Origin of the sequence: Pseudomonas sp. C9 (assembly GCF_002000165.1) — a bacterium.
Classification (GTDB): domain Bacteria; phylum Pseudomonadota; class Gammaproteobacteria; order Pseudomonadales; family Pseudomonadaceae; genus Aquipseudomonas.
The window spans coordinates 2,863,315-2,920,827 of sequence record NZ_MPAK01000001.1; the positions used below are offsets into that span (position 1 = coordinate 2,863,315).

The following is a 57,513-nucleotide window of genomic DNA, read 5'->3' on the forward strand; positions in this document are numbered from 1 at the left end:
CCATAACACCAATAATACCGGGGTGCTTCATGTCTCGCCTGCCGATAATCGGCATCACCAACTGCTCTAGGCAGATTGGTCTGCATGCTTACCACATCAGTGGCGACACTTACGTCCGCGCCGTAGCCTCATCGGCTTCGGGCCCGCTCAAGACTCTGCGGTCGCTGGCGGCTCATCGGTCTGCGTCCGATATTCTGGACGGTCCTGATGGCACCCCCATTACGGTTACTCCATTCAATATAGAACCGATTCACAATAGCGGCCTGGCTATCGCACAGGACTCCGCTCGTGATTCTGCACGCCCGGCCGTTGGCGCGCAGTCCGCAAGAAACACGATAGCCTGTCGCAGACACCCGTTTCAACGCGACGCCGATGCGTCAAACATCGCCTGACTTGCAAGAGTCAGGAAACTCAAAGCCTAGAGGCATTTATGAGTAACAACCTCGACCAGCTCACCGATTGGTTGAAAGACCACAAGATCACAGAAGTCGAATGCATGATCGCCGACTTGACCGGGATTACCCGGGGCAAGATCTCGCCGACCAACAAGTTCATCGCCGAAAAAGGCATGCGCCTGCCTGAAAGCGTTCTGTTGCAAACCGTGACCGGCGACTATGTCGAAGACGACATCTATTACGAGCTGCTCGACCCGGCCGACATCGACATGATCTGCCGCCCCGACCAGAACGCTGTGTTTCTGGTGCCGTGGGCCATCGAGCCGACTGCCCAGGTGATCCACGACACCTACGACAAGCAAGGCAACCCGATCGAGCTGTCGCCGCGCAACGTGCTTAAGAAGGTCCTGAAACTCTATACCGACAAGGGCTGGCAGCCGATCGTGGCGCCGGAAATGGAGTTCTACCTGACCAAGCGCAGCGACGACCCCGACTATCCGCTGCAGCCGCCGATCGGTCGCTCCGGGCGCCCGGAAATCGGTCGCCAGTCGTTCTCGATTGAAGCGGCGAACGAATTCGATCCGCTGTTCGAAGACGTCTACGACTGGTGCGAACTGCAGGAGCTGGACCTCGATACGTTGATCCATGAGGACGGCACGGCGCAGATGGAAATCAACTTCCGTCACGGCGATGCCCTGTCCCTGGCCGACCAGATCCTGGTGTTCAAGCGCACCATGCGCGAAGCCGCGCTCAAGCACGACGTGGCGGCGACCTTCATGGCCAAGCCCATGACCGGTGAACCGGGCAGTGCGATGCACTTGCACCAGAGCATCATCGACATCGAGACCGGCAAGAACATCTTCTCCAATGAAGACGGGACCATGAGCCAGTTGTTCCTGCACCACATCGGTGGCTTGCAGAAACTCATTCCCGAGCTGTTGCCGCTGTTCGCGCCCAACGTCAACTCGTTCCGCCGCTTCCTGCCGGACACCTCGGCACCGGTGAACGTGGAGTGGGGCGAAGAGAACCGCACCGTGGGCCTGCGGGTTCCGGACGCCGGGCCGCAAAACCGCCGGGTGGAAAACCGTCTGCCGGGCGCCGATGCCAACCCGTACCTGGCGATTGCCGCGAGCCTGCTCTGCGGTTACGTCGGCATGGTCGAAGGCCTCAACCCGAGTGCCCCGGTGGTGGGCCGTGGCTATGAACGCCGCAACCTGCGCCTGCCGCTGACCATTGAAGATGCGCTGGATCGCATGGAAAACAGCTCAACCATCGAGAAGTACCTGGGCAAAAATTTCATTACTGGCTACGTCGCGGTCAAGCGGGCCGAGCATGAAAACTTCAAGCGCGTGATCAGTTCGTGGGAACGGGAATTCCTGCTCTTTGCCGTCTGATACGCCGGGCGCCGTCGTTGTCGGGCGGCGCTTTCACCTGATTTTTTAGGAGATTCGTATGACCAGTAACAATCCGCAAACCCGTGAATGGCAAACCCTGAGCAACGATCACCACCTGGCTCCGTTCAGTGATTTCAAGCAGCTGAAAGAGAAAGGCCCGCGGATCATCACCAACGCCAAGGGCGTTTACCTGTGGGACAGCGAAGGCAACAAGATCCTCGACGGCATGGCCGGCCTGTGGTGCGTAGCGATCGGTTACGGTCGTGATGAACTGGCCGATGCCGCCAGCAAGCAAATGCGCGAACTGCCTTACTACAACCTGTTCTTCCAGACCGCTCACCCGCCGGTTCTGGAGCTGGCCAAGGCCATCGCCGACATCGCGCCAGAAGGCATGAACCACGTGTTCTTCACCGGCTCCGGCTCCGAAGGCAACGACACCATGCTGCGTATGGTTCGTCACTACTGGGCGATCAAAGGCCAGCCGAAAAAGAAAGTCATCATCAGCCGCAAGAACGGCTATCACGGTTCTACCGTGGCCGGCGCGAGCCTGGGTGGCATGACGTACATGCACGAACAAGGCGACTTGCCGATCCCGGGCATTGTCCACATCGCACAGCCGTACTGGTTCACTGAAGGCGGCGACATGACGCCTGAAGAGTTCGGCGTCTGGGCGGCGAATCAGCTGGAAGAGAAAATTCTGGAAATCGGCGTGGATAACGTCGGTGCCTTTATTGCCGAACCGATCCAGGGTGCCGGTGGCGTGATCATTCCGCCAGACACCTACTGGCCGCGCATCAAGGAAATCCTCGCCAAGTACGACATCCTGTTCGTGGCGGACGAAGTGATTTGTGGTTTTGGCCGCACCGGTGAGTGGTTCGGTACCGATTACTACGACCTCAAGCCCGACATGATGACCATCGCCAAGGGCCTGACCTCCGGCTACATCCCCATGGGTGGCCTGATCGTGCGTGACGAAGTGGTCGCAGTGCTGAACGAAGGCGGCGACTTCAACCACGGCTTCACGTACTCCGGTCACCCGGTGGCCGCTGCGGTGGCGCTGGAAAACATCCGCATCCTGCGCGAAGAAAAAATTATCGAGCGCGTTCATGCAGAAACGGCACCCTATTTGCAGAAACGTCTGCGGGAACTGAACGATCACCCGTTGGTGGGGGAAGTGCGTGGTGTCGGTCTGTTGGGGGCCATTGAACTGGTTCAGGACAAAGCCACTCGCAAACGTTACGAAGGCAAGGGCGTCGGCATGATCTGCCGCCAGTTCTGCTTCGACAACGGCCTGATCATGCGCGCCGTGGGCGACACCATGATCATTGCTCCACCACTGGTGATTACACCGGCTGAAATCGATGAGTTGGTGGCCAAGGCACGCAAGTGTCTGGACCTGACCCTGAGTGCGTTGCAGGGCTAAGTGCTAGGCTCTGAGCGTAAGTGGCTGGGGTTTGTATCAAAACAGCTACTTTCGCTCAGCGCTGTCAGAAAGCCTGGCCTTTCCTTGAAAGACTGATGTGGATCTTGCCAGACTAGCCGCGGTTCCAGTTGCCCGGGTTCGGTCGCTGAAAACAAGTGGTTCAAAAAAGAAAAATTTGGAGCATTACGCATGAAGGCACTAGGTAAAAAGCTCGCTGGTAAGACTCTCCTTGCCATGTCGTTGATGGGGTTGATGGCGGGCGCGGTTCAGGCCGATGACAAAGTACTGCACGTGTACAACTGGTCCGATTACATCGCACCGGACACGATCAAGAAGTTCGAAGACGAGTCGGGAATCAAAGTCGTCTACGACGTGTTCGACAGCAACGAAACACTTGAAGCCAAGTTGCTGGCCGGCAAATCCGGTTACGACATCGTCGTACCGTCGAACAACTTCCTGGCCAAGCAAATCAAGGCCGGTGTCTACCAGAAGCTGGACAAGTCCAAGCTGCCTAACTGGAAAAACCTGAACACCGACCTGCTCAAGGCGGTATCGGTGAGCGACCCGGGTAACGAACACGCCTTCCCGTACATGTGGGGCTCGATCGGCATTGGCTACAACGCCGAGAAGGTCAAGGCTGCACTGGGTGCCGACGCACCGGTCGATTCCTGGGACCTGATCTTCAAACCTGAAAACGCCGCCAAGCTGAAGTCCTGCGGTATCAGCTTGCTGGATTCGCCAACCGAGATGATTCCGGTGGCGTTGCACTACCTGGGCCTGCCAACCGACAGCCAGAAGAAAGAAGACATCGACAAGGCTGAAGCGCTGATCATGAAGGTCCGTCCTTCGATCGCCTACTTCCACTCGTCCAAGTACATCTCCGACCTTGCCAATGGCAACATCTGCGTAGCTGTGGGCTATTCGGGTGACATCTACCAGGCCAAGTCCCGCGCGGCTGAAGCCGGTGACAAGGTCAAAGTCAGCTACAACATTCCCAAAGAAGGTGCTGGCAGCTTCTACGACATGGTCGCCATCCCTAAAGATGCCGAGAACGTCGAAGGCGCCTACAAGTTCATGACCTTCCTGCAGAAGCCGGAAATCATGGCTGAAATCACCAACGCCGTGCGCTTCCCGAACGGTAACGCGGCTGCCACGCCACTGGTGGATAAAGACATCACCGCCGATCCAGGCATCTACCCGCCAGCGGACGTGCTGGCCAAGCTGTACGCGATTGCCGACTTGCCGGCCGCGACCCAGCGGATCCTGACTCGCAGCTGGACCAAGATCAAATCGGGTAAATAAGCCGTAAAACCCTGTAGCAGCTGCCGCAGGCTGCGTCCAACTGCGAAGCAGTTGTGCTGTTGAAAACGCGGGAAGGTCCTTCGGACCTTAACGCTGCCTTCGGCAGCTGCTACAGGTATCTGCATAAAAGTTTTGCTGGAACGGTTTTTCGAGGGTAAGTTGCGCGCCGGTTTTGTTGCTGGGCAACCACGGTTGTCATGTAACGCGGGGCAACTTGGGCCCAACTAATTTTAGAGGACCTCCACTTGCCTATTTTTTCTTTGTTTCGCAATGCCTTGCTGGCTGGCGCCGGACTGACACTTGCCGTCAGTGTCCAGGCCGCCGGCACTGTGCATATTTATAATTGGTCGGACTACATCGGTCCGACCACCCTGGCGGACTTCCAGAAAGAGACCGGCATCAAGCCGGTCTATGACGTCTTCGACTCCAACGAAACCCTGGAAGGCAAGTTGCTGGCCGGGCGTACCGGTTACGACGTGGTCGTGCCGTCCAACCACTTCCTTGGCAAGCAGATCAAGGCGGGCGCCTTCCAGAAACTCGACAAGTCGAAGCTGACTAACTATTCCAACCTCGACCCGGTGCTGCTCAAGCGCCTGGAGCAGAACGATCCGGGCAACCAGTACGCGGTGCCGTACCTGTGGGGCACCAATGGCATCGGTTACAACGTCGACAAGATCAAAGCCGTGCTGGGCGTCGACACGATCGATTCATGGAGCGTGCTGTTCGAGCCGGAGAACATCAAGAAACTGCACAGCTGCGGCGTGGCGTTTCTCGATTCGGCCGATGAAATGATGCCGACCGTGCTCAACTACATGGGCCTGAACGCCAACAGCACTGATCCCAAGGATTATGAAAAGGCCACCGCCAAGTTGCTCGCCGTGCGGCCGTACGTGACTTACTTCCATTCCTCCAAGTACATCTCGGACCTGGCCAACGGCGACATCTGCATCGCCATCGGTTTCTCCGGCGACATGTTCCAGGCCCGCAACCGTGCGGAAGAAGCCAAGAAAGGCGTGAACATCGTCTACACCATTCCCAAGGAAGGCGGCGCTCTCTGGTTCGACATGCTGGCGATTCCCAAGGATTCGGCCAACACCAAAGAGGCCCACGCGTTCATCAACTATTTGTTGAAACCCGAGGTGATCGCACAGGTCAGTGATTCTGTTGGCTATGCGAATCCCAACCCTGCTTCGGACAAACTGATGGAACAGTCCATCCGCACAGACGAGTCGGTTTATCCACCGCAAGCAGTCCTCGACAAGACCTACGTGTCGGTCGAATTACCACCGAATATTCAACGTTTGATGACCCGCAGCTGGACCAAGGTCAAGACGGGTAAATAGCTTCAAGGCTCAAACTATCCAAGGTTGGCTCACCTTGAGCGAACTGCACTCTTTTTTTCTGGGAGTTTCGTAAATGGCAGTTGCCTCCGGCGCCTATAAGAAAGCCCTCGAGGGCGACCAGTCACCTAAACAGGTGCTGGTCAAAATCGACCGGGTCACGAAAAAGTTCGACGAGACGATTGCCGTGGACGATGTGTCCCTGGAAATCAAGAAAGGCGAAATTTTCGCCCTGCTCGGCGGTTCGGGATCGGGCAAGTCCACGTTGCTGCGCATGCTCGCTGGCTTCGAACGACCAACGGAGGGGCGCATTTTCCTCGACGGCGTAGACATCACTGACATGCCGCCGTACGAGCGGCCGATCAACATGATGTTCCAGTCCTACGCCTTGTTCCCGCACATGACCGTGGCGCAGAACATCGCCTTCGGCCTCAAGCAGGACAAGCTGCCTGCCGCCGAAGTCGATGCGCGCGTGGCCGACATGCTCAAACTCGTGCAGATGAGCCAGTACGCCAAGCGCAAGCCGCATCAGTTGTCCGGTGGCCAGCGTCAGCGTGTGGCACTGGCGCGCTCGCTGGCCAAGCGACCGAAGCTGTTGCTGCTCGACGAGCCAATGGGCGCCCTGGATAAAAAGCTGCGTTCGCAGATGCAACTGGAGCTGGTGGAGATCATCGAGCGCGTCGGCGTAACCTGCGTCATGGTGACCCACGACCAGGAAGAGGCCATGACCATGGCCGAGCGCATCGCGATCATGCACCTGGGCTGGATTGCCCAGATCGGCAGCCCGATCGACATCTACGAAACCCCGACCAGTCGCCTGGTCTGCGAATTCATCGGCAACGTCAACATCTTCGACGGTGAAGTGATCGACGACGCCGAAGGTCACGCGACCATTACCTGCAAGGACCTGGATCGCCAGATCTACGTGGGCCACGGCATCAGTACCTCGGTGCAGGACAAATCCGTGACCTACGCGATCCGTCCGGAAAAACTGCTGGTGACGCCGACGCAGCCGACCTGCGAGTACAACTGGTCCAGCGGCAAAGTGCACGACATCGCCTACCTCGGCGGGCACTCGGTGTTCTACGTCGAACTGCCAAGCGGCAAGATCGTCCAGTCGTTCGTCGCCAACGCCGAGCGCCGTGGTCAGCGCCCAACCTGGGGTGACCAGGTTTACGTGTATTGGGAAGACGACAGCGGCGTGGTACTTCGCTCATGAACATGCGCAAATTCAAACGCCGCCTCAATCGAATAATTCCCGGTGGCCGTCAGCTGGTCATCGGGGTTCCGTTCATCTGGCTGTTCATGTTCTTCATGCTGCCGTTCTTCATCGTCTTGAAGATCAGCTTCGCCGAAGCCGATGTGGCCATTCCGCCGTACACCGAAATCTACAACTTCGTCGACCAGAAGCTGCAGGTGCTGCTCAACCTCGGCAACTACGCCATGCTGGCGGGCGACGAGTTGTACATCGCCGCTTACCTCGGCTCGTTGAAGATGGCGCTGATCAGCACCGTCCTCTGTTTGCTGATCGGGTACCCGATGGCCTACGCCATTGCCAGTGCCCGTAAAGAGCTGCAAACGGTCCTCGTGCTGCTGATCATGATGCCGACCTGGACCGCCATCCTGATCCGCGTTTACGCGTGGATGGGCATCCTCAGCAACAACGGTCTGCTCAATGGTTTCCTGATGAGCATGGGCTGGATCAGCGAACCGCTGCAGATCCTCAACACCAACCTCGCCGTCTATATTGGTGTCGTTTACTCCTATCTGCCATTCATGATCCTGCCGCTCTACGCCAACCTGGTCAAACACGACCACAGCCTGCTGGAAGCCGCATCCGATCTGGGTTCTAGCACCTTCAACAGCTTCTGGAAAATCACCATTCCGCTGTCCAAGAACGGCATCGTCGCTGGCTGCATGCTGGTGTTCATTCCGGTGGTGGGCGAGTTCGTGATCCCGGAACTGCTCGGCGGCCCGGAAACCCTGATGATCGGTAAAGTGCTTTGGCAAGAGTTCTTCAACAACCGTGACTGGCCCGTGGCGTCAGCCCTGGCGGTGGTGATGCTGGCGATCCTGATTGTGCCGATCATCCTGTTCAACCGCAGTCAGGCCAAAGAAATGGAGGGCAAAGAATGAAGCGCTTCAGATTCTCAAGCTTGATGCTGGTGCTGGGTTTGCTGTTCATCTACGCGCCGATGCTGATCCTGGTGATCTACTCGTTCAACGCCTCAAAACTGGTGACGGTGTGGGGCGGCTGGTCGATCAAATGGTACGTCGGGTTGATGGACAACACTCAGTTGATGGGCTCGGTGGTGCGCTCGCTGGAAATCGCCTGCTACACGGCGGTGGCGGCGGTGGCGCTGGGTACATTGGCCGCGTTCGTCCTGACCCGTATCACCCGCTTCAAAGGTCGCACGCTGTTCGGTGGCCTGGTCACCGCACCGCTGGTGATGCCCGAAGTCATCACCGGTCTGTCGCTGTTGCTGCTGTTCGTGGCCATGGCGCAGATGATCGGTTGGCCACAGGAACGCGGCATCGTCACTATCTGGATCGCCCACACTACGTTCTGTGCGGCGTATGTGGCGGTGGTGGTGTCGGCGCGTTTGCGTGAGTTGGACTTGTCCATCGAAGAGGCGGCCATGGACCTTGGTGCGAGGCCGTGGAAGGTGTTCTTCCTGATCACCATCCCGATGATCGCGCCCTCGTTGGGTGCCGGCGGCATGATGTCTTTCGCGCTGTCGCTGGATGACCTGGTGCTGGCGAGCTTCGTCTCGGGGCCGGGTTCCACGACCCTGCCAATGGAAGTGTTCTCGGCGGTGCGTCTGGGCGTGAAACCGGAGATCAACGCCGTGGCCAGCCTGATTTTGCTGGCGGTATCGCTGATGACGTTCCTGGTCTGGTTCTTCAGCCGTCGTGCCGAAGAGAGCCGCAAGCGTGCAATTCAGCAGGCCATCGAAGAAGGCGCTGCCGACTCCTGGAAGCAACCGGACGTACGCCGCGCGCAGGCGCCGGAAGCGGCTTGATCTACGGATGATCGTTCCCACGCAGAGCGTGGGAACGATCAGTAACCCAAATCCCCTGTGGCTTCATGCCAACCAAGGGGATTTGCGGATGATCTCGACAAAGTTCATCGGCTTGAACCCCGCCTCGCTGTCGACCAGCACATCGGCGTTCACCGTGCCGAACGTGGTATCCGGCTTGTGTTTGAAGCCGTTGGCGAACGCACACAGGATGCATTCCTTGAAGCCTTCACCCCGTGGATGCGCATGCACCACCGCCTCACGCTGCACGGTGGAAAACGCCGCGTAGTCGATGCCCAGCACATCCATTTCAACCCCGGCGGTCACCAGCGCCACATTCGGGCGCAAGTGTTGCGGCACACCCGGTGTGGTGTGCAGCGCAATCGACAGCCAGACTTGCTCGATATCGTCGTCGCTCAACCCGTAAGGTTTGAGGAATGCCTTGGCGGCATTGGCGCTGTCGACTTCAAAACGTTCGTCATCGCTGCGATGTCCTTCCACCAGGCCCAGGTCATGGAACATCGCGCCGACGTACAACAGCTCCGGGTTGTAGGCCAGTTGCTTGCGTTCGCCGCTCAAGGCACCGAACAGGAACACCCGGCGGGAGTGGTGATACAGCAAGTCGGACTCGACATCGCGGATGTATTCGGTGGTGGCCTTGGCCAATGCGCTGTCGGGAATGTTGATACCGGCAATGATGCTGCTCATGGGTGCTGTCCTCGTGGGCAACGCCGTGGCGGCGCTGATGGAACAAGTCTGTTGCGCCACTCAAAACCGGACAATCGATCCATGGCTGCGATCCTTGCCAATGAACCTGCATATCGCGCCAACCTCGCTTGTTGCGCGTGGATTGGCTAAGTTTGATCACATCGAAGGTTGCGCACGGTCCATGTGGGAGCGAGCTTGCTCGCGATGGCGGTGTATCAGTCACCAGAGAGGGTGAATGTAAGTCCGCTATCGCGAGCAAGCTCGCTCCCACAGGTTTTGTGTTTGCCATAGTTAGAGGGCGTTTCCCGCCATGAGTAAAACCGTAGCCATCGTGGTCTTCTCCGGCGTTCAGTCCCTGGACGTTACCGGTCCCATGGATGTGTTTTGCGAGGCCAACCGCTTCCTCGAACCGCAAGACCATTACCGGTTGGAGGTGATCGGTGTCGAGCATGGGATGATGCCGTGCTCCAATGGCTTGTCGCTCAACGCCCATCGACATTTCAGCGAAGCGCTCCAAGCGTATGACCTGCTGCTGGTGGCCGGCGGCCCGCAATTACCATTCCTGGATTTCGGTGCGGTGTTCGATGCCTGGTTGCGTGGTGCCTGCGGGCGGGCGCAACGTTTTGGTTCGATCTGCAATGGCGCGTTCATGCTGGCGCGGGCCGGCCTGCTTGATGGGCGGACCGTGACCACCCATTGGAGCGATGCTGCCGCGTTGGCACAGTTGTGCCCGTCGACCCGGGTCGAGGCGGATCGCTTGTACGTGCAGGACGGCGAGCTCTACACCTCGGCCGGGGTCACGGCGGGGATTGATCTGTCGTTGTACCTGCTGGCCAGGGATCACGGGCCGGAAGTCGCGCTGCACGTGGCCAAGCGTCTGGTGGTATTCACGCAGCGCTCAGGCGGGCAATCGCAGTTCAGCCCGTTCCTCACGCCCCACGCCGAACCCACGTCGGCGGTGGCGCTGGTTCAGCTCTACGTGCTGGCGAACCTCACCGGCGACCTGACCCTCGCTGACCTGGCGAATGCGGCCAACATGAGCACCCGCAACTTTTCCCGTGTGTTTGCCAAGGAAGCCAAAATCACCCCGGCGGAATTTGTCGAACAGGCGAGGGTGGACGCGGCGCGGGTGCTGTTGGAAAGCACCCATTCGCCACTGAAAACCGTGGCCTACCAATGTGGATTTCGCGATGCCCAGCACATGCGCAGCGTGTTCAACCGCAGGCTGGGGGTAACGCCACAGCAGTTCAGGCAGAACTTTGCGGCGATGGTTTGAGCAGGCATTTCTGTCGTTTGTGAGGGCCTCATCGCGGGCAAGCCCGCTCCCACATTGGACCGCGTTCGAGCGGACAACTCAGTCATTTGTGGGAGCGGGCTTGCCCGCGATGACGGCAGCCGAAACAACAAAAATCTACGGCGCAGCCCGCGCCGGCAAGAACTTCAACGTGCTGCGCGTATTGGCCGTGACTTCTTCATCGTTGAAGTGCGCCTCGTAATAAACCCCTTCGACATACGCCTCCGCCTGGTCATCGTAGTGGCTGTCGAACGGCACACCACTCTGGCCGACCGGGTTGATGGTCAGGCTGTGGGCCGGGTCGGCAAAGTCGACCAGGCGTCGCGTCGACGGGCCGTAAGTCACCGGCCACGGCGCCGGGCCGATTTTGGCCGAGAGGTTGTTCGGCACTTCATGCGTGCCGGGTGCCGCAAACGGCCCGACGTTGTAGATAAGGTCCAACGGCTTCTGCATGCCCAGTGGATGGCCGTGCGTCAGGGTGTGCGCCTTGCCCCACTGCCATTGAGCCGAATCCGCACCCAGCGTTGTCTTGAGGTGGGTGATGCTCGCTTGCCAGGCCACCTTGACCGTATCGGCGCGGGTTTCCTTGCCGAGGGTGTTGCGGTTGTCCCACCACGGCGAATCAGGTGTGGCGGCCAGGCGTGGCAGCGCGGCGTCGATCACCCGGGTCGAGAGCAAAGTGTCGAAGAAATCATTGCCCAGTTCATCGTGCATCGTCGCGTCAGCCAGGTTGAACAGGAACTGGTTGAACAGCGTCGCGCTGGTCGAATCCAGCGGGTAATCGCCTTTCCACTGCGCCAGTTGTTCCACCAGTTTCAGTTCGGCGGGATCGCTGACGACTTCACGCAGTACCGGCAACAACGGCGCCAATAGACGCGGGCCGTAAGCCGTGGTGGTGCCCAGTTGCAGCTTCTGGCTGGCGTCGATGTCCCACTTCACGTTCTTGTCACTGAGCTGGCGATTGAGCTGCTGGCCGCGATCGGCAAGGTTGTAGTAACCGGGGATCTCCATGCCGGTCGGCGATAGCGGCTGGAAGTTGGCTGAGACGATATAGCCGCGTGGCGGGTTCTCTTCCTGCGGGTTGGCGCTGAACGGGTAAAAGCCGTCCTTGTCCGCCTGATTGGTGCTGCCGTCGAGGATGAAGCCGGGTTTCACCCCGGTCGGGCGTTTGGGCAACAGCGCCGCCGCCCACCAGCCGATGTCGCCCTTGGCGTTGGCGTAGACAATGTTCAACCCCGGCGCCTGAACCTTGGCGGCGGCGGCGCGTGCCTTGGCCAGCGTGTCGGCGCGGTTGAGCTGGTAGAAACCTTCGAGAATCGGGTTTGGCGTTTCAAGGAACGCCCACCACATGGCCACCGGCGTCTTGCCTGCCGCGGTGCCGAGTGCATCATTGATGATCGGGCCATGGGGCGATTGACGCAGGGTCAGCGTGACCGGCTCCTGGCCCTTCACGGCAATTTTCTGTTCGGTGTTGACCATGTCCACCCACTTGCTGCGATACCAGACCTGGTTAGGGTTGTCCGGGTTGATCTTCTCGGCGATCAGGTCCAGATCGTCGTTCTGGAACATGGTCAGGCTCCAGCCGAAGTCCAGGTTGTGGCCGAGAAAGGCAAACGGCACCAAGGCCTGATGGTGGCCGTACAGCTCAAAGCCCGGCGCCGAGAGTTGTGCCTCGTACCAGACTGCGGGCACTGAAAAGCGAATGTGCGGGTCGCCCGCCAGCAGCGGTTTGGCGCTTTTGGTGCGGTTGCCGGAAATCACCCAGGCGTTGCTGCCTTCGAATTGGGGCAGGCCATTGTCGGCCAGCGCTTGTTCGCTCAGGCGGGCGAGGGCGTTCAGGTCTTTCCAGTCACTGGCTGTCAGTGTCAGGGCAGGTTTGGAATGCCCCTTGGCCAATACGCCTTTGGGCTGCCAGTCGAGGTCGAAGATGTTCAGGTAGTCGGCGCCCAATTGGTCGCGCACGAACGTCAGCAAAGGTTCGGTGCGGAACGCCGCGGCAAAGCTGTATGCCATGTAGCCGGCGACGCTGATGCTGTCTTGCGCCGTGAACGGACGCTTGTGGATGCCCAGCACGTCGAACTCGGCGGGCGCGGCGTGAGTGTCCTGATATTGATTGATGCCGTCCAGGTACGCTTCCAGCGCCTTCCATGCCGGCGACTGCCGATCCAGCGCCGCCACGTAGCTGTCGGCCCGCTCACGAATGCGCAAGCTGCGGAAGAGTTTGTCGGTCTCGATCAGTTTCGGTCCGAGGATTTCGGCCAGTTCACCCCGGGCCAGGCGCCGCATGGCTTCCATCTGGAACAAGCGGTCCTGGGCTTGCACATAGCCGAGGGTGCGGTAGAGGTCGGCTTCGTTTTCCGCGCGGATATGCGGCACGCCACGCTCGTCGTAACGCACGGTCACCGAACCTTGCAGGCCTTGCAGTTCGACCAGGCCCTGACGCGACGGCTGTTTGCTGTACACATACCCGCCGACTCCGATGGCGAGCACGACAATCAGCAAGGCAAGTACGGTCAGGACGCGTTTCATGGTGACTCCTTGTTCTTATAGGTTTGCCGCCCGTGTGGGCTGCCAACATGTAGCACAGACCTTCCGTGCCGGGCATCGCGGTCCTGCAAAAGTCAGGAATGCCTTACTTCACTTCAGCGGGCCATGGGCAATAACAACCAATGGCCAACGTATGGGTAGCGTTCACCGCGCGACCTTCGCTCAGTGCTTGCAGAATGGGTTCGATGAAGCTGTTGTTCGAATTGCAGGTCAGGCCTTCGCTGTACGGGCCGAAGTAGGCCAGTTTGCCGTTGCGGTCCCAGATCGCCACGGCCGGGCTGGCGGGAATCTGTTCGGAGCCCGGCAGGACGGTAATGGTTTTCAGGCTGCTCAGTGTGGCGGGTAACTGGCCATGGCTGCCGGGTTTTTGCACCGCATAAAACTCGACGCCCTGCGGTAAATAGCGCTCGACCAGTTCGCTCAGGTGTTGTTGATTGCCGACGTTGCACGGGCAGGCCGGGTCCCAGAAGTGCACCAGGCGGATGGCGCCGGGGCCGGCGAGGTCGGCGGGCAGGTGCAATGGGTCACCGGAAAATACCGCGGTGTGTTCGCTGAAGGCTCGCAAGTAGCGTCCTTGAAACCAGTCATAAGCGGCCCACAGGATGCCGGCGCACACGAGGGCGAGCAGGCTGGCAAGCAGTGTGGTGCGATTGGCCGGGCGCATGGGTTTCAATCCTCGAAGGTCGGCTAGCTTGCCATGCTTGCCGCGACAGATGAATATCGCAGGCCTATAAAGTCTGTTTACCGCTCTGGAATCGTTCATGTCAGCCACGTTTGCCCCCGATCATTTACGCGCCAGCCTGCGGCCATTGGCCGAAGGGCAGCCGTTGTCGACCGAGGCCATGGCGTATCAGCGTTTTTATGGCCTGGATTTTCCGGGGCGTACGCTGCGTGGGGGGCTGGGGCGTTTCGAGGTCGATGGCTATGAATTGGTCAGCCAGTTCTGGTGGCCGGAGCGGGCGAAGGCGACGTTGTTCATGTTCCACGGTTTCTACGATCACACCGGACTCTACCGCCATGTGATCGAGTGGGCGCTGGACCAGGGGTTTGCCGTAATCGCCTGCGACCTGCCGGGGCATGGTCTGTCCAGTGGCGAGCGGGCGAGCATCAAGGCATTCGCCGAGTATCAGCACACGCTAGAAGGGTTGTTCGCCGAGGCCTTGTCCATCGATCTGCCGCAGCCGTGGCACCTGTGCGGGCAAAGCACGGGCGGGGCGATCGTGATTGATCATGTACTCAATCAAGGCTCTAACAGTCCCGCTCAAGGGCAGGTGATTCTGTTGTCACCCCTGGTCAGGCCTCGCGCCTGGGGTTGGTCCAAACTCAGTTATTACCTGCTCAAGCCTTTCGTCAAAGCCATCGCCCGGCGCTTCAGCGAGAACTCCAACGATCCTGATTTCTTGCCGTTCCTGCAGGCTGATCCTTTGCAGCCGTTACGCCTGCCCACGGCCTGGGTGGGGGCATTGGCGCGCTGGATCAAGCAGATCGAAGCCGCACCGAACAGCCCGCGCAGGCCGCTGATCGTGCAGGGGCAGGCAGACATGACGGTGGATTGGGAGCATAACCTTGGGGTGTTGAACGCCAAGTTCGACCGGCCTCAGGTGTTGATGTTGCCAGAGGCGCGGCATCATCTGGCGAATGAGACGCTGGTGTTGCGGCAGGAGTATTTCGGGTTTTTGACCAAGCGGATCAAAGGCCGGAATTCATAGCGGCCGTTTTGGCCCCATCGCGGGCAAGTCGATCAGACAGCAAAAATCATTGGCTGAGGTTCGAAGTATTCTGCCCCACCGCCAACCCCGCCCGAATTGCCGCCAGTGCGGCCTGGTAATAGGCCTGGCCCTCGGTGGACTCGGCAAACGTGGCGAATTCTTCCAGTTCGTCATCCGACAGGTCGCGATACACGTAGAGCAGCGTGTTGTTCAGGTCGCTGCCGATCTGTTCCATCAAACGCTGACGCTGACCGTTCAACATCATCTGCGCCTGACCACCGCCCAACAGGCCGGGAATCATTGAACTCAGGCTGTCGGCCGCGACACCGGCAATGGCCAGGCTCACTTCAGCGCCCGCCTCGCGAGCGGGCAGGGCCTGGGCCAGGTGGCCGATGATCAATTGACGGCTATCGCTGGCCTGAACCTTGGGCAGACCCTTGGCGTTTTTCGCCAGTTGATCACGACGGGTGGCCAGCAGTTCGGCGGCTACGACTTTTTTGCCCAAGGGCGATTGAAAGAAGGCCAATGCCGGTTTGGGATCAGCGAGGCTCTTGCGCAATTGCGCTTCGGCACGCTGATCGACGGACTGGGGAGCGAAACGCTGATTGCTGTTATTCACCAGCGCCTGAAACACGGCCGGTGGCAGGCTGCTTTCGTAGCGTTGTTGTGCGGCCGTGAGCGCGTCGTTGAAATGCGCACGTTGGTCTGGCCAGCCGGCGACTTTATACAACTGGTCGTGGCCGTCTGCCCAAGCGGGCAAAGCACAGAGCATCAACAGTGAAAAAAGCAAACGGCGCATAGGGACTCCTGTCGGCAGGCGACTATTCTCCGTGTGGCACCCGTACTTGTCGAGAATTCGTATCAACCCGCTGCGTGGCTCTGTCGGATTTTCAGGCACAGGAATACTATGCGCGGCATGCAAATACCCTCTGATCACCCGCTGCTGTTACGTATCGTTGATGACCTGGCTGCACATGGCTGGTCGCAGCAGAATATTTTCCTGCCTCTGGATCTGACCCGGGCGTTGGCGGCTGAGTGCCGTAAACGTGCAGCCGAGGGTGAACTGGCCCCGGCCGCCGTAGGCCGAGGCCCGTCATCGGAAGTTCGCGAGGGGATTCGTGGTGACCACATCCAGTGGATCGATCCGGGCCAGGCCGAAGCCTGCGACAGCTACCTGGCGCTGATGGACAGCCTGCGTGAAGCACTGAACCGCGGCTTGTTCTTGGGCCTGGAAGATTTCGAAAGCCACTTCGCGATGTACCCACCCGGCGCGTTTTACCTCAAACACGTCGACCGTTTCCGCGATGACGACCGGCGCATGGTGTCGGCCGTGGTGTATCTCAATGACGGCTGGCTGCCTGAACACGGTGGTCAGTTGCGCATGTACCTCGACGACGACCGCGCCTACGACGTGCAACCTATCGGCGGTTGCCTGGTGGTCTTCCTCTCGGGCGAAGTGCCCCACGAAGTCCTGCCCGCCACCCGGGATCGCCTGTCGTTGACCGGCTGGTTCCGGCGTCGGGGTAACGAGCCGTTCTGATCATGCAAAAGATTCTGGTAAGCCGCTGCCTGCTGGGCCATCGCGTTCGTTACGACGGCGGGGGGAGCGGGCCATTCGATCAGCTTCAGCAATGGCTGGATGAGGGCCGGGTCGTGCCGCTGTGCCCCGAGGTGGCCGGCGGCTTGCCAACGCCGCGGGCAGCGGCGGAAATCCCGGGCGGGCAGGGCGGTGAAGTGCTTGATGGCCACGCCGGCGTGATCACCACCGAAGGTGCGGATGTCAGTGCCGAGTTTCTGTCGGGGGCGTATCAGGCGCTGGCACTGGTGCAACAGCATGGCATCCGCATCGCCGTGCTCAAGGCCAACAGCCCGTCTTGCGGGAATTTGCTGACGTATGACGGAAGCTTCAGCGGCGTGAAGGTGGCGGGCGAAGGTGTGACGGCGGCGTTGCTCAAGCGCAATGGTGTGCAGGTATTCAGCGAGTTGGAGTTGACCGAGGCGGCGGCAGCCCTGACAACCTTGGTTTGAAGTCCAACACAAAACTAATGTGGGAGCGGGCTTGCTCGCGAAGGCGGGGAGCCAGACACATTGATGTCGACTGACACTCCGCCTTCGCGAGCAAGCCCGCTCCCACATTAGATCTCCAACAGTCGTACATCCTGAAATCAGGGTTTCGGTGTCACGCTCGTATCCGCCGTAAACCACTTCTTCTCCAGCGCCGCCATCCGGCCATCGTCCTTGATCCGTTGCAGCGCGTTTTCCAGGCTGGCGTGAAACGCCGGGTTACCTTTCTGAAACGGAATCGCCAGGCTCACGGGTGCGGCGGCTTTCGGTTTCGCATCAGTCAACGACTGCACCAGCAACATTGAGCGCGGTTCTTCTTTCTGCGCGATCAATTGCGTGGTGGTTTGAACGTAAGGTTCGCTGAAATCGAAACGATCCGAGAGCGCCGAGGTCACTGTAATGTGATTGATGGCTATGTCGTACTTGCCGCTTTCAACGCCAGTCAGCAGATCGCCCGAATCGGTGACGACGAAGTCGGCCCGCACATCGAGCTCGTTGGCCAGCAGTTGACCCAGCTCGACTTCGAAGCCGGTGAGCTTGCCTTCATCCTTGAAGTTGAAGGGCGGTGTATTCGCTTCAAGAGCGATGCGCAGTTCGCCGCGGTCGTTCACGTCGTCAATCAGTTCGGCATGAGCCAAAGGGCTCAAAAGGGGTAGCAGACAGATCAGGCCAGGCAAAAAGCGCATGGTCACTCCTTTGAATTTATTATCGCGACCCTCTGGTTCAGGTTCGCTTTGCTATGGTTGTCGAGTGCCTTCGACAACGATTGACCATGAAGTTGTATTGGTCACGCGGATTTTACGGAAAAACAGGAGAAGAGAATGAAAACCTTTATGTCACGTGCTGCTTTGGCTGGCCTGCTGATGGGTGTTTCGGTGTTGGCCAGTGCTGCTACACCGGCGCCCAAGGGTGCTGAAGTATCCATCGTTTCTCCTGAAGACGGGGCGACGGTGCCGCAGACTGTCGTCGTCAAGTTCGCGGTCGAGAACGTTGCGCTGGCGCCTGCGGGTGATACCACCAAGAACACCGGCCATCACCACTTGCTGATCGATGTCGATGAACTGCCAGCCGCTGGTACGCCGATCCCCAAAGATGACAACCACAAACATTTCGGCAAAGCCGAGACCCAGGCTGAAATAACGCTGACGCCGGGCAAGCACACCTTGCAGCTGGAACTGGGCGACAGCAACCACATACCGTTCGATCCGCCGATCGTGTCGAAAAAGATCACCGTCAACGTGAAGTAACCTGCTCGGAATAAAGAACCGCGCCCATGAAAAAGGAGACCACTAGGTCTCCTTTTTTTGTCGCTCAAGTCGCTATCAGAACAACACGCGGCAACGAATGGTGCCGTTGATGTGCTGCAGCTTCTCTTGCGCCAGGTCCGAGTACTCGGCGTCGACGTCGATTACCACGTAGCCGACTTTCTCGTTGGTCTGCAGGAACTGACCGGAGATGTTGATGCCGTTTTCGGCGAAGACCTTGTTGATCTCGCTGAGCACGCCCGGAATGTTTTCGTGGATGTGCAGCAGACGGTGCTTGCCAGGGTGAGCCGGCAGGGCCACTTCCGGGAAGTTCACGGACGATACCGACGTACCGTTGTCGCTGTACTTGACCAGTTTCTCTGCCACTTCCAGACCGATGTTGGCCTGGGCTTCAGCGGTGGAGCCACCGATGTGCGGGGTCAGGATCACATTGTCCAGGCCGCGCAGCGGGCTTTCGAACTCTTCGTCGTTGGAGCGAGGCTCCACCGGGAACACGTCGATGGCCGCGCCGATCAGGTGCTTGTCCTTGATGGCGGCAGCCAGGTGGTCCAGCTCGACCACGGTGCCGCGAGCGGCGTTGATCAGGATGCCGCCTTTCTTGATCGCGCGGATTTCCTTCTCGCCCATCATCCACTGGGTGGCGGCGGTTTCCGGAACGTGCAGCGAGACGATGTCGGACATCGCCAGCAGCTCGTGCAGGTTGCCTACCTGAGTGGCGTTGCCCAACGGCAGCTTGGTGATGGTGTCGTAGAAGTACACCTGCATGCCCAGGCCTTCAGCCAGGACCGACAGTTGCGTACCGATCGAACCGTAACCGACGATACCCAGCTTCTTGCCGCGGATTTCGAAGGAGTTGGCCGCGCTCTTGATCCAGCCGCCACGGTGGCAGGAAGCGTTCTTCTCAGGGATGCCGCGCAGCAACAGGATCGCTTCGGCCAGCACCAGCTCGGCTACGGAGCGAGTGTTGGAGTACGGTGCGTTGAACACCGCGATGCCGCGTTCGCGAGCCGCGTTCAGGTCAACCTGATTGGTGCCGATGCAGAAACACCCTACAGCCACGAGCTTCTTCGCGTGATCGAAGATCTCTTCGGTCAGTTGCGTGCGGGAGCGAATGCCGATGAAGTGCGCATCAGCAATCTTTTCCTTCAGCTGGGCTTCCGGCAGAGAACCGGTGAGGTACTCAATGCTGGTGTAGCCCGCCGCCTTGAGGACGTCGACAGCCGATTGGTGGACGCCTTCGAGAAGAAGGAACTTGATCTTGCTCTTATCGAGAGAAGTCTTGCTCATCTGCGTAAACCTGTATCCCGGAGAAAAATGGCAGGAAATGGTCAACAGATGCTGACCCGGACGGCAAGAAAGCCGTCGCCGCAGAACAGCCGTTGGGCACTATCCTGCGGGGTCGATATGCTAGCATAGGCGCCCCGCTAAACACTCATTCCTGCGACGTGAAGCGTTCTCAGGATGACCATGAATTGTTCGAGAGTTCTGTCGATGACCAATCCTGCCCTGATTGATGAGCTGAAGACCCTGGTTGAGCCTGGCAAGGTGCTGACCGATGCCGACTCCCTGAATGCTTATGGTAAGGATTGGACCAAGCATTTCGCCCCGGCCCCGACGGCCATCGTGTTTCCCAAGACCACCGAACAGGTGCAGGCCATTGTCCTGTGGGCCAATAAACACAAGGTGGCGCTGGTGCCGTCCGGTGGTCGCACCGGGTTGTCCGCCGCTGCGGTGGCGGCCAATGGCGAAGTCGTTGTGTCCTTCGACTATATGAACCAGATCCTCGACGTGAACCTCACTGACCGCACGGCCGTATGTCAGCCAGGCGTGGTCACTGAGCATTTGCAGAACGTCGCCGAAGAAAAAGGCCTGTACTACCCGGTGGACTTCGCTTCGGCAGGGTCCAGCCAGATTGGCGGCAATATCGGCACCAATGCCGGCGGGATCAAGGTCATTCGCTACGGCATGACCCGTAACTGGGTCGCCGGCATGAAAGTTGTGACCGGCAAGGGTGATGTGCTGGAGCTGAACCGCGACCTGATCAAGAACGCCACTGGCTACGACATGCGCCAGCTGTTCATCGGCGCTGAAGGCACCCTGGGTTTTGTGGTCGAAGCGACCATGCGCCTGGACCGTGCGCCGAAAAACCTGACCGCGATGGTCCTCGGTACTGCCGATTTCGACGCGATCATGCCGGTATTGCACGCGTTCCAAAGCAAGCTCGACCTGACGGCCTTCGAATTCTTCTCCGATAAAGCGCTGGCCAAAGTCATGGGCCGCGGCGATGTGCCGGCGCCTTTCGAAACTGATTGCCCGTTCTACGCGTTGCTCGAATTCGAAGCGACCACCGAAGAAGTGGCCAACCACGCCCTGGAAACCTTCGAGCACTGCGTCGAGCAGGGCTGGGTACTGGACGGCGTGATGAGCCAGAGCGAAACCCAGCTGCAGAACCTGTGGAAGCTGCGCGAATACATCTCCGAAACCATTTCCCACTGGACGCCGTACAAAAACGACATTTCGGTCACTGTGTCGAAAGTCCCGGCGTTCCTGAAGGAAATCGACGCGATCGTCGGCGAACACTACCCGGACTTCGAAATCGTCTGGTTCGGCCACATTGGCGACGGCAACCTGCACTTGAACATCCTCAAGCCGGATAACCTGAGCAAGGACGAGTTCTTCGCCAAGTGCGCAACCGTCAACAAGTGGGTGTTCGAAACCGTCGAGAAGTACAACGGCTCGATCTCCGCCGAGCACGGCGTGGGCATGACCAAGCGTGATTACTTGACCTACAGCCGCTCGCCGGTTGAGATCGAGTACATGAAAGCCGTCAAAGCGGTGTTCGACCCGAACGGCATCATGAACCCGGGCAAGATCTTCGCTGTTTGATTTTCGAACGTTAAGAGCACGAATCAGGAGTCGGTAATGAGCTATCAGCACCAGTATGTCGACGGTACGCGTATTCACTTCCCGCTGGGGAAAGTGGTGTGCATTGGCCGTAACTATGCCGAACACGCCAAGGAACTGGACAACCCGGTGCCTACCGAGCCGTTGCTGTTCATCAAGCCGGGCAGTTGCGTGGTGCCGCTGGACGGCGGTTTCAGCATTCCGACCGAGCGTGGCTCGGTGCATTACGAGGCGGAAATCGCTGTATTGATCGGCAAGTCGTTGTCGACCAAGCCGAGCCGTGAGGAAGTGCTGGACGCCATCTCCGGTTTCGCGCCAGCCCTGGACCTGACGCTGCGCGACAAACAGGCCGAGCTGAAATCCAAGGGCCTGCCTTGGGAAATCGCCAAGTCCTTCGATGGCGCGGCGGTGATCGCGCCGTTCGTGTCCGGCAGTACCTTTGCGGACCTGGCCGACATCGGCATCCGCCTGACCATCAATGGCGAAGTGCGCCAGGACGGCAACAGCAGCGCAATGCTCAACCCGATCGTGCCGATGATCCAGCACATGGCCGGTTGCTTTTCGCTGCAGGCCGGTGACGTGATCCTGACCGGCACGCCAGTGGGCGTTGGCCCGCTGAATGTCGGTGACGAGATCGTCCTGGAACTGCCGGGCGCGAGCCGCTTCACCAGCAGCGTTCGCTAACCCAAACACCGCAAACCCCCGTAGGAGCCGAGCTTGCTCGCGATGGCGTCAGCACATTCAACCTGGATGTTGAAGGAACGACCGCTATCGCGAGCAAGCTCGGCTCCTACAAGGGTTTTGTGGTTGGCCGCCGTAGGGCCTTCCTGTCATTTGCCGATTTTTTCACATGTTCTCTGGATAATTCCGGGGCGTTCGGCGTCTGAGCCGGCCCCAATTGTGCTATTACCCCTAGCCTGAATTTCTGGAACGCATTCCCCGATGGCCACTCCTCCGCTTTCCACGTTTAAACCTGCCCGCCGCTCGCGCTTCGCGCTGCGTTGGTATACCTGGCTACTGTTGGTGGCCGTTGTCGCCTACGGCGTCGCCTTTGCCATGCATTGGGATGCGCGAGGCGTGCTCTGGGTGAAAGAGCAATTCAAGAGCCCGGCCGAGCGCCAGGCCAGTATCTGGCTTCCGGACTACCGGGCAGTGATCGATGCCAAGCCGTTGCCGGGCATGGAAAAGGACGAAGCATCGGACCTGTCTTACGATCCCCAGACTAAGACCCTGTTTTCGGTCATGGGCAAGAACCCGTTCCTGGTCGAATTGAACCTGCAGGGCGATGTGTTGCGCAAAATGCCGTTGGTCGGCTGGAGCAACCCTGAAGGCGTCACCGTGCTGGGCGATGGTCGGTTGGCCATTGTCGATGAGCGCGAGCATCTGATCGCTATCGTCAAGGTTGACGCCGACACCCGCGAACTGAACATCGCCGACTTCCCGAAATACGACCTCGGCCCTTCCAAAGACCAGAACAAGGCCTTCGAGGGTGTCACCTGGGATCCGCGCAATCAGCAGCTGGTGCTGGGCGAAGAGCGTCCGCCGGCCTTGTTTACCTGGAAAGGTGACGGCAAGGTCCTGACCGGTGACAAGCTGAAACTGGCCAGTCATGCGTTGGATATGCGCAACCTGTCGGCACTGGCCATCGACCCGCGGACCGGCCACATGCTGGTGCTGTCCGCCGATTCGCACCTGTTGCTGGAGCTGGACAAGAAGGGTGAACAGGTCAGTTTCATTACGCTGCTGCGTGGCTTCAACGGCCTGAAGAACACCATTCCCCGGGCCGAAGGCGTGACCATGGACGAAGCGGGCACCTTGTACATGGTGAGTGAGCCGAACCTGTTCTACCGCTTCGAAAAGCAGAAATAAGCGCCGCAAACCCGCAGTTGTGGTCGCAGGCTGCGGGCCATTAAGCTTGAATTCATACGGGCGTGATATTTCATCCGCCCGTTTTGTTTTCGAGCTGGCCTGAATGCAACCACTTGCCCGTCCCAAACCCCTTGTCCTGATCCTGGCGGTGATTGCCCTGATCGCGCTGGTTGCGATCGGCCAATACATGCGCTTGTTCGAGCGTACCTGGTTCAACCTGCAGACCCTTTGGCAGCCGCAGAGCAGCGAATCCATCGGCCTGGATCAATACCGGGTGGAAATCGAAGCACGGGTGATCGACGGGCTGGACGATAACGTCTCGGCGCTGACGTTTGATCCGGTGCGCAAAAGCCTGTTCACGGTGACCAACAAAAACTCTGAGCTGATCGAGCTGTCGCTTGAGGGCAAGGTCCTGCGGCGTGTGGCGTTGATTGGCTTCGGCGACCCGGAAGCGGTGGAGTTCATCAGCGCCGACACCTACGTGATCACCGATGAGAGCCAGCAGCGGCTGATCAAGATTCATCTGGAGCAGGACACCACTTTCCTCGACGGGGCGGATGCCGAACAGATGGTCCTTGGCGTGCACATGGGCAGTAACAAGGGGTTTGAAGGGTTGGCGTACGATTCGGTGGGCAAGCGCCTGTTCGTCGCCAAGGAACGCGACCCGATGCTGATCTACGAAGTGCAGGGCTTCCCGCATTACAACCCGGAGAAATCCTACGCCGTGCACGTGGTGAACAACCCCAAGCGCGATGCGGGGATGTTCGTGCGGGACCTGTCGAGCCTGCAATACGACGAGCGCAGCGGTCATCTGCTGGCGCTGTCTGACGAGTCGCACCTGATTCTGGAGCTGGATGTGGACGGGCGACCGCTGAGCACCCTGTCATTGATCAAGGGGCGCCAGGGTTTGCAAAAAACCGTGCCGCAAGCGGAGGGCATCGCGATGGATGACGAGGGTACGATGTACCTCGTCAGCGAGCCCAATCTGTTCTACGTCTTCAAAAAACCAACACAACCCTAAAAACACCCCAAAACCACTGTGGGAGACATGCACAGATTGTGTGTGTGCCACAAAACACTGTAGGAGCCGGGCTTGCTCGCGATAGCCGTGCATCAGTCGAAAGAGATGTTGAATGATGCACCGCTATCGCGGGCAAGTCGAATCGTCGCACCGCCGCCCCTACAGGTTTTGCGTTGTAAATGGCTTACTCGGCGCGCAGGGTTTTCACGCCTTCGCTGGTGCCCAGCAACAGCAAGTCCGCCGGGCGTGCCGCGAACAAACCATTGGTGACTACGCCAACAATGGCGTTGATCTGACGTTCCAGTTCTACCGGGTTGGTGATCTGCATGTTGAACACGTCGAGGATGATGTTGCCGTTGTCGGTCAACACGCCTTCGCGGTAAACCGGGTCGCCGCCCAGTTTCACCAGTTCGCGGGCCACGTGGCTGCGGGCCATCGGGATCACTTCGACCGGCAGCGGGAACGCGCCGAGCACCGGCACCAGTTTGCTGGCGTCGGCGATGCAGATGAACGTCTTGGCCACGGCCGCCACGATCTTCTCGCGGGTCAGGGCCGCGCCACCGCCCTTGATCAGGTTCAGGTGCTCATCGCTTTCATCGGCGCCGTCGACATAAAACTCCAGGTCGCTGACCGTGTTCAGCTCATACACCGGAATTCCGTGGCCCTTGAGGCGGGCGGCGGTGGCTTCGGAGCTGGCAACAGCGCCGTCGAACGCACCTTTGTGCTTGGCCAGGGCATCGATGAAGCAGTTGGCGGTGGAGCCGGTGCCGACCCCGACGATGCTCTTGTCGTCGAGTTTCGGGAGGATGAAGTCGACGGCGGCCTGAGCCACTGCCTGTTTGAGTTGATCCTGGTTCATGCGGGCTCCGAGATGCCGGGGAGGGAACGAAAGGCCGGCATTATAGCCCTAAGCGGGGCTAAAACCGCTGTATTCGTGTGGTCGTACAGCTGAAAGCCGGGTTAGACTCCGTGGTCCTGCCCAACCCGCTCAGTGATGCTTTCCGATGCTCGAACAGTACGTCAAAAAGATCCTCACCTCGCGCGTTTATGACGTTGCCGTAGAAACCCCATTGCAGACAGCCCGCCAGCTCACCGAGCGGCTGGGCAACACGATCTGGCTCAAGCGTGAAGACTTGCAGCCGGTGTTCTCGTTCAAGATTCGCGGCGCTTACAACAAGCTGACCCAGTTGAGCGACGAAGAGCGTGCGCGCGGCGTCGTGACGGCTTCGGCGGGTAACCACGCGCAAGGTCTGGCCCTGGCGGCGAAAGTGCTGGGCGTCAAAGCCACCATCGTCATGCCCAAGACCACCCCGGAAATCAAAGTCGAAGGCGTGCGTTCGCGCGGCGGCAAAGTGGTGCTGCACGGGGATTCGTTCCCGGAAGCCCTGGCCTACTCGCTGAAACTGGTCGACGAAAAAGGCTACTTCTACATCCATCCTTACGACGATCCCCACACTATTGCCGGGCAGGGCACCGTGGCCATGGAGATTCTGCGTCAGCACCCGCAGCCACTGGACGCGATCTTCGTTCCGGTGGGCGGTGGCGGGCTGATCGCCGGCATTGCGGCGTACGTGAAGTACCTGCGCCCGGACATCAAAGTCATCGGCGTCGAACCGGACGATTCCAACTGCCTGCAAGCCGCCATGGCGGCGGGTGAGCGCGTGGTATTGCCGACCGTGGGCCTCTTCGCCGACGGCGTTGCGGTGGCACAGATCGGCCAGCACACCTTCGACATCTGCAAAGACTATGTCGATGAAGTGATCACCGTCAGCACCGACGAGATCTGTGCGGCAATCAAGGATATCTACGACGATACCCGCTCGATCACCGAGCCTGCGGGCGCGCTGGGCGTGGCCGGGATCAAGAAGTATGTCGAGCAACGCGGTGTCAGCGGCCAGACCTTCGTGGCCATCGACTCCGGCGCTAACGTCAACTTCGACCGCTTGCGCCATGTCGCCGAACGCGCCGAGCTGGGCGAAGGTCGTGAAGCAATCATCGCCGTGACCATCCCCGAGAAACCGGGCAGCTTCAAGGCGTTTTGCGAAGCCATCGGCAAACGCCAGATCACCGAATTCAATTACCGCTACAACACTGGCAGCGAAGCGCACATCTTCGTTGGCGTGCAGACGCACCCGGAAACCGACCCGCGCAGTGCGCTGATTGCCAGCCTCGGCGAACAGGGCTTCCCGGTGCTGGACCTGACCGACAACGAACTGGCCAAGCTGCACATTCGCCACATGGTCGGCGGTCGAGCGGCCCACGTTGTTGATGAAGTGATCCTGCGCTTCGAATTCCCGGAGCGTCCGGGGGCGTTGTTCAATTTCCTCAACAAGTTGGGCGGGCGCTGGAACATCTCGATGTTCCACTACCGCAACCATGGTGCGGCGGACGGCCGAGTAGTCGCGGGCCTGCAAGTACCGCACGACGAACGTCATCTGGTGCCGGCCGCGCTGGAAGAAATCGGTTACCCGTACTGGGATGAAAGCGACAACCCGGCCTATAAGCTGTTTCTGGGCTGAACGGCTACGCTGATGGGCAGGCCATAAGGAAATCGAACAATGGAAACGTTATCTGCCCTGAAAGCGGCGCACATGGTCGCAACGGTTGTGTTGCTGATCAGCGCACTGGGCCTGGGCGTCTGGGTTTTACTTGCACGGCGCAAGGGTGACGCGACGGCGGGAAGCCGCACCTTGCAGCGGCCAAGGGTGTTTGTCTGGCTGCTGATGGGCCTGGCGCTGCTGAGCATGCCGGTTACAGGCTGGTGCATGGTGCATCTGGTGGGTTGGCCACTGGGGCAGACGTGGTTGCTGGCCTCCAGCGTGCTGTACACCGTGGCGGCGCTGGCGTGGTTCTGGTTGCTGGTGCGACTGAACAAACTGCGCAAGGCGCCGGGTAGCGTCGGTAAATTCAACTTTGCGTTGGCGTTGTTCAGTTTTGTCTGTTTTGTGGCCATTGCGGGGTTGATGGGAGCCAAACCTGTTTGAGGCTTGAGACCGGGCTGATCCAATCGCGGGCAAGCCCGCTCCCACAGAGACCTCTGTCGAACACAGATTTTGTGAGCACCAGAAAAACCTGTGGGAGCGGGCTTGCCCGCGATGGCGTAATCAGACGCGCAGGCTCATCACCGGCCAGCCACGCTTCTGGGCTTCGGCACGCAGATTCGGATCAGGATCAACCGCTATCGGGTGGGTTACCTGCTCCAGCAACGGCAGATCATTCATCGAGTCGCTATAGAAGTAGCTGCCTTCCAGTGAATGCCCGGTCTCATCCAGCCAACGATTCAAGCGCGTTACCTTGCCTTCACGGAAGCACGGTACGTCGGTACTGCGCCCGGTGTAGCGGCCATCGACCATCTCGCACTCGGTGGCGATCAAGGTTTCAACGCCCAGGCGCTGGGCAATCGGCCCGGTGACGAAGCGGTTGGTCGCGGTGATGATCACCAGTTTGTCGCCGGCGTCGCGGTGCTTGGCCAGCAGTTCGAGGGCCTTGGGTAGCACGATCGGTTCGATGCAGTCGCGCATGTAGTCGCTGTGCCACTGATCGAGCACGGTCATCTCGGTGCGGCCGAGGACTTCCAGGCAGAAGTTCAGGTAGGCGGCGTTATCCAGCTTGCCGGCCAGGTAATCCTGATAGAACTCGTCGTTGCGAGTCTTGTAGGCGACGGCGTCGAGGAAGCCGCGTTCGCACAGGTAATCGCCCCAGGCGTGGTCACTGTCGCCGCCCAGAAGAGTGTTGTCCAAGTCGAATAAAGCCAGGCGCATTGCAGTTACTCGCTGAAAAGTCTGTAGAAAGGCGCCCAGAATACGGACTTTTCACAAGAGTGCACATAAGGTTGGCCGGCTCGTTGCTGCCTTCACAACCTTTGTGGAACAATGCGGCGACATGCGTTTGCGAGGTTGTTGCCGTGATCGACCCCGATGGTTTCCGCCCCAATGTCGGGATCATTCTCACGAATGATGCCGGACAGGTGCTATGGGCTCGCCGTATCAATCAAGATGCCTGGCAGTTTCCACAGGGTGGGATCAACCCCCAGGAGACGCCGGAAGACGCCTTGTACCGCGAGTTGAACGAAGAAGTGGGTCTGGAGCGCGAAGATGTTGAAATTCTCGCCTGCACCCGGGGCTGGTTGCGCTATCGTTTGCCGCAACGTCTGGTCCGTACCCACAGCCAACCGCTGTGCATCGGCCAGAAACAGAAATGGTTTCTCCTGCGCCTGATCTCCAACGAGCAGCGGGTGCGGATGGATTTGACCGGTAAACCGGAGTTCGATGGCTGGCGCTGGGTCAGCTATTGGTATCCGTTGGGCCAGGTGGTGACATTCAAGCGCGAGGTGTATCGACGCGCTCTCAAAGAGCTTGCCCCGCGCCTTTTAACGCGCGACTGACGACGGAGTTCGACCCCGAGCCATGCTCAATACGCTGCGCAAGATCGTCCAGGAAGTTAACTCCGCCAAGGATCTCAAGGCGGCGTTGGGGATTATTGTGTTGCGCGTCAAAGAGGCCATGGGCAGCCAGGTCTGCTCGGTCTACCTGCTTGACCCCGAGACCAACCGCTTCGTGCTGATGGCTACCGAGGGCTTGAACAAGCGCTCGATCGGCAAAGTCAGCATGGCACCCAACGAAGGTCTGGTTGGCCTGGTCGGTACGCGCGAAGAACCCCTGAACCTCGAAAACGCTGCGGACCACCCGCGCTACCGCTACTTCGCCGAGACCGGTGAAGAGCGCTTCGCTTCATTCCTCGGGGCGCCGATCATTCACCACCGCCGGGTCGTCGGCGTGTTGGTCATCCAGCAAAAAGAACGCCGCCAGTTCGATGAGGGTGAAGAAGCCTTCCTCGTGACCATGAGCGCGCAACTGGCTGGCGTTATCGCCCACGCCGAGGCCACCGGGTCGATCCGTGGCCTGGGGCGTCAGGGCAAAGGCATCCAGGAAGCCAAGTTTGTCGGCGTGCCGGGTTCGCCAGGTGCAGCGGTCGGTACGGCGGTGGTCATGCTGCCACCTGCCGATCTGGACGTGGTGCCGGACAAGACTATTGTCGACATCGACGCCGAACTCGGGCTGTTCAAGACCGCCATCGAAGGCGTGCGCGCCGATATGCGCACGCTGTCGGCCAAGCTCGCGACACAATTGCGCCCGGAAGAGCGCGCCTTGTTCGACGTCTACCTGATGATGCTCGACGACGCCGCGCTGGGCAGCGAAGTGACCACCGTCATCAAGACCGGTCAGTGGGCCCAGGGCGCACTGCGCCAAGTGGTCACCGATCACGTCAACCGTTTCGAATTGATGGACGACGCCTACCTGCGTGAGCGTGCCTCGGACGTCAAGGACCTCGGTCGCCGCCTGCTCGCCTATTTGCAGGAAGAGCGTCAGCAAACCCTGGTTTATCCCGACAACACCATTCTGGTCAGCGAAGAACTGACGCCGGCCATGCTCGGCGAGGTGCCGGAAGGCAAGCTGGCCGGTCTGGTGTCGGTACTCGGCTCCGGTAACTCCCACGTCGCGATCCTGGCGCGAGCCATGGGTATCCCGACGGTGATGGGCCTGGTCGACTTGCCGTACTCGAAAGTCGACGGCATCCAGATGATCGTCGACGGCTACCACGGCGAGGTCTACACCAACCCCAGCGATGTTCTGCGCAAGCAGTTCGCCGAAGTGGTCGAGGAAGAGAAGCAACTGGCCCTTGGGCTGGATGCACTGCGCGACTTGCCGTGCGTGACCCTCGATGGTCACCGCATGCCGTTGTGGGTCAATACCGGTTTGCTGGCGGACGTGGCGCGGGCGCAGAAGCGTGGCGCTGAAGGCGTGGGTCTATACCGCACGGAAGTGCCGTTCATGATCAACCAGCGTTTCCCGAGCGAAAAGGAACAACTGGCGATCTACCGCGAGCAGCTCGCCGCGTTTCACCCGCAACCGGTGACCATGCGCAGCCTCGACATCGGCGGCGACAAGGCCTTGTCGTACTTCCCGATCAAGGAAGACAACCCGTTCCTGGGCTGGCGCGGGATTCGCGTCACCCTCGACCACCCGGAAATTTTCCTGGTCCAGACCCGCGCCATGCTCAAGGCCAGCGAAGGCTTGAACAACTTGCGGATTCTGCTGCCGATGATCTCCGGCACCCACGAACTCGAAGAAGCCTTGCACCTGATCCACCGGGCGTGGGGCGAAGTGCGCGACGAAGGCACCGATGTGCCGATGCCGCCGATTGGCGTGATGATCGAGATTCCGGCGGCGGTGTATCAGACCAAGGAACTGGCGCGGCAAGTGGACTTTCTGTCGGTCGGCTCCAACGACCTGACTCAGTACCTGCTGGCCGTCGACCGCAACAACCCGCGGGTGGCCGACCTTTACGACTACCTGCACCCGGCGGTGCTCCAGGCCTTGCAGAACGTGGTGCGTGACGCCCATGCCGAAGGCAAGCCCGTGAGTATCTGCGGTGAGATGGCCGGTGACCCGGCGGCGGCGGTGCTGTTGATGGCGATGGGCTTCGACAGCCTGTCGATGAACGCCACCAACTTGCCGAAAGTGAAGTGGATGCTGCGCCAGATCAACCTGAGCAAGGCCAAGGAATTGCTGGCCGAGCTGATGACCATCGACAACCCGCAAGTTATCCACAGCTCGCTGCAACTGGCGCTGAAAAACCTCGGGTTGGCGCGGATGATCAATCCGGCGGCGATCAAGCCCCTCTAATTCTGCGGCGGCCCCATCGCGGGCAAGCCATGCTCCTACGGATTTGTGTCGTGCAGCCACAGACCTGTAGGAGCAAGGCTTGCCCGCGATGGCGTCAGTCCAGCCAACACAAAACTAAAGCCTGATCTCCACTTCCCCAAGATGCCCGCCATACGGCCCGAAACTCCGTTCGACCAGATGCCGCGAGCCATCCGCCTGCACAATCAACGCCGTGCTCGCCCGGGTCCCGTAGCTTTGGCTGGCAATAAACACACTCGACAACAACGTCTCGGTCGCCAGCCCCACCCCTGTATCCGGCAGCTCGGCAAATGGCGCAGTCTGCGAATCGCTCAACAGCGCCAATAGTGCTTGAGGTTGTGGGTCTTCCAGCACCTCACTCAGTGCCGCCTTGGCCTTGAGCAACTTCGGCCAGGGCGTATCCAGCCCGGCGTTGGATAACCCATACACCCCAGGCACCAGCATCACGGCCTCGGATTCCCGGGCATTGAAGTGCCAGAGCTCATTGCCATTGCCGACCAGCAGGTTAAATCCGCCATATTCCGGCGAGCGGGCGACAACGTCGGCTAAATAGTCGTCAATCGGCAACTCCCCGGTGAGAAACCGCGCCACCAGTTCACCGCGAGACTTGCGTCCGGGTGGTCGGTGCGGATCACGAATATTGGTCAGCGCCGCAAAGCGTCCATTGGCGCCGACACCGAGCCAGGTTCCGCCGGCCTCCAGGTCGCGACCGGCATGAACGTGCGCAGCTTCTGGCCATTGCGCCAAGGGCAGGCTGGGGCGCGCGTAGAACTCGTCGCGGTTGGCCGCCACGATCAGCGGCTGGGCGTGACCCGGTCGCCAGGCGAAAACAATCAGGCACATAAGGTGGTCCTTGTGTGTTTTTTGCTCACTCTACGCAGACATCGCACGGGTATCCATCGCCATCCAGTGGAGCCTTGGGCCCCGCATCCGTTACTATGCCGGTGCTTTTTTGAGAAGCGTACAAGGAAGGTCATGGAATTTCTGCTCTATCTGGCGCTGGGCGCCTGCGCAGGCGTGCTGGCCGGGCTGTTCGGGGTCGGCGGCGGGATCATTATCGTCCCCGTGCTGGTATTCAGTTTCACCTTGCAGGGCTTCGATGCATCGATTCTGACCCATCTGGCGGTCGGTACCTCCCTGGCGACGATTATCTTTACCTCGGTCAACGCCGTGCGCGAACACCATCGTCGTGGCGCGGTGCGTTGGCCGATTTTCGTCTGGATGACCGTGGGCATTTTGATGGGCGCCGGTTTCGGCGCACTGACGGCCGAAGCGATCTCCGGTCCGAATTTGCAAAAAATCATCGGTGTATTCGCCCTGGTCATCGCCGCGCAACTGGCGCTGGACGTCAAGCCCAAGGCCAGCCGCACGGTGCCGGGCAAACTCGGTCTGACCATGGCTGGCAGTGTGATTGGCTGGGCCTCGGCGATTTTCGGGATTGGCGGGGGCTCCTTGACCGTGCCGTTCCTGACCTGGCGCAGTGTGCCGATGCAACAGGCCGTGGCCACATCGTCGGCCTGCGGTCTGCCGATCGCATTGGCCAGTGCATTAAGTTTCATGATTCTGGGCTGGCACGATCCGTTGCTGCCGGCCCATAGTCTCGGTTTTATTTATTTGCCGGCACTGTTGGGCATTGCCCTGACCAGCATGGTCTTCGCCCGCCTCGGTGCGCGATTGGCCCACAGGCTGTCGCCGAAGTTGCTGAAAAGACTGTTTGCCGCTTTGCTGTTCTGCGTCGGCCTGAGTTTCTTGCTCTGACGCCCCGCGCAATCCTGACTTAATCCTGAGGTGGCAGCGTCGCCCGGGAATTTTGGTTTCAACTCTAACGAGGAGTCGCAATGCTGCCTTACCCGCAGATCGACCCGGTGGCCCTGGCCATCGGTCCGCTGAAAATCCACTGGTACGGCTTGATGTACCTGATCGGCATTGGCGGCGCCTGGCTACTGGCGTCCCGTCGGATGAACCGTTTCGACCCGACCTGGACCAAGGAGAAGCTCTCCGACATGGTCTTCTGGATGTCGATGGGCGTCATTGTCGGTGGCCGTTTGGGGTATGTGCTGTTCTACGATCTGCACGCATACCTGGCCAACCCGGCGCTGATTTTCGAAGTGTGGAAGGGCGGCATGTCGTTCCACGGTGGGTTCATCGGTGTGATGCTGGCGGCGTTGTGGTTTGGTAAAAAGAACAACAAGTCGTTCTTCCAGCTGATGGATTTCGTCGCGCCGATGGTGCCGATTGGCCTGGGCGCCGGGCGTATCGGCAACTTCATCAACGCCGAATTGTGGGGCAAGCCGACCGACGTGCCGTGGGCAATGATCTTCCCGCCGTTCAGCGATCCGTCGCAGTTGCCGCGCCATCCGTCGCAGCTGTACCAGTTCGCGCTGGAAGGCGTGGCACTGTTCCTCATCCTCTGGTTGTTCTCGCGCAAGCCGCGGCCGACCATGGCGGTGTCCGGGATGTTCGCGCTGTTCTATGGCATCTTCCGTTTCATCGTCGAATTCGTCCGCGTACCGGACGCGCAACTGGGCTATCTGGCCTGGAACTGGCTGACCATGGGCCAAGTGCTCTGCGTGCCGATGATTGTCGGCGGTCTGTTCCTGATCTGGCTGGCGTATCACCGTGCCCCGGCGACGCCAGCAGCAGCCGTATAAATTCGAACCCCGGGGGCGACGGTCTCCGGGTTCAAGGACACAGGTAACTCATGAAGCAATATCTCGAACTGGTCGCCCACGTCATCAAGAACGGCACCAAGCAAGCCAACCGCACCGGCGTAAACACCATCAGCTTTCCGGGTGCGATGCTGCGCTATGACCTGAAAGAAGGTTTCCCGGCGATCACCACGCGCAAGATGGCTTTCAAATCGGCCATCGGCGAGATGTGCGGTTTCCTGCGTGGCGTGAACAACGCCGCCGAATTCCGTGCGCTGGGCTGCAAGGTCTGGGACCAGAACGCCAACGAAAACGCGCAGTGGCTGGCCAACCCGTTCCGCCAGGGCGAAGACGACCTCGGCGAGATCTACGGCGTGCAATGGCGCAAATGGCCGGCGTACAAGCAGATCCCGGTCAGCAACCAGGCCGCCATCGAGCAGACCTTGAGCCAGGGTTACCGCCAGATCGCTGAAGGCGAAGAAGACGGCCAGGCCTACGTCGTGCTGTACAAGGCGATCGACCAGATCCGCCAGTGCGTCGACACCATCATCAAGGACCCGGGCAGCCGCCGCATCCTGTTCCACGGCTGGAACGTGGCCCAGCTCGATGAAATGGCCCTGCCGCCGTGTCATCTGCTGTACCAGTTCCACCCGAATGTCGAGACGAAGGAAATTTCCCTGACCCTCTACATCCGTTCCAACGACCTGGGCCTCGGTACGCCGTTCAACCTCACCGAAGGCGCGGCGCTGCTGAGCCTGATCGGTCGCCTGACCGGCTACACGCCGCGCTGGTTCACCTATTTCATCGGCGACGCGCATGTCTACGAGAACCACCTGGACATGCTCAATGAACAGCTCAAGCGCGAGCCGTTCCCGATGCCGAAACTGGTGATCAGCGACCGTGTTCCGGAGTTTGCCAAGACTGGCGTTTATCAGCCGGAGTGGCTGGAGCTGATCGAACCGAGCGACTTCTCGCTGGAAGGTTACGAGCACCACGCGCCGATGACCGCGCCGATGGCGGTCTAAAGAACCACTGCAAATCCTGTAGGAGCCGAGCTTGCTCGCGATGGCGGTTTATCAGACACATCAATGTTGAATGTGCTGCCTCCATCGCGAGCAAGCTCGGCTCCTACAGGGCTATGTGGTGGTTTTAGTGGCCGTGACTACGGCCCACATGGGAATGCTCAACTTCCGTCGCTACCACACCGCCACTGACTTCCAGCCGCTGCAAAATCCCGCACTGATCAATCTCCGGCCCTTCGCCACAGCGTTGGCGCAGGTCGAGCAATTGTGTCTGCAACGCCAGTAACCCATCGATCCGCGCCTTGACGTGGTGGATGTGCTCGTCGATCAACGCATTCACGCTTTCGCACTGATCCTGCGGGCTGTCGCGAAACGCCAGCAGGCTGCGGATTTCTTCCAGCGTCATGTCGAGGGTGCGGCAGTTGCGGATGAAGGTCAGGCGCTCGGCGTGGGCCTGGGTGTAGACGCGGTAATTGCCGTCGCTGCGAGCCGGCTCCGGCAACAGGCTTTCGCGCTCGTAGTAACGGATGGTTTCCACGGCGCAGTCGGTCAGTTTGGCCAGTTCTCCGATCTTCATGTCGGCAGTCTCCAAATAGGTGCTTGACCCTATAGTGGCTACAGGGTCTTTACTTGGCAACAGGCACCTTCATGGACGCGACCCGATGAGCGATTCCCAGCACACCCACACTCCCAAGGCTGAGCACGATCACAGCCACACACTGCAGCCTGTAAAGAAGCACGAGCATGGCGGCCACGGCGATTCCTGCTGTTCCACCAAAGTGGCTGCGCCGTCGCTGATCAAGTTGAGCGAAACGCCAAAGGCCGGTGCACGCCTGAGCAGCTTCCGCATCGATGCGATGGACTGCCCGACCGAGCAGACGCTGATCCAGAACAAACTCGGCAAACTCGCCGGTGTGCAGCAACTGGAGTTCAACCTGATCAATCGGGTGTTGGGCGTGACCCACGACTTGCCAAGCACTGCGCCCATCATCGAGGCGATCAAATCCCTCGGCATGCAGGCAGAACCGCTTGAGCAAGGCGTCGAAGCACCCGCTCCCGCGCCGGAGAAAAAACCGTGGTGGCCATTGGCGCTGTCCGGTGTGGGGGCGCTGGCCGCCGAAGTCATTCACTTCACCAACGCTGCACCCACTTGGGTGGTGGCAGTCATCGCGCTGGTTTCGATCCTCAGCGGTGGCCTGACCACGTACAAAAAGGGCTGGATCGCCCTGAAAAACCTCAACCTGAACATTAACGCGCTGATGAGCATCGCGGTGACCGGCGCGATCCTGATCGGTCAGTGGCCGGAAGCGGCGATGGTGATGTTCCTGTTCACCGTGGCCGAGTTGATTGAAGCCAAATCCCTGGACCGCGCACGCAACGCGATCAGCGGCCTGATGCAGATGACCCCGGAACAGGCCACGGTGCAGCGGGCCGATGGCAGCTGGGTCGAGCAAGACGTCAAAACCATCGAACTCGGTGCGCGGGTGCGGGTGCGGCCCGGTGAACGCATCGGGCTGGACGGTGAAGTGGTGGCCGGCAGTTCAACTATCGATCAGGCGCCGATCACGGGTGAAAGCTTACCGGTTGAGAAAACCGTCGGCGACAAAGTGTTCGCCGGCACCATCAATCAGGCCGGGTCTCTGGAATATGCCGTGACCGCAGCGGCGGACAATTCGACGCTGGCGCGAATCATCCACGCCGTCGAACAGGCCCAGGGCGCGCGGGCACCGACCCAGCGTTTCGTCGACAGCTTCTCGAAAATCTACACGCCAGCGGTATTCATCCTGGCCCTTGCCGTTGCGCTGATTCCTCCGCTGTTCATGGGCGCCGCATGGTTCGACTGGATCTACCGGGCGCTGGTGTTGCTGGTGGTCGCTTGCCCATGTGCGCTGGTTATTTCCACCCCGGTGACCATCGTCAGCGGCCTTGCGGCGGCGGCACGCAAAGGCATTCTGGTGAAGGGTGGCGTGTATCTGGAGGGCGGTTACAAGCTCGACTATCTGGCGTTGGACAAGACCGGAACGATCACCCACGGCAAACCGGTACAGACGGATTACCTTTCTCTCGACACAACCACCGTCGAAACAGCCCCGGCGATTGCCGCCGCGCTGGCCGGTCGTTCCGATCACCCGGTGTCGCTGGCCATTGCCAATGCTGCTGTGGATAAACAACTCGCGCCGCTGTTTGTGGATAACTTTGAAGCGCTAGCCGGTCGCGGTGTGCGCGGTGAGATCAACGGTCAGGTGTACCACTTGGGTAACCACCGTTTGGTGGAAGAGCTGAACCTGTGTTCGCCGGCGCTGGAAGAGAAACTGTTCGCGCTGGAGAAACAGGGCAAGTCGGTGGTGCTGCTGCTCGATAAATCCGGCCCGCTGGCGCTGTTTGCGGTGGCGGACACGGTAAAAGAGTCGAGTCGCGAGGCGATCCAGCAACTGCATGACCTGGGCATCAAAACCCTGATGCTGACCGGCGACAACGTCCACACCGCTCAGGCGATTGCCGCACAAGTGGGCATCGACGAGGCCAAGGGTGATCTGCTGCCGACCGACAAACTGCAAGCCATCGAAGCCCTTTATGCACAGGGTCATAACGTCGGCATGGTGGGCGATGGCATCAACGATGCGCCGGCACTGGCCCGGGCCGAGATCGGTTTTGCCATGGCCGCGGCGGGCACCGACACCGCCATCGAGACCGCTGATGTCGCCTTGATGGACGACGACTTGCGCAAGATCCCGACGTTCATCCGGCTGTCGCGGCAGACCTCCAGCATCCTGAAACAGAACATCGCGCTGGCATTGGTGATCAAGGCGATCTTTCTTGGGGTAACCTTCGCCGGGCTCGCTACCATGTGGATGGCGGTGTTCGCCGACATGGGCGTCAGTTTGTTGGTGGTGTTCAACGGTTTGCGCCTGCTGCGCAAATAAGGAAGAGGGAAGGGTGTGCTGAGTGCGGAGCTGAAGGCGTTTTACATGGTGGCCCGCCTGGGCAGCATTACCCTGGCGGCGAAGAAGCTCGGCCTGAGCCAACCGACGGTCACGACCCAGATCCGCAACCTGGAAAACCAGTATTCGGTGGAACTGTTCTACCGTGGCGGCCGCCGCCTCAGCGTCAGCGACGAAGGCGCGCGGCTGTTGCCGATGGTCAAGGCGTTGTTGCAGCAGGAAGCCGACATCGAGTTTTTCCTGCGCAACAGTGGCCAGGTCCAGGGCACGTTGCGCATTGCCGCCACGGCGCCGTATTACATCCTGGATCTGGTGAAAACCTTTCGCGAACGCTTGCCGCAAGTGGAAGTGTCAGTGGAAATCGGCAACTCGCAGCAAGTGCTCGAAGCGCTGGAGGATTACCGGGTGGATGTCGCAGCGTCCTCGCAATTGCTGGACGATGCGCGACTGATTCGCCGGGTGCTCGGCAGCGATCCGCTGGTGCTGGCCGTGCATCGCAATCACCCGCTGGCGATTCACGATCATGTGCCACTCAGCGCCTTGTCCGGGCATACGTTGCTGATGCGCGAGTCGGGCTCGACCACCCGTCGATTGACCGAAGAGTTGCTGGTCAATGCCGGGGTGAGTTTCGGGCCGTTGCTGGAAATTGGCAGCCGTGAATCGATTCGTGAGGCGGTGCTGCGCAACATCGGCATCAGCATCATTGCCCGCCAGGAAGTGCCGCACGATCCGCAATTGCGCGTGCTGACCATCGAAAATGCACCGCAGATTCCCGAGTACCTGTATTGCCTCAAGGAGCGCAAGGGCGCGCGGCTGCCGGCGGCGTTCCTGGGGTTGGCGCAGGAAATGGCGCCGGCCTGAAACATCTATTGCTTGTGCTGGCCTCATCGCGGGCGCCGCATGACTTCAACCAAAATCCCCGAATACCACTATCAGTCGTTTTTGCCTCACTGCCATATGACGGACGCATTACAAATCTAGGATGGCTCTCATCTGCTTGATGAGGCCTGTCCATGAACCACTCGATCGCAACTGCCCTGACCAACCCCGGCGCCCCAATGAAAGTGCGCGGCGTGCAGAAACGCTTTGGCGCCTTCACGGCGCTGGATAACGTTTCCCTCGACGTGGCGGCCGGTGAGCTGGTGTGTCTGCTGGGCCCGTCGGGTTGTGGCAAAACCACGTTGCTGCGCTGCATCGCCGGTCTGGAAAAACAGGACAGCGGCGAGTTGTACCTGGGTGATCGCGACGTTTCCCATCTGGCCCCCCAAGCGCGGGACTACGGCATTCTCTTCCAGTCCTACGCGTTGTTCCCCAATCTCACCGTTGAAGCGAACATTGCCTACGGTCTCGCGGGCAGCGGTCGTGATGAAGTGCGTAAACGTGTCGGTCAGATGCTGGAACTGGTCGGCCTGATCGGCAGTGAGAAAAAGTACCCCGGCCAGTTGTCTGGCGGCCAACAGCAACGCGTTGCACTGGCTCGGGCCCTGGCGCCAGCGCCCTCGTTACTGTTGCTGGACGAACCGATGTCGGCACTCGACGCCCGGGTCCGCGAGCATCTGTGCACCGAACTGCGCCAACTGCAGCGCAACCTCGGCATCACCACCCTGATGGTCACGCACAATCAGGACGAAGCCATGCTGATGGCCGACCGCATCGCCGTGATGAACAACGGCAAGGTCGAGCAGTACGCCACGCCGCAGGAAATCTACGACCGCCCGGCCACACCGTTTGTGGCGGAGTTCGTCGGTCAGGGCAACTGGCTGCCGTTCAGCCGTAGCAGTGACAGCCACGCCCAGGTTGGCGGAATGAGCCTGCGCTTGGCCGATGGCAGCGCCAAAACCGCATCGGGCCGACTGTTCTGCCGCCCGGAAGCGATCAACGTGAACCCGGTGGTGCACGAGGAAAACCTGTTCCCGGCCAAGGTTCGCGAAATCACCTTCCTCGGCAACCGCTGCCGCATGAGTTTCGAGCTCGATCAATTGCCGGGCCATGCGCTGCTGGCCGAACTGGCACCGGAAGCCATGCCGCGCCTCGGCGCCCAGCAAATCATGGTCGCCTTGCCGCCACGCAGCCTGCAGGTGTTTGCCTGATGAGCGCGAACATCGCGCTGCCGATACCGCACAAGCAGTTTCGGCAGACCTCCCGTGCCGAGATCGGCGACCGGGTGTTCGTGGTCGGCGGCAAAGTCCTGTTGCTGGTGCTGCTCGGTGTCGCCGTGTTGATGCCGTTGCTCGCCATCTTCTGGCGTGGTTTCAGTTCCGAGGCGGGGCAGGGCGGTGGTCTGGTTGCAGCGCGCGAATTGGTGACCAGTGCGAATTTTCACTGGCTGTTGGGTAACAGCCTGAAGGTTTCCCTCAGCGTGGCGGCGATCGTCGTACCGTTGGCGTACCTGTTTGCCTACGCCCTGCAACGCACATTGATTCCCGGCAAAGGCGTCTGGCGTGCGATATCCCTGCTGCCGTTGATGGCGCCGTCGATGCTGCCCGGTATCGCGCTGGTTTATCTGTTCGGCAACCAGGGCATGTTGCGCGGTCTGCTCTCGGACAACATCTACGGTTTCTGGGGCATTGTGCTCGGTGAGGTCATCTACACCTTCCCGCATGCCTTGATGATTCTGTTGTCGGCGCTGTCCCTGGCGGATGCGCGACTGTTCGATGCGGCCTCCAGCATGGGCGCGAGTCCGGCGAAAGCCTTTCGCAGCATCACCTGGCCGGCGACCCGTCAGGCTGTGTTCGCCGCGTTCTGTCTGGTGTTCACCCTGACCATCACCGACTTCGGCGTGCCCGTGGTGGTCGGTGGCGACTATCAAGTGTTGGCGCTGGAGGCCTACAAAGCGGTGGTCGGTCAGCAGCAGTTTGGTCGCGGCGCATTGATTGGCATGGTCCTGCTGTTGCCGGCGCTGTTCAGCTTCGGTGTCGATGCGTGGTTGCGTCGACGTCACGGTGATTCCATGAGCGGTCGTGCCCAGGTATTCAAACCGGCGGCATCGACACTGCGAGACGGTTGCTACCTGGCCATCGTGTTGCTGATCTGCGCCGCGTTGTTACTGGTGTTCGGCATGGCGGTGTTCTCATCCCTGGTCAAATTCTGGCCGTACAACCTGTCGCTCTCGCTCAACCACTACCAGTTCAACGACACGGCGGGCGGCGGCTGGCTGGCCTATGGCAACAGCGTGAAGATGGCGTTGTGCACGGCGTTGATCGGCAGCGTGCTGATCTTCACCGGCGCTTACCTGATGGAAAAAACCAAGGGCCAGCGCGGACTGAATCTGACCCTGCGCATGCTCAGTTTCGTACCGATGGCGGTGCCGGGACTGGTGCTGGGCCTGGGTTACGTCTTCTTCTTCAACCTCACCGGCAACCCGTTGCATGTGCTCTACGGGACCATGACCCTGCTGGTGGTCTGCACCATTGCTCACTATTTGACCACCGCACAAATGACCGCGACCACTGCACTGCGTCAGCTCGACGCCGAGTTCGAAGCCGCCGCGCTGTCGCTCAAGGCGCCGCTGTACCGGCATTACCTGCGCGTCACCGTGCCGATCTGCCTGCCGGCACTGCTGGACATCGTGCGCTACCTGTTCGTCTCGGCCATGACCACCGTCTCGGCGGCGATTTTCCTCTATAGCCCCGACACCATCCTCGCGGCGGTGGCGGTGCTGAACATGGATGACGCCGGCAACGTCGGCGGTGCGGCAGCGATGTCGACTCTGATTCTGTTCACCTCGGCGGGCGTGTCCCTGCTGCTGGCCTGGGCTTCGCGCGGTTTGCTGCGTCGTTCCCAAGCCTGGCGGCAGACCGCGCCTGGCCATTGATTCGTACAACCCACTCAACTCAACAACAGGAAAAGATCATGTTCAAGCCCCTGGCCTTGGCCGCTGCTGTCCTCACCGCTTTCAGCCTGAACGCCTTCGCGGCGAAAACCGAGTTGACGGTGTACACCGCCCTCGAAGCCGAACAACTGAAGACCTATAAAGAAGCGTTTGAAAAGTCCAACCCGGACGTCGAAATCAAATGGGTGCGCGATTCCACCGGGATCATCACCGCCAAACTGCTGGCCGAAAAAGCTCGCCCGCAAGCTGATGCTGTCTGGGGCCTGGCCGCGTCGAGCCTGGCGATCCTCGATCAACAAGGCATGTTGCAAAGCTACGCGCCGAAGGACCTGGGCAAAATCGGCAACAACTACCGCGACGCCGCCAACCCGCCAGCCTGGGTCGGCATGGACGTCTGGGCCGCGACCATTTGCTTCAACACCGTCGAAGCCGAGAAGCAGGGCTTGACCAAGCCAGTGAGCTGGCAAGACCTGACCAAGCCTGAGTACAAAGGCAAAATCGTGATGCCGAACCCGGCCTCGTCCGGCACCGGTTTCCTCGACGTCAGCGCCTGGCTGCAAACCTTCGGCGAGAAGCAGGGCTGGCAGTACATGGATGACCTGCACCAGAACATCGGCCAGTACGTTCACTCCGGTTCCAAGCCTTGCAAACTGGCGGCTGCCGGCGAATTTCCGATCGGCATTTCCTTCGAATACCCGGCCGTTCAGCTCAAGCGCCAGGGCGCGCCGCTGGACATCATCCTGCCGAAAGAAGGCCTGGGCTGGGAGATCGAAGCGACCGCCGTGATCAAGGGCACTCCGCATGAAGAGGCGGCGAAGAAGCTGGCTGACTTCTCGGCAAGCCCTGCGGCAATGGAACTGTACAAAGAGAACTTCGCTGTTCTGGCTCAGCCTGGCATCGCCAAGCCGCAGACCGAATTGCCGGCGGATTATGAGCAGCGTCTGATCAAGAACGACTTTGCCTGGGCTTCCAAGAATCGTGACGAGATCCTGACCGAATGGCGCAAGCGCTATGACGGCAAGTCCGAGAAAGTGGCGGCCAAGTAAGATCTTCATCGACTGACAGGGCCCCATCGCGGGCAAGCCCGCTCCCACATGATCTGTGGCGTTCACAAAACCTGTGGGAGCGGGCTTGCCCGCGATAGCGGTCTGTCATTCAGGACAAATTTCAATGACACAACACAACGACATGCTGATCGTCGGCGCCGGCATTCTCGGTCTGTCCCACGCCTACGCCGCCGCCAAACGCGGTCTGAAAGTCACCGTTTTCGAACGCAGCGAAACACCTTTAGGGGCTTCGGTGCGCAACTTCGGCCAGGCATTGGTCACCGGCCAGCCGCCGGGCCCGATGCTCGAACTGGCCAGGGCCAGCCGCGAGATCTGGGGCCAATGGGCGCAACTCGCCGGCCTGCAACTCAAGCGTAATGGCTCTTACTTGTTCGCCCGTACCGAAGCGGAAGAGCACCTGCTCGAAGCTTTTTGCGCCGGTCGCGCCGTGGAATACGGCTACCGCGTCGAGCTGCTGCGCGGTGCGGCATTGCGCGATCTGTACAGCGGCCAGTTCAGCCATCACCGCGCCGCGTTGCACGGGATGGACGATCAACAACTGTATTCCCGCGAGGCGATACCGGCACTGATCGACTACCTGCGCCGCGAGCTCGGCGTCACCTTTCACTTTTCGACGCTGGTTCGCGACATCGAGCCGGGCCGCTTGCACAGTACCGCCGGCACGTTCAGCGCCGAGCAGATCATCCTGTGCTCGGGCCACGACTATCAGACCTTGCTCGCCGAGCCGATTGCCGAACTCAACCCGCAAGTCTGCCGTCTGCAAATGCTCCGCGCCCGCCCGCAGGTCAACTTCAACTTGCAACACGCCTTACTCACCGGTTTGAGCTGCGTGCACTACGGTGCTTTTGCCGACCTGCCGGAAGCGGCGGCGGTGCAGGCGCAGATCCTGCGCGACGAGCCGCACTTGCACGAAAACGGTATCCACCTGCTAATCAGCCCGACGCCCTACGGCGAATTGATCATCGGCGACTCTCACCATTACGGTCGCGATCCATCACCGTTCAATGCCGAGCAAGTGGACAACTGGATGATCGAACTGGCCGAGCAGACGTTGGGCTGCAACGTGCAAGTGGTCGAACGCTGGCAGGGGGTCTATGGTTCACCGGGGCCGGGGCCATTTTCATTCCTGCGACCGCAGCCGGGCGTCAGCATTGCGCTGATGCACACCGGCGTCGGCATGAGCGTCGGGCCCGCGATGGCGGAGCGTAACGTGGCGACTTTATTGGGAGAGCGTTGATGGGTAGCAGTGAACAGGTGATCGCCGAAGTATTCGGCTTGTATGAACGTTTCGGCGACAGCGATTACATCGGCGAGCCGGTGTCGCAAATCGAGCACATGTCCCAGGCTGCGCAACTGGCAATGGCCGAGGGCTTCGATGATGAAGTGGTGCTGGCGGCGTTCTTTCACGACATCGGGCACATCTGCGCCGAGAGCGCCGAGAACATGGGCGGCTTCGGCGTGGTCAGCCACGAGCGATTGGGCGCCGATTACTTGCGCCGCGCCGGTTTCAGCGAACGCATGGCGCGACTGGTGGAATACCACGTGCAGGCCAAGCGGTATCTGACGCTGAAAGAGCCTGGGTACTACGAACGCTTGAGCGAAGCCAGCCGCCGCACCCTGGAATACCAGGGCGGGGTGATGACACCGGCCGAGGCTGCCGCCTTCGAGCAAGACCCGTTGTGCGAAGTCAGTTTGCGCATGCGCCAGTGGGATGAGCTGGCGAAGGAAATGCAGGTGCCAGTGATCGACCTTGGGGTCTTGAAGGAAAAAGCGGCGCGACTGTTGGCGGTGTGAAGGCTGCGCCGCTTAAAGCTGTTGCGCCAACACCTCAATTTGCTCCTGGCGCTCGGCCTGATTCAATTTCGCCTGCGGATTAAGCGACGACCATTGCGGATACGCCCGTGCCTTGTTCAGTGCTTCGGGCAATTTGCCTTCGCGCCAGGTCTTGTCCTGGGGCGTGGCCACGTGAATGCTGTCCATCGCGGCATGCCCGCGCTGATTCAGCGCCTGTAGCAGTTGGCGCTGACGCAACGCCAATAACCGCAATACGCTGTCATCGACGGTCAGCTCTCGCTGGCCTTTGATTTTGCCCAGCAAACGGCTGCCATAGCTTCGCGCGGTTTGCAGCGCGCCACCGGCGATCGCTCCGGCCAAGGCTGCCGCACCCAGGGTAATGCCGCCCACCAGCAAATCGACCCCGGCGCCCGCGGCCGCACCGGCCGCGATTCCACCGCCGACCCTGACGCCGAGTTGCTTGAGGGTTTCGGGGTTGAACAAGTCATCGCCCCAGCGCCCATCGAGCAGCGGCAAGTCACTGGCCGCCGCGTCCTGTGGGCGGAAGGCGTACAGCTTGAGCAGTGCTTCAACGCAACGTTGTTCGCGCTGGCGCACGGCTTTGTGCAGTTCGCTGATGGCGTGCTGTTCCTGCGCCGCATCGCTGGCAACGCTGCGCCGGCACGCGGCGCAATCAATCAGCAATTCGGCAATCAACCGCACTGCGCTTTGCTGACGGGCGAGGCGTTGGGCCTGTTGATCGGCGATCAAGCGCTCCAGTTGCTCACGGGAGCTTTCCAGCAGGAGGGCGAGGCTTTCATAGAGTCGACGCTCACCATCCTCTGGCGGCGCGACGCTGTCGAAACGCACCAAGGCATGCAAGCCCAGGCGCGCCAACGCTTCACGCCAGGCCGGTTCGCGATGGTTGGCACTGCTGACGAAATTCAGCACCGGCAGCAACGGTTTGCCACAGCTGGCCAACACTTCCAGTTCATCGCGGTACTTGGCCAACACCGGCTCGCGGGCGTCGATCACGTAGAGGCCGGCGTCGCAGGTGAGCAGTTGGCGCAACACTTTGGCTTCCTGCTCAAAGCGCTGCCGGGCTTCGCTGCCCTCAAGGAACCGCGCCAGGCGGGCCGGGCCGTCGAGGCGTTCGCCGGGACGTTCCAGCCGTTCGAGGTAGTCGAGCAGGGCGATGGCGTCTTCCAGGCCGGGCGTGTCGTAGAGGTCGAGCAGCGGCTCGCCGTCCACCGACAACCTCGCGCCTTCGACATGGCGCGTGGTGCTGGGACGATGGGACACTTCGCCGAAGCCGACATCACGGGTCAGGGTTCGCAGCAATGAGGTTTTGCCGACGTTGGTGTGGCCGACCACGGCCAGTTTCAACGGTGCCTTCCAGGCGTTAGTCATGACCGCTCTCCAGCCAGTTCAACGGCGCGCAATCGGCGAACGGCAGCTCCAATTGCTGCAAGGCGACATGCCAGTCCCCCAGCCGTTCGGCATCCAGCGCTTCGCCGGGCGGCGCTTGCAGCAGCCAGACGCGGGTGGCGGCCGCATTGCGCGCCAGTTCGGCGATCAGCGCCAGGCTGCCACGGTCCGGCGAGCGCCGTGGGTCGCAGGCAATCAGCAACCGCGCGGGCGGAAAGCGGCTCAGTTGTTCGAGGAGTTTGTGGCGCGATTCACGGCTGTCGAGTATGCCGGCGTTGCCCACGGTTTTCGGCAGGTGCGGTGGCCACTCGCGTTGGTCATCGAGTTCGATGGCCACCAGCAGGGCGCCGTCGCTTTGCTGATCCGTGACACCGCTTTGCACGCGATGAAGTTGCGCCGGCGCGGCATCGCTGATACCCAGGCGCTCGCTGGTGGGCATCAAGCGTTCGCGCAGTTGGGCATAACCGGGCAGGTTCAAATCCAGGTGCAATTTCGCCTGGCCGGTTTTCCAGCGCCATCGGCAAAACAGCATCAGCAGCAAGCGCGGCAACACGCCGTACACCAGCAGCACACCCACCAGCCAGGCGGCCCAGGCTTGCCGAGCGCTTTCGATGTTCAGCGCGGCATCGCCGCTGGCGCGAATCATCTCCACGCTGGGCACGCTGAAACCGATCAAGGCCGGCAGCGCGCCGAGGGCCTGAGTCATGGCGACGAAGGTGTCGCCGCTCAGGAGGGTGGTTTCCCAGACGAAGCCGTAGCGCCGGGTGGCCATCAACGTCAGTAGAATCGCCAGGGCGCTGAGCATCGCCAGCAGCCACAGGCCGTTGACCAGAATACCGAGGGCCCAGCGATTGAGTTTTTGTCGCTGCAATAGCAGCAGCAGGGCCGGGGCCAGTTGTGCGGCTTTGGCATCACGCGCGAGTCTTTCACTGAGCCACAACCATAAGCGCCCGAGGGTGGCGCCGTGTTCGCCGGCGAAGACCAGGCCCAGCGCCCAACTGATCAGCAAAATCAGGTTCAGCCCGAGCAAACTGCCCAAGGCCCAGAACACATTCACCGGGGTTTGCCCGTCGCCCATCGCAGCAAACGCCAGGCCGGCGCCGCTGACCACGGCCAACACCGCCATCACGATCAGCGCCAGTCGCGCGCCTTGCAGCCAGTGCACGAGGGCATTGGCCAAACCATCGCGTTCGGCCAGCCACACGGCCCGACGTTGAATCCGTGCCGGCAGGTCGCCGCCAGCGCTGCGGGCCAGTCGGTTGGCTTCCAGATCTTCAAGCGGCCCGGCGTGTTCTTCACGCAGGCGGATGGTTTCTGTCAGCCAGAGGTTGTTCAGTTCAGTCACGCGGCATCCCGTCGCTTGGATTGAGTCGTGAGCATAACCGCTGTGGCGCTTATCGGGGTACGGATGGCTCTGGTATCCTCGCCGGCATGACTAAATCACTCCCCCTCAGCCTGATTGCAGCCCTCGGTGAAAACCGTGTAATCGGCGTCGACAACAGCATGCCCTGGCACTTGCCGGGGGATTTCAAATACTTCAAGGCCACCACCCTCGGCAAGCCGATCATCATGGGTCGCAAGACCTGGGATTCGCTCGGACGACCGCTGCCGGGCCGGTTGAATATCGTGGTCAGTCGTCAGGTTGATCTGGTGTTGGAAGGCGCGGAAGTCTATCCATCGCTGGAAGCGGCCGTGGCTCGCGCCGAGGAATGGGCGAAAGAGCAGGGCGTCGATGAGCTGATGCTGATTGGCGGTGCGCAGTTGTATGCGCAGGGGATGGCTCAGGCTGACCGCTTGTATCTGACGCGCGTGGCGCTGAGCCCGGACGGGGATGCGTGGTTTCCGGAGTTTGATTTGAAGGAGTGGAAGTTGGTGTCGAACGTGCCGAATCCGGCCGAAGGCGACAAACCGGCGTACAACTTCGAGGTTTGGGAGAAGGCTTAAAAGCATCGCGAGCAAGCTCGGCTCCTACAGGGTTTTGAGGTGGAGCACACACCGTGTGAACACCACTGATCCCTGTGTAGGAGCCGGGCTTGCCCGCGATGGGGCCGGTCCTGTCGATGAAGATTTAAGCGTGAGCCAACGACCCATGCTCATCCGCATCCAGCAGCTCTTTATCCGTCTGCTGCATGATCTGGCTGGTGATCGCGCCCGCCGTCATCGACCCACTGACGTTCAACGCCGTGCGCCCCATATCGATCAGCGGCTCGACCGAAATCAGCAACGCCACCAGTGACACCGGCAAACCCATCGCCGGCAACACGATCAACGCGGCAAACGTCGCGCCACCACCGACACCCGCCACACCGGCCGAACTCAGCGTCACAATCGCCACCAGCGTCGCGATCCACAGCGGGTCCAGCGGGTTGATACCCACGGTCGGCGCCACCATCACCGCCAACATCGCCGGGTACAGACCGGCACAGCCATTCTGGCCAATGGTCGCGCCGAACGAAGCGGCGAAGCTGGCGATGGACTGCGGGATTCCCAGGCGGCTGGTCTGCGCTTCGATGCTCAATGGAATCGTCGCGGCGCTGGAACGGCTGGTGAAAGCAAACGTCAGCACCGGCCAGACCTTGCGGAAGAAACGCAGCGGGTTGATCCCGGCTGCCGACACCAGAAGGCCATGGACCACAAACATCAGGCCCAGGCCGATGTAGGACACCACTACAAAACTGCCGAGCTTGATGATGTCTTGCAGGTTGGAACCGGCGACCACTTTGGTCATCAGCGCCAATACACCGTACGGGGTCAGCTTCATCACCAACCGCACCAGGCGCATCACCCAGGCTTGCAGGGTGTCGATGGCGTTGATCACTTTCTGACCTTTTTCGACGTCATCCTTGAGCAATTGCAGGGCTGCGACGCCAAGGAACGCCGCAAAAATCACCACGCTGATGATCGAGGTCGGTTTGGCCCGGGCCAAGTCTGCAAACGGGTTTTGCGGAATGAACGAGAGCAACAGCTGCGGTACGTTCAGGTCGGCGACCTTGCCGGCGTAATCGGTCTGGATGGTTTGCAGGCGCGCCATTTCTTGCGTGCCGGCGATCAGGCCTTCGGCGGTCAGGCCAAACAGGTTGGTCAAACCGATGCCGATCAGCGCCGCAATCGCGGTGGTGAACAGCAGCGTGCCGATGGTCAGGAAGCTGATCTTGCCCAGCGATGATGCGTTGTGCAGACGGGCCACGGCGCTGAGGATCGAGGCGAACACCAGCGGGATCACGATCATTTGCAGCAGCTGCACATAACCGTTGCCGACCAGATCGATCCAGCCGATCGAGGCTTTCAGTACCGGATTGCCGGCACCGTAAACGGTGTGCAACGACACACCGAACACCACGCCCAGCACCAGCGCGAGCAAGACTTTTTTTGCCAGGCTCCAAGTGGTGTGACGGGTTTGTGCCAGCCCGAAGAGCAGGGCGAGGAACACCAGCAGATTGAGAATCAGCGGCAGATTCATAAGGACTCCAATAAGACTTGTGCTGGCTGCCTTCCCGGGCAGCTGCGAACCGGGAATCCTAACAGTTTGATATCTAATGAATTAATACCGAAAACAGAGGTTAACTGTCGTTTTTGGAATAAGCCGGTGTCGCTGTCAGGGATGCAGTTGGCGCGATGGGTACGGTAGCGGTCGCTGACAGACGAGGACTGTCACACTTATTTGTTAGCGTCGATGTCTTTCACATTCAGGGAGAGTCGTCGATGAAATTCATACCAAAAATACTGGCTGCAGCAATTTGCCTGGGCCTTGCCGGCCAGGTTTTCGCGACCGATTTGAAACACTGGCCTGCCGATCAGGCCAAGGCGCTGGACGCAATGATTGCCGCCAACGCCAACAAAGGTAACTACGCGGTGTTCGACATGGACAACACCAGTTACCGCTACGATCTGGAAGAGTCGTTGCTGCCGTACATGGAGAACAAGGGCCTGATCACCCGCGAGAAACTCGACCCCTCCCTGAAACTGATGCCCTTCAAAGACACTGCCGATCACAAGGAAAGCCTGTTCAGTTACTACTATCGCCTCTGCGAAGTCGACGACATGGTCTGCTATCCATGGGTCGCCCAAGTGTTCTCCGGCTTTACCCTCAAAGAACTCAAAGGCTATGTCGACGAGATGATGGCGTCCGGCAAACCGGTGCCGGCGACTTATTACGAAGGCGACGTGGTCAAGAATCTCGACGTCAACCCGCCGAAAATCTTCACTGGTCAGAAAGAGCTGTACAACAAGCTGATGGAGAACGGCATCGAGGTCTACGTAATGACCGCCGCCTCTGAAGAACTGGTGCGCATGGTCGCTTCCGATCCGAAGTACGGCTACAACGTCAAACCGCAGAACGTGATCGGCGTGAGCCTTCTGCTCAAGGACCCCAAGTCCGGCGAGTTGACCACTGCGCGCAAACAGATCACCGCGGGCAAATACGACGAGAAGGCTAACCTTGGTCTTGAACTGACCCCATACCTGTGGACCCCGGCAACCTGGATGGCCGGCAAGCAAGCCGCGATCCTGACCTACATCGATCAGTGGAAAAAGCCGGTGCTGGTCGGCGGCGACACCCCGAGCAGTGACGGTTACATGCTGTTCCATAGCGTCGACGTGAAAAAGGGCGGCATCCACTTGTGGGTCAACCGCAAAGACAAATACATGACCCAGATTAACGGCATGATGGCCACAAACGCTGCGGCCCAGGCCAAGGAAGGACTGGAAGTTACGGCGGACAAGAACTGGGTGATCGTCAAGCCTGAGGAAATTCAATAACACCGACGATGGGGCCGTTATGTTCAACCATTAAATCGGTCAGACAAAAAAATGCCCCGCACTTGGCGGGGCATTTTTATTTCTACGACTGACGTTTACAGACCGTCGAGCATCGCCTTGTTACGCACGGCACCCTTGTCGGCGCTGGTCGCCAGCAGGGCGTAGGCTTTCAGGGCGGTGGTGACCTTGCGTGGACGTTTTTCCACAGGCTTCCAGCCTTTTTGATCCTGCTCGGCACGGCGCCCGGCCAGTTCTTCGTCGCTGACCAACAGGTTGATCGAACGGTTCGGAATGTCGATCAGCACCTTGTCGCCGTCCTGCACCAGACCAATCGCGCCGCCAGCAGCGGCTTCTGGCGAAGCGTGGCCGATGGACAGGCCCGAAGTGCCGCCAGAGAAGCGACCGTCGGTGAGCAGGGCGCAGGCTTTGCCCAGACCTTTGGATTTCAGGTAGGACGTCGGGTAAAGCATTTCCTGCATGCCTGGGCCGCCTTTCGGGCCTTCGTAACGAATGATCACGATGTCGCCGGCCTTCACTTCGTCAGCGAGGATGCCGCGCACGGCGCTGTCCTGGCTTTCGAAGATCTTCGCGTTGCCTTCGAAGACGTGGATCGATTCGTCGACGCCTGCGGTTTTCACCACACAGCCATCGAGCGCGATGTTGCCGTACAGGACGGCCAGGCCGCCTTCTTTCGAGTAAGCGTGTTCAACGCTACGGATACAGCCGTTTTCACGGTCGTCATCCAGGGTTTCCCAGCGGGTCGACTGGCTGAACGCGGTTTGCGTCGGAATACCTGCCGGGCCGGCCTTGAAGAAGTGATGCACCGCTTCATCGTTGGTCTGGGTGATGTCCCACTTGGCAATACCTTCAGCCAGGGTCTTGCTGTGCACGGTCGGCAGGTCGGTGTGCAGCAAACCGCCACGGGCCAGCGAGCCAAGGATGCTGAAGATCCCGCCGGCACGGTGCACGTCTTCCATGTGGTACTTCTGGATGTTCGGCGCGACCTTGCACAGTTGCGGAACGTGACGGGACAGACGGTCGATGTCGCGCAGGTCGAAATCGATCTCGGCTTCCTGGGCCGCGGCCAGCAAGTGCAGGATGGTGTTGGTGGAGCCGCCCATGGCGATGTCCAGCGTCATGGCGTTTTCGAACGCCTTGAAGTTGGCAATGTTGCGCGGCAAGACCGATTCGTCGTTCTCGCCGTAGTAACGCTTGCACAACTCGACGATGGTGCGACCGGCTTGCAGGAACAACTGCTCGCGGTCGCTGTGGGTGGCCAGGGTCGAACCGTTGCCCGGCAATGCCAGACCCAGGGCTTCGACCAGGCAGTTCATCGAGTTGGCGGTGAACATGCCGGAGCACGAACCGCACGTCGGGCAGGCGCTGCGCTCGTACTCAGCGACTTTCTCGTCAGAAGCGCTGGAGTCGGCGGCGATCACCATGGCATCGACGAGGTCGAGACCGTGGCTGGCCAGTTTGGTCTTGCCGGCTTCCATCGGGCCGCCGGAAACGAAGATCACCGGGATGTTCAGGCGCAGAGAGGCCATCAACATGCCAGGGGTGATCTTGTCGCAGTTGGAAATGCAGACGATGGCGTCGGCGCAGTGGGCGTTGACCATGTACTCGACGGAGTCGGCGATGATCTCGCGGCTCGGCAGCGAATACAGCATGCCGTCATGACCCATGGCGATGCCGTCATCGACAGCGATGGTGTTGAATTCTTTGGCGACACCGCCAGCGCGTTCGATTTCGCGGGCGACCAGTTGACCCAGGTCCTTGAGGTGGACATGACCAGGTACGAACTGGGTGAAGGAGTTTGCAATGGCGATGATCGGCTTTTTGAAGTCGTCATCTTTCATCCCCGTGGCGCGCCACAATGCGCGGGCACCGGCCATGTTGCGGCCATGGGTGGATGTTTTCGAGCGGTAATCAGGCATGAAGCACTCCGGGCGGCTAATCAGGTATCAAAAGGGAAGTGAGCTTCTATTGACGTCTGGAACACTCAGAAATGGCCGTGTGTCCGGAAGTTGCCGATAACTTTGCGGGATCGCCGCGCGCTTCAGCTTGAGCTCATAAACCCGCCGGGGGATGACTGGCGATGAATGTCGCGATTCTACACGGCTGGCGTCAGGAGGGAATGCCGGCAAGCGTTGATCCCGTGCTGACGGAGCGGGCGAGATGACGACTGGCACGTATCACCCGGTATTGAGTGCCTGTTGCGTCTTGTAGTTGATGACTGCGTTCACCCCAAGCCCTGTAACGCTCAGTGCCAGGAAGCCAAGGGCCAGAGCCGTGGTCAGGTTTTCGGGCGTCAGGTTGATCACCGAGCTGATGACGCCGCCGAACATGAAAATCAGCATGGCCCCGACCGAAGTGGAGGCCCCGGCATTCTCTGGGTGAAGACTCATCGCTTTGGAATTGGCGATTGGCCTGGCGATGGTGGTGCCGACGGTGCAAACCAGCATCGAAATCAACACCGTCGCCGCTGAAAGACCGAAGTGGCGAGTCAGCCACAGCATGATTGCGCCTGACACGGCGATCAGGCCCAGGCCGATAATGATCTGGGTGTTGGCTTGCAGGTATCGATGCAGCACGCTGGCTAATACCCCGCCCAATACGTACGCGACGCCATACAGCAGCAACGCACAGGCGAACTCATACGGTGAGAGCGCCAGGCGTTCCATGAAAATGATGGGCGAAGAAACGATGAACGAAAAATGGCAGGCGAAGGCGAGCGCCGAAATCAACCAGTACCCCATGAAACGTCCATCCGAGCACAAGCGCCAATAAGCATTGAAAAACCCTGTGTGGGATGGCTTGCGCACTGGTGGAGTGTCCTTGAGTAGCCAATAGGCGCCGTACCCGGCAACACTCGACAGAGCAATGAATACATAGAAACTGCCTTGCCAGCCAAGGCACGATTGCAGCCAGGTCCCCAACAGGGGCGAAACTGAAATGAACACTCCGCCCCCTGTCACCATCCAGATCCTGATGCGCTCCCGTTCACGACCGACGAACAGATCCTGAATCAGTGCCTGCGACAATGAAAATGCCCCGCAACCCATTGCCTGAACCATGCGAAATCCCAGGAACCAGCGGTAGTCGCTGGCGAACACGCAGCCAACCGCTCCAATAGCCGCGACAGCCATGCCTCCCAGCAGCAGCGTCTTGCGTCCCCACACATCCGATATTGGCCCGACCAGCATCACAGACAGTGCCAGACTGATGGCAAACACGCTGACAGACAGGGAAATTCCGGACGGTGAGGTCTGAAAGTAATCAGCCAGATGGGGGAAGGACGGGAGCACGACGTCGAGGGGGAAGACACCCAGCAGCGTCATGGTCATCAACAGCGTGACGGTGGCCCGACGTTTCTTGACGCTGGCCGCATCGTTTCCTTTATTCATCAAGAAGCCCGGCGCGGGTAAAGAGTTTCCGATTGCAAGGCAGATCGAAGAACCCGGCTTTTTCCAAGGCGCCCAGGGTGGCGCTGGCCCCCGAGCGGACACGTTGCAGAGTGGCTTGCGCGTCGGACAGCCCTTCGATGATTTCCAGGCAGGCTGTCTCGCTGAGGCCGACAAAGCGAAGGCTCAACTTCAGCCAACGCTCATCGACTTCAAAGAAAACCCGAATGAGCTCCGGCAGCAGACTCGCGCAGAACATCCGTTGCGCGCTGTTCAAGTGCAGCCACAGATAATGGAAAACTTCGCAGAAATAGCGACTGTGTCGTGCCTCGTCGGCAAGGTGATCCCTGAGCATTTCCTGAACGCCATCCACCAAGGCGTCGCGACAGATGTCGAGCAGATCCTTGGCGATGATCGTCTCGGAGACGAAGCCGGCGAGGAACCAGGCCAGTGATTTGTGCCTGTCCGGTGTGCGCTCGAGCAGGGCCTGCAGTCGGATGATTCGCTGCGGCATGACGGGCCGATCGAACATGCCGTAGAACGCGGCAATCTGTTCGGCGAGGCTATTGGAAACGAGGGCGTGATACCCCTCGTCGGTGTAGAGCTGCAATGCGGCGTTTTTCATCCGCCGGGGAATGCACACACCGAGGTCGTCATGGACGATGGTTTCGACAGATCGATTGACGATGCGGTGTTCGAGCAGGGTGGTGTAGTCGAGGAAGTACACCAGATGATTGGCCGATAATCGATGAGTGATCGCCCGCCCTGCGGTTTTGACGGACGGGTGATTCAAATAAGACAGGAAGGCCGGCGGGAACCAATGCCGGGTTTGCAGTTGCTGCTCAATCTCCGGCGGCAATAAATAGGTGTGCTTACTGGTTCGAACTGCGGCGCGGTTATCCCAGTCGCCGAGGGTGAAGCGATCAGCCCAGCCGGTGGGAAGTGTTGCCTGTTCATGGCGCGAGTCGGTCATGATGGCGAGTCCTGACGGCTCAGCAGCGCTTTCAATTCCTTGCACAGCGCCTCCCCGTCGCTCTTGCCACAACCGACAAAAAACAAGGGCTGTTCGGGGTTGTCATTGAGTCCCAGCAGTGTTTCAACCTGATCGTCCGTCAGCGCTCCGGTCAGCCAAGTGTTCAGGCCCAGCGAGGTGGCCACCAGCTGGAAGGTCTGGGAAATATGCCCGGCTTCAACGTAGGCCATTCGATAGGCACGCGAGTGTTCATATTTCCACCACAACTTGTCGAACCGACTGGTGATGAACAGACCCACTGGCAGGTTATTAATGAAGTGTTGCCCGCACAGCAATTGCCCCAACGGTCGGCCGGGCAGTGGATTGACGAATCTCAGCGCATGTCCGGTTGGAAGGTAGGCATAGAGCCCGGGATTCAGGCCAATGACATTCTGTACCAGCAGGAAACCTTCGCAGGCGTTGAGCCCACCCCCGGATGGACTGGTACGTCGGGCGCCCAGCCCTTCGACACAGTTTTCATCGATGGTATCTTCACGTTCTCGCAGGTAGCCCAGGGACAGGTATAGCAGCGTGCTGACCACCTCAAGTGAGAGGGCATCCCCGGTGAAGGTACGGCAGGTTTTCCGATCGATCAGGGTGTTTGCCAGAGAGCCTTCCGGCAGGCATGAAGGTTTCGGCAGCTCAATCAGTTCGCCTGCCAGACGTTCGACAAGCCTGTTGTCGGGAGCCGGTGTGGCCAACACTTCGCTGCAATGGTCCAGATACTCTCTGGACCATTCATGAATATTTTGTGGAGTATGTTTGCAGGGAATGTTCTTGGTGCCGATATGGAATATTTTCGACAGTTCATCCCAGCCCCATTCAATAATGGCGGGTGTTGAAAGTGTAAGTATTCCTGCGTCAAGAAGTTGTGTGTCTATTCTGTTGCTGCTATTGAATTTGCCCGGATTGCTGATAAGTTCTGCAAGTCGGGTTGAATGCTCAAGATCCAGTTCGTATTGTTTGTGGTTTTTGTAGTCCCAAACTATTTGTCCGGGCGTGCGCGGGAGTATGAAGAGATGAGGGTTTATCTGCATGATAGGCGTTTTGCTCTGGAGTTTTTCATAAAGAACGCTGGGTAGCCGGCACTCCCCAGCGCTTCATTTACTTAGCGGTTTTTTGGGGCAACCAGAAAAGACAGATTGGCGATGCTGTTAGCTTCCAGAGTAATTGCTTTCATGTTTTGAATTCCTTGTCATTGATAGTGAGTGTCACTTCTGTGTGACAACTTAATCATAGTTGTTAATGAGTCCTTATCAAGGGGAGATTGAGTAGGAAGGTTCTAGTAGTTTTGTCAGATCAGTCGCGGGTAAGGCGGGATTTTGTAAGGCGTATTCTCTGAAATAAAAAATGCGGAGAAACGTCCTGCAAGTCGCACGGATTGCAAGTGTAGGAAGTTGTAAGTTTGAATATCGAATAATAGAACGGGGAACCGAGTGGTTCCCCGTCAAACCGGCCTTATCAGCTGTTTGGCAGCAGGCGGCAGGTGATGCTTTTGATGTAGCGGGTTTCGGCGATGGCCGGGTGAACCGGGTGGTCCGGACCCTGAGCGCCACGCTCCAGCAGCTGGATGTTGCGGTCCAGGTGGCGGGCGCTGGTCAGCAGGATGTTTTGCAGGTCGTCTTCGGGCAGGTGCATCGAGCACGAAGCGCTCACCAGGATGCCGTCCTTGCTGAGCAGGCGCATGGCTTGCTCGTTCAGGCGACGATAGGCGCCTTCGCCATTTTTCATGTCTTTCTTGCGCTTGATGAATGCCGGAGGGTCGGCCACGATCACGTCGAAACGCTCTTCGCTGGCTTTCAACTCTTTCAGGGCTTCGAACACGTCGCCTTCAATGCAGGTCATTTTGTCGGCGAAACCGTTCAGCGCGGCGTTGCGCTCGACGCCGTCGAGGGCGAAGGCTGACGCATCGACGCAGAACACTTCACTGGCGCCGAACGCGGCCGCTTGCACGCCCCATCCGCCGATGTAGCTGTAGAGGTCCAGCACGCGTTTGCCTTTGGCATACGGGGCCAGGCGAGCGCGGTTCATGCGGTGGTCGTAGAACCAGCCGGTTTTCTGGCCTTGCATGACCGGCGCTTCGAATTTCACGCCGTTTTCTTCCAGCGCCACCCACTCCGGCACCAGACCGAACACGGTTTCGACGTAGCGGTTGAGGCCTTCGGCATCACGGGCAGCGGAGTCGTTCTTGAACAGAATGCCGCTTGGCTTGAGCACTTGGGTCAACGCGGCGATCACGTCTTCTTTATGAGCTTCCATGGTCGCCGAGGCGATCTGCACCACGAGGATGTCGCCAAAACGGTCGACCACCAGACCCGGCAGCAGGTCGGAATCACCGTAGACGAGGCGATAGAACGGCTTGTCAAACAGACGATCGCGCAGCGACAGGGCGACGTTGATACGGTGAACGAGCAACGACTTGTCCAGCGGCAACTTGATGTCACGCGACAGCAGACGGGCGCAGATCAGGTTGTTCGGGCTCATGGCCACGATGCCCAGCGGCTTGCCGCCGGCTGCTTCGAGGATCGCCTGATCGCCGGCCTTGAAACCGTGCAAAGGCGTGGCGGCTACATCGATTTCGTTGCTGTAGACCCACAAGTGGCCGTTGCGCAGGCGACGGTCGGCGTTGGCTTTGAGGCGCAGGCTAGGCAGGGACATGACGTCGCTC

The 57,513-nt window shown here is 59.9% G+C and carries 50 protein-coding genes; 32 read left to right on the forward strand and 18 right to left on the reverse strand.

Features of this window, described 5'->3' with window-relative positions; genetic code table 11:
* Positions 1-430: 430 nt before the first annotated feature.
* From BMS17_RS13370 to BMS17_RS13400, 7 genes are all read left to right on the forward strand, one after another.
* A complete protein-coding gene (locus BMS17_RS13370) occupies positions 431-1,789 on the forward strand; it encodes a glutamine synthetase family protein (protein WP_046032289.1) in 1,359 nt (452 codons plus the stop codon).
* 58 nt (positions 1,790-1,847) lie between these two features.
* Complete coding sequence (locus tag BMS17_RS13375; protein ID WP_046032290.1) at positions 1,848-3,212, forward strand: aspartate aminotransferase family protein; 1,365 nt, start codon at positions 1,848-1,850, stop codon at positions 3,210-3,212.
* 189 nt (positions 3,213-3,401) lie between these two features.
* Positions 3,402-4,514, forward strand: coding sequence for a polyamine ABC transporter substrate-binding protein (locus tag BMS17_RS13380; RefSeq protein WP_046032291.1), 1,113 nt, complete (start codon positions 3,402-3,404; stop codon positions 4,512-4,514).
* 245 nt (positions 4,515-4,759) lie between these two features.
* Positions 4,760-5,857 (forward strand): polyamine ABC transporter substrate-binding protein, encoded by a 1,098-nt coding sequence (locus BMS17_RS13385; protein WP_046032292.1) that lies wholly within the window; start codon positions 4,760-4,762, stop codon positions 5,855-5,857.
* A gap of 73 nt (positions 5,858-5,930) precedes the next feature.
* Positions 5,931-7,073, forward strand: a complete 1,143-nt coding sequence (locus tag BMS17_RS13390) for an ABC transporter ATP-binding protein (RefSeq protein WP_046032293.1) — start codon at positions 5,931-5,933, stop codon at positions 7,071-7,073.
* A 35-nt stretch (positions 7,074-7,108) separates the two neighbouring features.
* A complete protein-coding gene (locus BMS17_RS13395; protein WP_175649027.1) occupies positions 7,109-7,990 on the forward strand; it encodes an ABC transporter permease subunit in 882 nt (293 codons plus the stop codon).
* Positions 7,987-8,877, forward strand: a complete 891-nt coding sequence (locus BMS17_RS13400; RefSeq protein ID WP_046032295.1) for an ABC transporter permease subunit — start codon at positions 7,987-7,989, stop codon at positions 8,875-8,877. Before BMS17_RS13395 ends, BMS17_RS13400 begins: the two co-directional genes overlap by 4 nt.
* Before the next feature lie 63 nt (positions 8,878-8,940).
* Here BMS17_RS13400 and BMS17_RS13405 read toward each other — a convergent pair whose 3' ends face one another.
* A complete protein-coding gene (locus BMS17_RS13405) occupies positions 8,941-9,582 on the reverse strand; it encodes an HD domain-containing protein (protein ID WP_077431086.1) in 642 nt (213 codons plus the stop codon).
* 310 nt (positions 9,583-9,892) lie between these two features.
* Between BMS17_RS13405 and BMS17_RS13410 the strand changes: the two genes are divergently transcribed.
* Positions 9,893-10,858 carry a GlxA family transcriptional regulator gene (locus tag BMS17_RS13410; RefSeq protein WP_077431087.1) on the forward strand — a complete coding sequence of 322 codons (966 nt, stop codon included), beginning with the start codon at positions 9,893-9,895 and terminating at the stop codon, positions 10,856-10,858.
* A gap of 135 nt (positions 10,859-10,993) precedes the next feature.
* Here BMS17_RS13410 and BMS17_RS13415 read toward each other — a convergent pair whose 3' ends face one another.
* Both BMS17_RS13415 and BMS17_RS13420 read right to left on the reverse strand, forming a co-directional pair.
* Entirely contained in the window at positions 10,994-13,405 is a 2,412-nt protein-coding gene (locus BMS17_RS13415; protein ID WP_077431088.1) for a penicillin acylase family protein, read from the reverse strand.
* Between the two features lie 103 nt (positions 13,406-13,508).
* Complete coding sequence (locus BMS17_RS13420) at positions 13,509-14,087, reverse strand: DUF6436 domain-containing protein (protein WP_077431089.1); 579 nt, start codon at positions 14,085-14,087, stop codon at positions 13,509-13,511.
* Positions 14,088-14,184: 97 nt separating this feature from the next.
* Here BMS17_RS13420 and BMS17_RS13425 point away from each other — a divergent pair, with 97 nt between their 5' ends.
* Positions 14,185-15,132, forward strand: a complete 948-nt coding sequence (locus BMS17_RS13425; protein WP_077431090.1) for an alpha/beta hydrolase — start codon at positions 14,185-14,187, stop codon at positions 15,130-15,132.
* 46 nt (positions 15,133-15,178) lie between these two features.
* On the opposite strand, the gene BMS17_RS13430 is transcribed toward BMS17_RS13425, so the two are convergent.
* Positions 15,179-15,931, reverse strand: coding sequence for a DUF2059 domain-containing protein (locus BMS17_RS13430; protein WP_046032301.1), 753 nt, complete (start codon positions 15,929-15,931; stop codon positions 15,179-15,181).
* 108 nt (positions 15,932-16,039) lie between these two features.
* On the opposite strand from BMS17_RS13430, the gene BMS17_RS13435 reads away from it, so the two are divergent.
* A complete protein-coding gene (locus BMS17_RS13435) occupies positions 16,040-16,672 on the forward strand; it encodes a 2OG-Fe(II) oxygenase (protein WP_046032302.1) in 633 nt (210 codons plus the stop codon).
* A gap of 2 nt (positions 16,673-16,674) precedes the next feature.
* Positions 16,675-17,160: a DUF523 domain-containing protein gene (locus BMS17_RS13440; protein ID WP_077431091.1), complete on the forward strand. Its 486-nt coding sequence runs from the start codon at positions 16,675-16,677 to the stop codon at positions 17,158-17,160.
* A 137-nt stretch (positions 17,161-17,297) separates the two neighbouring features.
* Here BMS17_RS13440 and BMS17_RS13445 read toward each other — a convergent pair whose 3' ends face one another.
* Complete coding sequence (locus BMS17_RS13445; protein WP_046032304.1) at positions 17,298-17,882, reverse strand: transporter substrate-binding domain-containing protein; 585 nt, start codon at positions 17,880-17,882, stop codon at positions 17,298-17,300.
* Positions 17,883-18,017: 135 nt separating this feature from the next.
* Between BMS17_RS13445 and BMS17_RS13450 the strand changes: the two genes are divergently transcribed.
* The gene (locus BMS17_RS13450) at positions 18,018-18,443 is read left to right on the forward strand and encodes a DUF4399 domain-containing protein (RefSeq protein WP_046032305.1); all 426 of its coding nucleotides are present in this window, start codon (positions 18,018-18,020) and stop codon (positions 18,441-18,443) included.
* A 75-nt stretch (positions 18,444-18,518) separates the two neighbouring features.
* Here the strand turns inward: BMS17_RS13450 and serA are convergent, their stop codons facing one another.
* Positions 18,519-19,748: a phosphoglycerate dehydrogenase gene (gene serA, locus BMS17_RS13455; RefSeq protein ID WP_046032306.1), complete on the reverse strand. Its 1,230-nt coding sequence runs from the start codon at positions 19,746-19,748 to the stop codon at positions 18,519-18,521.
* A 204-nt stretch (positions 19,749-19,952) separates the two neighbouring features.
* Between serA and BMS17_RS13465 the strand changes: the two genes are divergently transcribed.
* The 4 genes from BMS17_RS13465 to BMS17_RS13480 all read left to right on the forward strand — a co-directional run bounded on the left by BMS17_RS13465 (position 19,953) and on the right by BMS17_RS13480 (position 24,255).
* Positions 19,953-21,347: an FAD-binding oxidoreductase gene (locus tag BMS17_RS13465; RefSeq protein ID WP_046032307.1), complete on the forward strand. Its 1,395-nt coding sequence runs from the start codon at positions 19,953-19,955 to the stop codon at positions 21,345-21,347.
* 36 nt (positions 21,348-21,383) lie between these two features.
* Positions 21,384-22,049, forward strand: coding sequence for a fumarylacetoacetate hydrolase family protein (locus tag BMS17_RS13470; RefSeq protein ID WP_046032308.1), 666 nt, complete (start codon positions 21,384-21,386; stop codon positions 22,047-22,049).
* Between the two features lie 258 nt (positions 22,050-22,307).
* Positions 22,308-23,234, forward strand: a complete 927-nt coding sequence (locus BMS17_RS13475) for an SdiA-regulated domain-containing protein (protein WP_046032309.1) — start codon at positions 22,308-22,310, stop codon at positions 23,232-23,234.
* A 103-nt stretch (positions 23,235-23,337) separates the two neighbouring features.
* Positions 23,338-24,255 carry an SdiA-regulated domain-containing protein gene (locus tag BMS17_RS13480; RefSeq protein WP_046032310.1) on the forward strand — a complete coding sequence of 306 codons (918 nt, stop codon included), beginning with the start codon at positions 23,338-23,340 and terminating at the stop codon, positions 24,253-24,255.
* 184 nt (positions 24,256-24,439) lie between these two features.
* On the opposite strand, the gene rpiA is transcribed toward BMS17_RS13480, so the two are convergent.
* Positions 24,440-25,114 (reverse strand): ribose-5-phosphate isomerase RpiA, encoded by a 675-nt coding sequence (gene rpiA, locus BMS17_RS13485; protein WP_046032311.1) that lies wholly within the window; start codon positions 25,112-25,114, stop codon positions 24,440-24,442.
* A 145-nt stretch (positions 25,115-25,259) separates the two neighbouring features.
* Between rpiA and ilvA the strand changes: the two genes are divergently transcribed.
* On the forward strand, positions 25,260-26,774 hold the full coding sequence (gene ilvA, locus BMS17_RS13490; RefSeq protein WP_077431093.1) for a threonine ammonia-lyase, biosynthetic: 1,515 nt from the start codon (positions 25,260-25,262) through the stop codon (positions 26,772-26,774).
* 39 nt (positions 26,775-26,813) lie between these two features.
* A complete protein-coding gene (locus BMS17_RS13495) occupies positions 26,814-27,239 on the forward strand; it encodes a DUF2269 domain-containing protein (RefSeq protein WP_046032313.1) in 426 nt (141 codons plus the stop codon).
* A gap of 120 nt (positions 27,240-27,359) precedes the next feature.
* On the opposite strand, the gene BMS17_RS13500 is transcribed toward BMS17_RS13495, so the two are convergent.
* Positions 27,360-28,016: an HAD family phosphatase gene (locus BMS17_RS13500; protein ID WP_046032314.1), complete on the reverse strand. Its 657-nt coding sequence runs from the start codon at positions 28,014-28,016 to the stop codon at positions 27,360-27,362.
* Between the two features lie 143 nt (positions 28,017-28,159).
* Here BMS17_RS13500 and BMS17_RS13505 point away from each other — a divergent pair, with 143 nt between their 5' ends.
* Together BMS17_RS13505 and ptsP are read left to right on the forward strand one after the other, a co-directional pair.
* Entirely contained in the window at positions 28,160-28,639 is a 480-nt protein-coding gene (locus BMS17_RS13505) for an RNA pyrophosphohydrolase (protein ID WP_007945562.1), read from the forward strand.
* Between the two features lie 22 nt (positions 28,640-28,661).
* A complete protein-coding gene (ptsP, locus tag BMS17_RS13510; protein ID WP_046032315.1) occupies positions 28,662-30,941 on the forward strand; it encodes a phosphoenolpyruvate--protein phosphotransferase in 2,280 nt (759 codons plus the stop codon).
* A 114-nt stretch (positions 30,942-31,055) separates the two neighbouring features.
* Here ptsP and BMS17_RS13515 read toward each other — a convergent pair whose 3' ends face one another.
* Positions 31,056-31,802 (reverse strand): NRDE family protein, encoded by a 747-nt coding sequence (locus BMS17_RS13515; RefSeq protein WP_046032316.1) that lies wholly within the window; start codon positions 31,800-31,802, stop codon positions 31,056-31,058.
* Positions 31,803-31,934: 132 nt separating this feature from the next.
* Between BMS17_RS13515 and BMS17_RS13520 the strand changes: the two genes are divergently transcribed.
* The 3 genes from BMS17_RS13520 (at position 31,935) to BMS17_RS13530 (ending at position 34,632) form a co-directional block, all read left to right on the forward strand.
* Positions 31,935-32,717: a sulfite exporter TauE/SafE family protein gene (locus tag BMS17_RS13520; RefSeq protein WP_046032317.1), complete on the forward strand. Its 783-nt coding sequence runs from the start codon at positions 31,935-31,937 to the stop codon at positions 32,715-32,717.
* Between the two features lie 80 nt (positions 32,718-32,797).
* A complete protein-coding gene (gene lgt / locus BMS17_RS13525) occupies positions 32,798-33,610 on the forward strand; it encodes a prolipoprotein diacylglyceryl transferase (RefSeq protein WP_046032318.1) in 813 nt (270 codons plus the stop codon).
* Positions 33,611-33,660: 50 nt separating this feature from the next.
* Complete coding sequence (locus tag BMS17_RS13530; RefSeq protein ID WP_033060541.1) at positions 33,661-34,632, forward strand: thymidylate synthase; 972 nt, start codon at positions 33,661-33,663, stop codon at positions 34,630-34,632.
* Positions 34,633-34,756: 124 nt separating this feature from the next.
* On the opposite strand, the gene cadR is transcribed toward BMS17_RS13530, so the two are convergent.
* Positions 34,757-35,206: a Cd(II)/Pb(II)-responsive transcriptional regulator gene (gene cadR, locus BMS17_RS13535; RefSeq protein WP_046032320.1), complete on the reverse strand. Its 450-nt coding sequence runs from the start codon at positions 35,204-35,206 to the stop codon at positions 34,757-34,759.
* Between the two features lie 85 nt (positions 35,207-35,291).
* On the opposite strand from cadR, the gene BMS17_RS13540 reads away from it, so the two are divergent.
* From BMS17_RS13540 to BMS17_RS13570, 7 genes are all read left to right on the forward strand, one after another.
* Complete coding sequence (locus BMS17_RS13540) at positions 35,292-37,553, forward strand: heavy metal translocating P-type ATPase (protein ID WP_077431094.1); 2,262 nt, start codon at positions 35,292-35,294, stop codon at positions 37,551-37,553.
* Between the two features lie 15 nt (positions 37,554-37,568).
* Positions 37,569-38,432 (forward strand): LysR family transcriptional regulator, encoded by an 864-nt coding sequence (locus BMS17_RS13545; RefSeq protein ID WP_046032322.1) that lies wholly within the window; start codon positions 37,569-37,571, stop codon positions 38,430-38,432.
* 152 nt (positions 38,433-38,584) lie between these two features.
* On the forward strand, positions 38,585-39,661 hold the full coding sequence (locus tag BMS17_RS13550) for a putative 2-aminoethylphosphonate ABC transporter ATP-binding protein (protein ID WP_046032323.1): 1,077 nt from the start codon (positions 38,585-38,587) through the stop codon (positions 39,659-39,661).
* The gene (locus tag BMS17_RS13555; RefSeq protein ID WP_077431095.1) at positions 39,661-41,385 is read left to right on the forward strand and encodes a putative 2-aminoethylphosphonate ABC transporter permease subunit; all 1,725 of its coding nucleotides are present in this window, start codon (positions 39,661-39,663) and stop codon (positions 41,383-41,385) included. The genes BMS17_RS13550 and BMS17_RS13555 overlap by 1 nt, the downstream gene beginning before the upstream one ends.
* A gap of 38 nt (positions 41,386-41,423) precedes the next feature.
* On the forward strand, positions 41,424-42,449 hold the full coding sequence (locus BMS17_RS13560; RefSeq protein WP_046032325.1) for a putative 2-aminoethylphosphonate ABC transporter substrate-binding protein: 1,026 nt from the start codon (positions 41,424-41,426) through the stop codon (positions 42,447-42,449).
* A 124-nt stretch (positions 42,450-42,573) separates the two neighbouring features.
* Positions 42,574-43,707 (forward strand): TIGR03364 family FAD-dependent oxidoreductase, encoded by a 1,134-nt coding sequence (locus tag BMS17_RS13565; protein ID WP_077431096.1) that lies wholly within the window; start codon positions 42,574-42,576, stop codon positions 43,705-43,707.
* Entirely contained in the window at positions 43,707-44,264 is a 558-nt protein-coding gene (locus BMS17_RS13570; protein ID WP_046032327.1) for a phosphonate degradation HD-domain oxygenase, read from the forward strand. The genes BMS17_RS13565 and BMS17_RS13570 overlap by 1 nt, the downstream gene beginning before the upstream one ends.
* A 12-nt stretch (positions 44,265-44,276) precedes the next feature.
* On the opposite strand, the gene BMS17_RS13575 is transcribed toward BMS17_RS13570, so the two are convergent.
* Both BMS17_RS13575 and BMS17_RS13580 read right to left on the reverse strand, forming a co-directional pair.
* Complete coding sequence (locus BMS17_RS13575) at positions 44,277-45,653, reverse strand: GTPase/DUF3482 domain-containing protein (RefSeq protein ID WP_046032328.1); 1,377 nt, start codon at positions 45,651-45,653, stop codon at positions 44,277-44,279.
* On the reverse strand, positions 45,646-47,016 hold the full coding sequence (locus BMS17_RS13580; RefSeq protein WP_046032329.1) for a DUF2868 domain-containing protein: 1,371 nt from the start codon (positions 47,014-47,016) through the stop codon (positions 45,646-45,648). Before BMS17_RS13580 ends, BMS17_RS13575 begins: the two co-directional genes overlap by 8 nt.
* Before the next feature lie 86 nt (positions 47,017-47,102).
* Here BMS17_RS13580 and BMS17_RS13585 point away from each other — a divergent pair, with 86 nt between their 5' ends.
* A complete protein-coding gene (locus BMS17_RS13585) occupies positions 47,103-47,615 on the forward strand; it encodes a dihydrofolate reductase (protein WP_046032330.1) in 513 nt (170 codons plus the stop codon).
* A 124-nt stretch (positions 47,616-47,739) separates the two neighbouring features.
* Here BMS17_RS13585 and BMS17_RS13590 read toward each other — a convergent pair whose 3' ends face one another.
* The gene (locus tag BMS17_RS13590) at positions 47,740-49,131 is read right to left on the reverse strand and encodes an L-cystine transporter (RefSeq protein ID WP_046032331.1); all 1,392 of its coding nucleotides are present in this window, start codon (positions 49,129-49,131) and stop codon (positions 47,740-47,742) included.
* Between the two features lie 242 nt (positions 49,132-49,373).
* Here BMS17_RS13590 and BMS17_RS13595 point away from each other — a divergent pair, with 242 nt between their 5' ends.
* Positions 49,374-50,429 carry a phosphorylcholine phosphatase gene (locus tag BMS17_RS13595; RefSeq protein WP_046032332.1) on the forward strand — a complete coding sequence of 352 codons (1,056 nt, stop codon included), beginning with the start codon at positions 49,374-49,376 and terminating at the stop codon, positions 50,427-50,429.
* A 95-nt stretch (positions 50,430-50,524) separates the two neighbouring features.
* Here BMS17_RS13595 and ilvD read toward each other — a convergent pair whose 3' ends face one another.
* From ilvD to BMS17_RS13620, 5 genes are all read right to left on the reverse strand, one after another.
* Positions 50,525-52,366 (reverse strand): dihydroxy-acid dehydratase, encoded by a 1,842-nt coding sequence (ilvD, locus tag BMS17_RS13600; RefSeq protein ID WP_046032333.1) that lies wholly within the window; start codon positions 52,364-52,366, stop codon positions 50,525-50,527.
* A 258-nt stretch (positions 52,367-52,624) separates the two neighbouring features.
* Positions 52,625-53,836 carry an MFS transporter gene (locus BMS17_RS13605; protein WP_077431097.1) on the reverse strand — a complete coding sequence of 404 codons (1,212 nt, stop codon included), beginning with the start codon at positions 53,834-53,836 and terminating at the stop codon, positions 52,625-52,627.
* Positions 53,829-54,806 (reverse strand): diiron oxygenase, encoded by a 978-nt coding sequence (locus tag BMS17_RS13610; protein WP_077431098.1) that lies wholly within the window; start codon positions 54,804-54,806, stop codon positions 53,829-53,831. Before BMS17_RS13610 ends, BMS17_RS13605 begins: the two co-directional genes overlap by 8 nt.
* Complete coding sequence (locus BMS17_RS13615; RefSeq protein WP_046032336.1) at positions 54,803-55,882, reverse strand: SagB family peptide dehydrogenase; 1,080 nt, start codon at positions 55,880-55,882, stop codon at positions 54,803-54,805. Before BMS17_RS13615 ends, BMS17_RS13610 begins: the two co-directional genes overlap by 4 nt.
* A gap of 424 nt (positions 55,883-56,306) precedes the next feature.
* Positions 56,307-57,503, reverse strand: coding sequence for a class I SAM-dependent rRNA methyltransferase (locus tag BMS17_RS13620; protein WP_007945535.1), 1,197 nt, complete (start codon positions 57,501-57,503; stop codon positions 56,307-56,309).
* Positions 57,504-57,513 lie beyond the last annotated feature (10 nt).

Coding starts and splice junctions, on each gene's coding strand:
- BMS17_RS13390 (WP_046032293.1), top strand. CDS start 5,931: ATGGCAGTTGCCTCCGGCGCCTATAAGAAAGCCCTCGAGGGCGACCAG.
- BMS17_RS13415 (WP_077431088.1), bottom strand. CDS start 13,405: ATGAAACGCGTCCTGACCGTACTTGCCTTGCTGATTGTCGTGCTCGCC.
- BMS17_RS13400 (WP_046032295.1), top strand. CDS start 7,987: ATGAAGCGCTTCAGATTCTCAAGCTTGATGCTGGTGCTGGGTTTGCTG.
- ilvA (WP_077431093.1), top strand. CDS start 25,260: ATGCTCGAACAGTACGTCAAAAAGATCCTCACCTCGCGCGTTTATGAC.
- BMS17_RS13615 (WP_046032336.1), bottom strand. CDS start 55,882: ATGCAGATAAACCCTCATCTCTTCATACTCCCGCGCACGCCCGGACAA.
- BMS17_RS13435 (WP_046032302.1), top strand. CDS start 16,040: ATGCGCGGCATGCAAATACCCTCTGATCACCCGCTGCTGTTACGTATC.
- BMS17_RS13520 (WP_046032317.1), top strand. CDS start 31,935: ATGGAATTTCTGCTCTATCTGGCGCTGGGCGCCTGCGCAGGCGTGCTG.
- BMS17_RS13375 (WP_046032290.1), top strand. CDS start 1,848: ATGACCAGTAACAATCCGCAAACCCGTGAATGGCAAACCCTGAGCAAC.
- BMS17_RS13540 (WP_077431094.1), top strand. CDS start 35,292: ATGAGCGATTCCCAGCACACCCACACTCCCAAGGCTGAGCACGATCAC.
- BMS17_RS13620 (WP_007945535.1), bottom strand. CDS start 57,503: ATGTCCCTGCCTAGCCTGCGCCTCAAAGCCAACGCCGACCGTCGCCTG.
- BMS17_RS13445 (WP_046032304.1), bottom strand. CDS start 17,882: ATGCGCTTTTTGCCTGGCCTGATCTGTCTGCTACCCCTTTTGAGCCCT.
- BMS17_RS13480 (WP_046032310.1), top strand. CDS start 23,338: ATGCAACCACTTGCCCGTCCCAAACCCCTTGTCCTGATCCTGGCGGTG.
- BMS17_RS13595 (WP_046032332.1), top strand. CDS start 49,374: ATGAAATTCATACCAAAAATACTGGCTGCAGCAATTTGCCTGGGCCTT.
- BMS17_RS13555 (WP_077431095.1), top strand. CDS start 39,661: ATGAGCGCGAACATCGCGCTGCCGATACCGCACAAGCAGTTTCGGCAG.
- ilvD (WP_046032333.1), bottom strand. CDS start 52,366: ATGCCTGATTACCGCTCGAAAACATCCACCCATGGCCGCAACATGGCC.
- ptsP (WP_046032315.1), top strand. CDS start 28,662: ATGCTCAATACGCTGCGCAAGATCGTCCAGGAAGTTAACTCCGCCAAG.
- BMS17_RS13410 (WP_077431087.1), top strand. CDS start 9,893: ATGAGTAAAACCGTAGCCATCGTGGTCTTCTCCGGCGTTCAGTCCCTG.
- BMS17_RS13370 (WP_046032289.1), top strand. CDS start 431: ATGAGTAACAACCTCGACCAGCTCACCGATTGGTTGAAAGACCACAAG.
- BMS17_RS13465 (WP_046032307.1), top strand. CDS start 19,953: ATGACCAATCCTGCCCTGATTGATGAGCTGAAGACCCTGGTTGAGCCT.
- BMS17_RS13585 (WP_046032330.1), top strand. CDS start 47,103: ATGACTAAATCACTCCCCCTCAGCCTGATTGCAGCCCTCGGTGAAAAC.
- BMS17_RS13475 (WP_046032309.1), top strand. CDS start 22,308: ATGGCCACTCCTCCGCTTTCCACGTTTAAACCTGCCCGCCGCTCGCGC.
- BMS17_RS13550 (WP_046032323.1), top strand. CDS start 38,585: ATGAACCACTCGATCGCAACTGCCCTGACCAACCCCGGCGCCCCAATG.
- BMS17_RS13425 (WP_077431090.1), top strand. CDS start 14,185: ATGTCAGCCACGTTTGCCCCCGATCATTTACGCGCCAGCCTGCGGCCA.
- BMS17_RS13495 (WP_046032313.1), top strand. CDS start 26,814: ATGGAAACGTTATCTGCCCTGAAAGCGGCGCACATGGTCGCAACGGTT.
- BMS17_RS13575 (WP_046032328.1), bottom strand. CDS start 45,653: ATGACTAACGCCTGGAAGGCACCGTTGAAACTGGCCGTGGTCGGCCAC.
- BMS17_RS13560 (WP_046032325.1), top strand. CDS start 41,424: ATGTTCAAGCCCCTGGCCTTGGCCGCTGCTGTCCTCACCGCTTTCAGC.
- BMS17_RS13500 (WP_046032314.1), bottom strand. CDS start 28,016: ATGCGCCTGGCTTTATTCGACTTGGACAACACTCTTCTGGGCGGCGAC.
- BMS17_RS13605 (WP_077431097.1), bottom strand. CDS start 53,836: ATGAATAAAGGAAACGATGCGGCCAGCGTCAAGAAACGTCGGGCCACC.
- rpiA (WP_046032311.1), bottom strand. CDS start 25,114: ATGAACCAGGATCAACTCAAACAGGCAGTGGCTCAGGCCGCCGTCGAC.
- BMS17_RS13440 (WP_077431091.1), top strand. CDS start 16,675: ATGCAAAAGATTCTGGTAAGCCGCTGCCTGCTGGGCCATCGCGTTCGT.
- BMS17_RS13405 (WP_077431086.1), bottom strand. CDS start 9,582: ATGAGCAGCATCATTGCCGGTATCAACATTCCCGACAGCGCATTGGCC.
- BMS17_RS13570 (WP_046032327.1), top strand. CDS start 43,707: ATGGGTAGCAGTGAACAGGTGATCGCCGAAGTATTCGGCTTGTATGAA.
- serA (WP_046032306.1), bottom strand. CDS start 19,748: ATGAGCAAGACTTCTCTCGATAAGAGCAAGATCAAGTTCCTTCTTCTC.
- BMS17_RS13450 (WP_046032305.1), top strand. CDS start 18,018: ATGAAAACCTTTATGTCACGTGCTGCTTTGGCTGGCCTGCTGATGGGT.
- BMS17_RS13530 (WP_033060541.1), top strand. CDS start 33,661: ATGAAGCAATATCTCGAACTGGTCGCCCACGTCATCAAGAACGGCACC.
- BMS17_RS13610 (WP_077431098.1), bottom strand. CDS start 54,806: ATGACCGACTCGCGCCATGAACAGGCAACACTTCCCACCGGCTGGGCT.
- BMS17_RS13430 (WP_046032301.1), bottom strand. CDS start 15,931: ATGCGCCGTTTGCTTTTTTCACTGTTGATGCTCTGTGCTTTGCCCGCT.
- BMS17_RS13565 (WP_077431096.1), top strand. CDS start 42,574: ATGACACAACACAACGACATGCTGATCGTCGGCGCCGGCATTCTCGGT.
- lgt (WP_046032318.1), top strand. CDS start 32,798: ATGCTGCCTTACCCGCAGATCGACCCGGTGGCCCTGGCCATCGGTCCG.
- BMS17_RS13515 (WP_046032316.1), bottom strand. CDS start 31,802: ATGTGCCTGATTGTTTTCGCCTGGCGACCGGGTCACGCCCAGCCGCTG.
- BMS17_RS13470 (WP_046032308.1), top strand. CDS start 21,384: ATGAGCTATCAGCACCAGTATGTCGACGGTACGCGTATTCACTTCCCG.
- BMS17_RS13420 (WP_077431089.1), bottom strand. CDS start 14,087: ATGCGCCCGGCCAATCGCACCACACTGCTTGCCAGCCTGCTCGCCCTC.
- BMS17_RS13380 (WP_046032291.1), top strand. CDS start 3,402: ATGAAGGCACTAGGTAAAAAGCTCGCTGGTAAGACTCTCCTTGCCATG.
- cadR (WP_046032320.1), bottom strand. CDS start 35,206: ATGAAGATCGGAGAACTGGCCAAACTGACCGACTGCGCCGTGGAAACC.
- BMS17_RS13590 (WP_046032331.1), bottom strand. CDS start 49,131: ATGAATCTGCCGCTGATTCTCAATCTGCTGGTGTTCCTCGCCCTGCTC.